This window comes from Vicinamibacterales bacterium, assembly GCA_036012125.1.
In the GTDB taxonomy this organism is placed as follows: Bacteria; Acidobacteriota; Vicinamibacteria; order Vicinamibacterales; family UBA823; genus UBA11600.
The window spans coordinates 57,672-115,342 of the sequence record DASCOS010000034.1 but is presented as its reverse complement, the minus strand read 5'-3'; the positions used below and the strand labels follow the sequence as shown (position 1 = coordinate 115,342).

The 57,671-nt window shown below is 54.8% G+C and carries 48 protein-coding genes and 1 tRNA gene (2 of these 49 cut by a window edge); 21 read left to right on the top strand and 28 right to left on the bottom strand.

Translation table 11 applies throughout. The features are described from left to right. From QGH09_10175 to QGH09_10160, 4 genes are all read left to right on the top strand, one after another. Positions 1–679: the final stretch of an FAD-linked oxidase C-terminal domain-containing protein gene (locus QGH09_10175; GenBank protein HJO18552.1), read on the top strand. 770 nt of this gene lie to the left of the window's left edge; only the last 679 of its 1,449 coding nucleotides appear in the window; its start codon lies off the left edge, out of view; its stop codon occupies positions 677–679. Next, complete coding sequence (locus QGH09_10170) at positions 679–1,953, top strand: FAD-binding oxidoreductase (protein HJO18551.1); 1,275 nt, start codon at positions 679–681, stop codon at positions 1,951–1,953. The genes QGH09_10175 and QGH09_10170 overlap by 1 nt, the downstream gene beginning before the upstream one ends. A 31-nt stretch (positions 1,954–1,984) precedes the next feature. Further along, positions 1,985–3,307, top strand: a complete 1,323-nt coding sequence (locus QGH09_10165; protein ID HJO18550.1) for a heterodisulfide reductase-related iron-sulfur binding cluster — start codon at positions 1,985–1,987, stop codon at positions 3,305–3,307. 123 nt (positions 3,308–3,430) lie between these two features. Then, positions 3,431–5,188 (top strand): bifunctional transaldolase/phosoglucose isomerase, encoded by a 1,758-nt coding sequence (locus QGH09_10160; protein HJO18549.1) that lies wholly within the window; start codon positions 3,431–3,433, stop codon positions 5,186–5,188. Here QGH09_10160 and QGH09_10155 read toward each other — a convergent pair. Both QGH09_10155 and QGH09_10150 read right to left on the bottom strand, forming a co-directional pair. Further along, entirely contained in the window at positions 5,165–5,791 is a 627-nt protein-coding gene (locus QGH09_10155; protein ID HJO18548.1) for a LysE family transporter, read from the bottom strand. The genes QGH09_10160 and QGH09_10155 overlap by 24 nt on opposite strands. A gap of 81 nt (positions 5,792–5,872) precedes the next feature. Next, positions 5,873–5,949 (bottom strand) — tRNA-Met (locus QGH09_10150). 565 nt (positions 5,950–6,514) lie between these two features. On the opposite strand from QGH09_10150, the gene cutA reads away from it, so the two are divergent. Further along, entirely contained in the window at positions 6,515–6,874 is a 360-nt protein-coding gene (gene cutA, locus QGH09_10145) for a divalent-cation tolerance protein CutA (GenBank protein ID HJO18547.1), read from the top strand. Here cutA and QGH09_10140 read toward each other — a convergent pair. Beyond that, positions 6,839–7,456: a YqaA family protein gene (locus tag QGH09_10140; GenBank protein HJO18546.1), complete on the bottom strand. Its 618-nt coding sequence runs from the start codon at positions 7,454–7,456 to the stop codon at positions 6,839–6,841. The genes cutA and QGH09_10140 overlap by 36 nt on opposite strands. A 282-nt stretch (positions 7,457–7,738) precedes the next feature. Between QGH09_10140 and rnc the strand changes: the two genes are divergently transcribed. After that, on the top strand, positions 7,739–8,710 hold the full coding sequence (gene rnc / locus QGH09_10135) for a ribonuclease III (GenBank protein ID HJO18545.1): 972 nt from the start codon (positions 7,739–7,741) through the stop codon (positions 8,708–8,710). 21 nt (positions 8,711–8,731) lie between these two features. On the opposite strand, the gene QGH09_10130 is transcribed toward rnc, so the two are convergent. Further along, positions 8,732–9,898: a hypothetical protein gene (locus tag QGH09_10130; GenBank protein HJO18544.1), complete on the bottom strand. Its 1,167-nt coding sequence runs from the start codon at positions 9,896–9,898 to the stop codon at positions 8,732–8,734. 381 nt (positions 9,899–10,279) lie between these two features. Here QGH09_10130 and QGH09_10125 point away from each other — a divergent pair, with 381 nt between their 5' ends. Further along, positions 10,280–11,569 (top strand): adenylosuccinate synthase, encoded by a 1,290-nt coding sequence (locus QGH09_10125; GenBank protein ID HJO18543.1) that lies wholly within the window; start codon positions 10,280–10,282, stop codon positions 11,567–11,569. A gap of 52 nt (positions 11,570–11,621) precedes the next feature. Here the strand turns inward: QGH09_10125 and QGH09_10120 are convergent, their stop codons facing one another. Both QGH09_10120 and ytxJ read right to left on the bottom strand, forming a co-directional pair. Next, the gene (locus QGH09_10120) at positions 11,622–13,166 is read right to left on the bottom strand and encodes an alkaline phosphatase family protein (protein ID HJO18542.1); all 1,545 of its coding nucleotides are present in this window, start codon (positions 13,164–13,166) and stop codon (positions 11,622–11,624) included. A gap of 265 nt (positions 13,167–13,431) precedes the next feature. Further along, positions 13,432–13,782, bottom strand: a complete 351-nt coding sequence (gene ytxJ / locus QGH09_10115) for a bacillithiol system redox-active protein YtxJ (GenBank protein ID HJO18541.1) — start codon at positions 13,780–13,782, stop codon at positions 13,432–13,434. Positions 13,783–13,813: 31 nt separating this feature from the next. Between ytxJ and QGH09_10110 the strand changes: the two genes are divergently transcribed. The 4 genes from QGH09_10110 to QGH09_10095 all read left to right on the top strand — a co-directional run bounded on the left by QGH09_10110 (position 13,814) and on the right by QGH09_10095 (position 18,522). Then, the gene (locus QGH09_10110; GenBank protein HJO18540.1) at positions 13,814–15,118 is read left to right on the top strand and encodes a hypothetical protein; all 1,305 of its coding nucleotides are present in this window, start codon (positions 13,814–13,816) and stop codon (positions 15,116–15,118) included. Positions 15,119–15,165: 47 nt separating this feature from the next. Further along, on the top strand, positions 15,166–16,695 hold the full coding sequence (locus QGH09_10105; GenBank protein HJO18539.1) for a solute:sodium symporter family transporter: 1,530 nt from the start codon (positions 15,166–15,168) through the stop codon (positions 16,693–16,695). Positions 16,696–16,993: 298 nt separating this feature from the next. Further along, positions 16,994–17,953: a calcium/sodium antiporter gene (locus QGH09_10100; GenBank protein HJO18538.1), complete on the top strand. Its 960-nt coding sequence runs from the start codon at positions 16,994–16,996 to the stop codon at positions 17,951–17,953. Positions 17,954–18,045: 92 nt separating this feature from the next. After that, the gene (locus QGH09_10095) at positions 18,046–18,522 is read left to right on the top strand and encodes a hypothetical protein (protein ID HJO18537.1); all 477 of its coding nucleotides are present in this window, start codon (positions 18,046–18,048) and stop codon (positions 18,520–18,522) included. A 12-nt stretch (positions 18,523–18,534) separates the two neighbouring features. Here the strand turns inward: QGH09_10095 and QGH09_10090 are convergent, their stop codons facing one another. The 7 genes from QGH09_10090 to QGH09_10060 form a co-directional block, all read right to left on the bottom strand. Beyond that, positions 18,535–19,584 carry a [LysW]-lysine hydrolase gene (locus QGH09_10090; GenBank protein HJO18536.1) on the bottom strand — a complete coding sequence of 350 codons (1,050 nt, stop codon included), beginning with the start codon at positions 19,582–19,584 and terminating at the stop codon, positions 18,535–18,537. Then, a complete protein-coding gene (locus tag QGH09_10085; protein HJO18535.1) occupies positions 19,581–20,744 on the bottom strand; it encodes an acetylornithine/succinylornithine family transaminase in 1,164 nt (387 codons plus the stop codon). Before QGH09_10085 ends, QGH09_10090 begins: the two co-directional genes overlap by 4 nt. Continuing rightward, on the bottom strand, positions 20,716–21,540 hold the full coding sequence (locus QGH09_10080) for a [LysW]-aminoadipate kinase (GenBank protein ID HJO18534.1): 825 nt from the start codon (positions 21,538–21,540) through the stop codon (positions 20,716–20,718). Before QGH09_10080 ends, QGH09_10085 begins: the two co-directional genes overlap by 29 nt. A 7-nt stretch (positions 21,541–21,547) precedes the next feature. After that, complete coding sequence (argC, locus tag QGH09_10075; GenBank protein ID HJO18533.1) at positions 21,548–22,585, bottom strand: N-acetyl-gamma-glutamyl-phosphate reductase; 1,038 nt, start codon at positions 22,583–22,585, stop codon at positions 21,548–21,550. Continuing rightward, positions 22,585–23,439 carry a lysine biosynthesis protein LysX gene (gene lysX, locus QGH09_10070; protein HJO18532.1) on the bottom strand — a complete coding sequence of 285 codons (855 nt, stop codon included), beginning with the start codon at positions 23,437–23,439 and terminating at the stop codon, positions 22,585–22,587. Before lysX ends, argC begins: the two co-directional genes overlap by 1 nt. Before the next feature lie 3 nt (positions 23,440–23,442). Continuing rightward, entirely contained in the window at positions 23,443–23,730 is a 288-nt protein-coding gene (gene lysW / locus QGH09_10065) for a lysine biosynthesis protein LysW (protein HJO18531.1), read from the bottom strand. Positions 23,731–23,830: 100 nt separating this feature from the next. Further along, entirely contained in the window at positions 23,831–25,501 is a 1,671-nt protein-coding gene (locus tag QGH09_10060; GenBank protein HJO18530.1) for a carbon starvation protein A, read from the bottom strand. A gap of 181 nt (positions 25,502–25,682) precedes the next feature. Here QGH09_10060 and QGH09_10055 point away from each other — a divergent pair, with 181 nt between their 5' ends. Then, positions 25,683–26,792, top strand: a complete 1,110-nt coding sequence (locus QGH09_10055) for a fumarylacetoacetate hydrolase family protein (GenBank protein HJO18529.1) — start codon at positions 25,683–25,685, stop codon at positions 26,790–26,792. A gap of 55 nt (positions 26,793–26,847) precedes the next feature. Here the strand turns inward: QGH09_10055 and QGH09_10050 are convergent, their stop codons facing one another. From QGH09_10050 to hutI, 3 genes are all read right to left on the bottom strand, one after another. Then, positions 26,848–27,465 (bottom strand): hypothetical protein, encoded by a 618-nt coding sequence (locus QGH09_10050; protein ID HJO18528.1) that lies wholly within the window; start codon positions 27,463–27,465, stop codon positions 26,848–26,850. 18 nt (positions 27,466–27,483) lie between these two features. After that, positions 27,484–28,092 carry a hypothetical protein gene (locus tag QGH09_10045; protein HJO18527.1) on the bottom strand — a complete coding sequence of 203 codons (609 nt, stop codon included), beginning with the start codon at positions 28,090–28,092 and terminating at the stop codon, positions 27,484–27,486. Between the two features lie 136 nt (positions 28,093–28,228). After that, positions 28,229–29,527: an imidazolonepropionase gene (gene hutI, locus QGH09_10040; GenBank protein HJO18526.1), complete on the bottom strand. Its 1,299-nt coding sequence runs from the start codon at positions 29,525–29,527 to the stop codon at positions 28,229–28,231. A 26-nt stretch (positions 29,528–29,553) separates the two neighbouring features. Between hutI and QGH09_10035 the strand changes: the two genes are divergently transcribed. The 4 genes from QGH09_10035 to hutH are packed head-to-tail and all read left to right on the top strand — an operon-like array spanning position 29,554 to position 35,004. Next, positions 29,554–30,927 carry a formimidoylglutamate deiminase gene (locus QGH09_10035; protein ID HJO18525.1) on the top strand — a complete coding sequence of 458 codons (1,374 nt, stop codon included), beginning with the start codon at positions 29,554–29,556 and terminating at the stop codon, positions 30,925–30,927. A 55-nt stretch (positions 30,928–30,982) separates the two neighbouring features. Next, positions 30,983–31,738 carry a histidine utilization repressor gene (gene hutC, locus QGH09_10030; GenBank protein ID HJO18524.1) on the top strand — a complete coding sequence of 252 codons (756 nt, stop codon included), beginning with the start codon at positions 30,983–30,985 and terminating at the stop codon, positions 31,736–31,738. Between the two features lie 3 nt (positions 31,739–31,741). After that, complete coding sequence (gene hutU / locus QGH09_10025; protein HJO18523.1) at positions 31,742–33,442, top strand: urocanate hydratase; 1,701 nt, start codon at positions 31,742–31,744, stop codon at positions 33,440–33,442. Then, positions 33,439–35,004 (top strand): histidine ammonia-lyase, encoded by a 1,566-nt coding sequence (gene hutH, locus QGH09_10020; GenBank protein ID HJO18522.1) that lies wholly within the window; start codon positions 33,439–33,441, stop codon positions 35,002–35,004. The genes hutU and hutH overlap by 4 nt, the downstream gene beginning before the upstream one ends. A gap of 7 nt (positions 35,005–35,011) precedes the next feature. Here the strand turns inward: hutH and msrB are convergent, their stop codons facing one another. The 5 genes from msrB to QGH09_09995 form a co-directional block, all read right to left on the bottom strand. After that, on the bottom strand, positions 35,012–35,473 hold the full coding sequence (msrB, locus tag QGH09_10015) for a peptide-methionine (R)-S-oxide reductase MsrB (protein ID HJO18521.1): 462 nt from the start codon (positions 35,471–35,473) through the stop codon (positions 35,012–35,014). Further along, positions 35,473–36,198: a hypothetical protein gene (locus QGH09_10010; GenBank protein HJO18520.1), complete on the bottom strand. Its 726-nt coding sequence runs from the start codon at positions 36,196–36,198 to the stop codon at positions 35,473–35,475. Before QGH09_10010 ends, msrB begins: the two co-directional genes overlap by 1 nt. 219 nt (positions 36,199–36,417) lie before the next feature. Then, positions 36,418–36,786: a hypothetical protein gene (locus QGH09_10005; protein HJO18519.1), complete on the bottom strand. Its 369-nt coding sequence runs from the start codon at positions 36,784–36,786 to the stop codon at positions 36,418–36,420. 134 nt (positions 36,787–36,920) lie between these two features. Further along, positions 36,921–37,496: a hypothetical protein gene (locus QGH09_10000; protein HJO18518.1), complete on the bottom strand. Its 576-nt coding sequence runs from the start codon at positions 37,494–37,496 to the stop codon at positions 36,921–36,923. A 97-nt stretch (positions 37,497–37,593) separates the two neighbouring features. Continuing rightward, positions 37,594–39,603, bottom strand: coding sequence for a PQQ-binding-like beta-propeller repeat protein (locus tag QGH09_09995; GenBank protein ID HJO18517.1), 2,010 nt, complete (start codon positions 39,601–39,603; stop codon positions 37,594–37,596). 269 nt (positions 39,604–39,872) lie between these two features. On the opposite strand from QGH09_09995, the gene QGH09_09990 reads away from it, so the two are divergent. Then, positions 39,873–41,267 carry a M24 family metallopeptidase gene (locus QGH09_09990; GenBank protein HJO18516.1) on the top strand — a complete coding sequence of 465 codons (1,395 nt, stop codon included), beginning with the start codon at positions 39,873–39,875 and terminating at the stop codon, positions 41,265–41,267. A 20-nt stretch (positions 41,268–41,287) separates the two neighbouring features. Here the strand turns inward: QGH09_09990 and QGH09_09985 are convergent, their stop codons facing one another. The 5 genes from QGH09_09985 to QGH09_09965 form a co-directional block, all read right to left on the bottom strand. Beyond that, positions 41,288–42,532 carry an FAD-dependent oxidoreductase gene (locus QGH09_09985; protein HJO18515.1) on the bottom strand — a complete coding sequence of 415 codons (1,245 nt, stop codon included), beginning with the start codon at positions 42,530–42,532 and terminating at the stop codon, positions 41,288–41,290. Between the two features lie 118 nt (positions 42,533–42,650). After that, positions 42,651–43,907, bottom strand: coding sequence for a M20/M25/M40 family metallo-hydrolase (locus QGH09_09980; protein ID HJO18514.1), 1,257 nt, complete (start codon positions 43,905–43,907; stop codon positions 42,651–42,653). A 203-nt stretch (positions 43,908–44,110) separates the two neighbouring features. After that, positions 44,111–45,559 carry a sulfatase gene (locus QGH09_09975; protein ID HJO18513.1) on the bottom strand — a complete coding sequence of 483 codons (1,449 nt, stop codon included), beginning with the start codon at positions 45,557–45,559 and terminating at the stop codon, positions 44,111–44,113. A 32-nt stretch (positions 45,560–45,591) separates the two neighbouring features. Then, positions 45,592–46,275: a class I SAM-dependent methyltransferase gene (locus QGH09_09970; GenBank protein ID HJO18512.1), complete on the bottom strand. Its 684-nt coding sequence runs from the start codon at positions 46,273–46,275 to the stop codon at positions 45,592–45,594. 56 nt (positions 46,276–46,331) lie between these two features. Then, on the bottom strand, positions 46,332–47,654 hold the full coding sequence (locus tag QGH09_09965) for a HupE/UreJ family protein (protein HJO18511.1): 1,323 nt from the start codon (positions 47,652–47,654) through the stop codon (positions 46,332–46,334). A gap of 260 nt (positions 47,655–47,914) precedes the next feature. Between QGH09_09965 and QGH09_09960 the strand changes: the two genes are divergently transcribed. Then, positions 47,915–49,174 (top strand): hypothetical protein, encoded by a 1,260-nt coding sequence (locus QGH09_09960; GenBank protein ID HJO18510.1) that lies wholly within the window; start codon positions 47,915–47,917, stop codon positions 49,172–49,174. Positions 49,175–49,438: 264 nt separating this feature from the next. Here the strand turns inward: QGH09_09960 and QGH09_09955 are convergent, their stop codons facing one another. Then, positions 49,439–51,703, bottom strand: a complete 2,265-nt coding sequence (locus QGH09_09955; GenBank protein HJO18509.1) for a S9 family peptidase — start codon at positions 51,701–51,703, stop codon at positions 49,439–49,441. 65 nt (positions 51,704–51,768) lie between these two features. Beyond that, complete coding sequence (locus QGH09_09950) at positions 51,769–53,403, bottom strand: arylsulfatase (protein ID HJO18508.1); 1,635 nt, start codon at positions 53,401–53,403, stop codon at positions 51,769–51,771. A 388-nt stretch (positions 53,404–53,791) separates the two neighbouring features. Here QGH09_09950 and QGH09_09945 point away from each other — a divergent pair, with 388 nt between their 5' ends. The 3 genes in view from QGH09_09945 to QGH09_09935 are tightly spaced (at most 42 nt apart) and all read left to right on the top strand, a layout consistent with a single transcriptional unit that may run on beyond the window. After that, the gene (locus QGH09_09945) at positions 53,792–54,496 is read left to right on the top strand and encodes an SDR family oxidoreductase (GenBank protein ID HJO18507.1); all 705 of its coding nucleotides are present in this window, start codon (positions 53,792–53,794) and stop codon (positions 54,494–54,496) included. Positions 54,497–54,525: 29 nt separating this feature from the next. Continuing rightward, positions 54,526–55,791: an aminotransferase class V-fold PLP-dependent enzyme gene (locus tag QGH09_09940; GenBank protein ID HJO18506.1), complete on the top strand. Its 1,266-nt coding sequence runs from the start codon at positions 54,526–54,528 to the stop codon at positions 55,789–55,791. A 42-nt stretch (positions 55,792–55,833) separates the two neighbouring features. Continuing rightward, on the top strand, positions 55,834–57,671 hold the 5' portion of the coding sequence (locus tag QGH09_09935) for a DUF5916 domain-containing protein (GenBank protein ID HJO18505.1). 805 nt of this gene lie beyond the right edge of the window; only the first 1,838 of its 2,643 coding nucleotides appear in the window; the start codon lies at positions 55,834–55,836; the stop codon falls past the right edge of the window.

Below are 57,671 nucleotides of genomic sequence, written 5' to 3'. Positions count from 1 at the left end.
GGCAGCTGAGGCGGCGGTCAATCCAGGATTCCCTCCGGCAGAGGCCGTGCTTATCATTGAGGTCGATGGACCCGAAGTCGAGGTGGATGAAACATCTCAGTGTGTTGAAGCAATTTGCCGTGATTCCGGGTCGAGTGAGGTGCGAGTAGCTGGTGATGCAGAGGAACGCTCACGATTCTGGACAGGGCGGAAGGCTGCGTTCGCCGCGATGGGACGAGTTTCGCCAGATTACTACGTTCAGGACGGTGTTATTCCGCGCACTAAGCTTCCGGAAGTACTGCAACGGATCAGATCGCTAGAGCAGAGTTCGGGGTTGCGTATCGGCAATGTGTTTCATGCTGGTGATGGAAACCTTCACCCACTAATTTGTTATGACGCCTCAGTGGAAGGTCAGTCGGCACTTGCGGCCGAAGTAGGCGGAGAGATACTCCGCTACTGCCTTGAGGCTGGTGGATCGATTACGGGTGAGCATGGTGTTGGGGCTGACAAGGTCGCACATATGGCGAAAATGTTCAGCGAGGTCGATCTGGAAACGATGCAATTTCTCCGTTTCGCGTTCGATCCGACCGGCATTTGCAATCCAAGGAAGATTTTCCCGACTCCTCGTCTTTGTGGCGAAGTGCCTGGGCCGTACCGGGCCCATCCTGTCGAGCAGGCGGGGCTAGCAGAGCGCTTCTGATGGTTAAGGCTGAGGAATTGGCTGCGTTAGTTGCGCACGAGATCGGTGATGAAGCGATCAAAGTTGGCACACCTGAATCGGCGGTAGCTGGTGTGATCCCTTCGGTCGTAGTCTGCCCTGAAGATTCAGCTGGCGTGTCAAGAATCCTTCGTTTGGCATCCGACCATCGTCTCGGTGTCCTGCCTACGGGTGCCGGTACGAAGCTTGAATGGGGCACTTCTCCTCCAAGGATCGATCTCTTGTTGTCACTTTGTCGGCTGGACGCGGTTGTAGCTCATCGGCAGGGTGACTTGACTGCCACGGTACAAGCGGGAGCGTCTCTACGATCCGTCAACAATCTGTTGCAGCGTCAGAATCAGTGGTTGCCATTGGATACATCGCACCCCGACCTTGCGACCGTCGGCGGGATCGTGGCGACCAATGATTCAGGCCCACGGCGACATCGTTATGGGGCGCCGCGTGACCTAATTCTAGGTGTCACGTTCGTCCGGGCCGACGGCGAGGTGGCTTCAGCTGGTGGCATCGTCGTCAAGAATGTGGCTGGATATGACCTGTCAAAACTGCTGACGGGTTCATTCGGATCACTTGGTGTAATCCTAGAAGCGACCTTCAAGTTGGCACCTCTACCTCTTGGGTCGAGGACCGCTGTTGCCAAAGGTCTGGATTCTGTAACGGTCAGGAAAGCGGTCAGCGCTGTCACAGCGAGCCAGTTAGTGCCAAGTTCCCTGGAGGTCCAAGGGCCACCGTTTTCGCTCCTGGCGCGCTTCGAGGGGTCCCAGCATGCCTCTGAGCGACAGGCAGTGGAGGTAGTGGAATTATGGCATCGGTGTGGTGTGAAATCTAGCATCTTGACCGGGTCAGCTGAGGTGGAGTGCTGGAGATACCATCACGACATTGTTTGGGGCAGAGTCGGGGACGTTTGTCGGATCGGGCTCTTGCAGACGGACATTCCAGCTATTTTGGACAAATTCAGCATTCTCTTGAGGCGCCATGGTTCAGATGGTTGTGTTGCGGGGCGTGCAGGCATCGGGGTATTGCACGCCAGACTCGGAACTGACGCGGGAGTGTCGAGGTTAATCGTTGAGGAATTGAGAAGCATGTTAGCGTCAAGCGGCGGTTATGTCGTGTTGCTTCGGGGGACACCAGAGTTGCGTGCGAACATTGATGCATGGGGACCCTTAGGTGATGCAAGGCGTGTAATGGTTGCTGTAAAGCGGCAGTTCGATCAGGATGGCATTCTGAGTCCAGGACAATGGCCAACCGAAGCGATCTGAATCTGAGGAGCGTTTTCAGCCTCATGACGGAGTGCCCCGGGGAACTTGGTTCAGGCTCACCCGTGTGGAGCGGATATCTGTGACCTCTGGCAGTCCTAATCGCGAATCACAACTTTCGGCCTGCGTCCATTGTGGGTTCTGTTTGCCTACCTGCCCCACCTATGTTCTCTGGGACGAAGAAATGGACTCGCCACGGGGACGACTGCATCTGATGAAGGCTGAAGCAGAAGGGCGCGTGCCGGTCGCCGACCCGTTTGTTAAGCGTATGGATGCTTGTTTAGGGTGCCTCGCCTGTGAGACTGCATGCCCATCAGGAGTCCAGTATGGGCCACTTATTGAGGGGACTCGAGCCGTAGTCGAGACATCGTTTCGCCGTCCGTTCCATGATCGGCTGTTTCGCTCGATACTCTTCGCTGTCTTGCCCTATCCACAGCGGCTCCGCCTAGTGGCGCTTCCGTTAATGGGTTTGACGCGCTTCCGAAATCGGCTCGAATCTCGCAGTTGGCTGAACCGTCTCCCAGCACGTGCGCGTGCTTTACTCAGACTCCTTCCTGATAATACCGGGTGCAGTGACCCCCAGCCGGAGCGGACTCCAGCCGAAGGCTCCTGTCGCAGCACTGTGGGATTACTCACAGGATGTGTACAGCGGGTGTTCTTTGGCGAGGTCAATCGCGCAACGGTGCGAGTGCTCTCAGCGGAAGGGTGTGAGGTTATTGCACCGGCTGGGCAAGGTTGTTGCGGAGCACTATCTTTACACGCTGGCCGCGAGTCCGAGGCTAAAGTGTTCGCACGCCGCATGATTGGTTCCTTTGAACGAACCGGCGTTGCCCGGATTGCAGTGAACGCTGGCGGCTGTGGTTCGGCCATGAAGGAGTATGGACGACTTCTCGCCGATGACCCGGAATGGGCGAATCGCGCGGAGTCTTTCAGTGCTTCTGTCCGTGACGTAAGCGAATTACTCACCGAGATTGGACCAGCACGCGCCCCTCGTCACCGCTTGGAGGCTCGTGTTGCGTACCACGATGCCTGTCACCTAGTCCACGGGCAGGGTGTACACGTGCAGCCCCGCTCCCTAATTGAAGCAATCCCGGGTGTGACACTCAAAGAATCACGTGAAGGGGAGTTGTGTTGCGGCAGTGCAGGGATTTACAACTTGGTTGAACCAGAGGCAGGCGAGGTGCTTGGCGCGAGGAAGGTGGCGGCGCTGTCTGCCCTTGATGTTGATTTTGTGGCGACTGGGAATGCTGGTTGCTTACTGCAACTCGTGGCGGCGGCCCGTGGCGCTGGTCGGGATATGCGTTTTGTGCATCCGATTCAACTTGTCGACGCCTCGATTCGTAACCAGATACTCTAGATCCCAAGGGGCTGGTAGTTGTTGTCCGCTCCACACTAACCTATTTGAGACTAACGCTGTAGGCATCAGGAAAATGGTGTTACGAAGTGATCGAAGTGTCCGTGCTAGGGATTGGACCATCGTATGAGTACCCAAGATCCCAATCGACAGCGTATTTCCGGTTCCGGTAGATTTCATGACGCGATGTGCCAAGAGACTACTCGCTGGCAAGGCGAAGCTTTGGTGGCAAGGATGTGGGCCAAAGACGCCAAGTTGTGGACCGGTGGTGATGAGACGAAGTGGTTAGGTTGGTTGGATATTGTTGCCCTGCAACAAGAGCGCCTCGCTCACTTTGACGCACTTGCTCGAATGGCAGCAAAAGAATTCACGGACGTTGTCATTCTTGGAATGGGTGGCTCGAGCCTGTGTTCTAAGGTGCTTGTTGAGAGCTTCACCGGACTAGGCGGTCGTCCCAAACTGCACATTCTTGATTCAACAGTCCCAACTCAAATCACTCGGCTTGAGGCGGCACTCGACCCTCGGCGGTCGCTTTTCATTGTTGCGAGTAAGTCGGGGGTGACGATCGAATCGAATCTTCTTTATCAATATTTCCTTGATCGCGTGAAGGCTCAGGCTGGTGAAAGGGCTGGTGAGCATTTCATTGCCATCACCGACCCTGGGTCGACATTGGAGGCAATCGCAAAACGGGACGGATTCCGGATGCTAATCCATGGACTGCCGAGCATAGGCGGGCGTTTTTCGGCCTTATCGGATTTCGGCTTGGTGCCCGCTGCAATCCTTGGGCTCGATGTCAGCCGGCTACTGAATCGAGCGGCTGAGATGGTTCAAGAGTGCGGTCCGACATCGTCTGCTGAGAACAATCCTGGTGTTCAGCTTGGTCTTGCGCTTGCTCTGGCCGGCGCTGATGGACGGGACAAGGTTACGTTCATCGCATCTTCTGGAGTCAAGGCGTTCGGGTCCTGGCTGGAGCAACTAATTGGGGAGTCGACCGGGAAGGAGGGACGGGGCCTCATCCTGGTAGATGGGGAGTCGGTGGGTTCGCCCGAGGACTATGGTGACGACCGACTATTTGTGTCGCTAGAACTTGACTCGGAAAATGGTCAAGGGTCAGTGAGTCCTGTTGGCGGTCTTGAGTCTGCGGGACACCCAATCGTACGGATCAAATTACGTGACGTCTACGATTTGGGTCAAGAGTTCTTTCGCTGGGAACTCGCGACTGCCGTTGCCGGTGTTGTACTTGGGGTCAATCCGTTCAATCAGCCCGATGTGGAGATGGGCAAGGTCGCAACAAAGACACTCACAGACCAGCTAGAATCTCGCGGGTCTCTATCGCTGGAAAAGCCATGCGCTGAGGGTCACGGACTCCGAATGTTCGCCGATGACCAGTATCTGGTGACACTCCGGAGTGTAACAGACTCAGTGGATCGGCTGATGCGGGCTCACTTAGACAATCTCCGCTTGGGTGACTACTTCGCCCTTCTAGCCTACCTTGATATGAATCTCATCAACACTGAAGTGCTTAGCCGAATTCGGCACGCCGTTCGAGAGGTTCGGAAAGTCGCTACCTGCCTCAATTTTGGGCCACAATATCTCCATTCCACTGGTCAGTTCTATAAGGGTGGGCCAAATACCGGCGTGTTTCTGGAGGTCACTGCTGACGATACAGTGGATTTACCGATTCCTGGGTTGGCTTACTCATTCGGTGCGTTAAACATGGCACAGGCGCGAGGTGACTTCGTCGTTTTGAGTGAACTGAAACGCCGTGTAATACGTATTCACTTAGGTGCCGACGTAGCGACTGGCCTATCGAAGTTGGAGCGCATCGTTCACCGGGCACTTGCTCATGGGGCGAGTGATTCAAAGAACTCCAAGGTAACCTAGGCCATCGCGGGCGAATTTTAGAGCGAGGATGAAGAGTATCAAACTCAATACTACGAGCGCGTATTGGTAGACTGTCCCAGTTAGCAGAGATCGGCCTCTAGCCGCCACAACCGCAAAGGTTGCTTTTGACCCGATTAACGCAGCGTAGAGACCTGCAAGAAACAAGCCAACGAAGACTCCATTTGGGTAAGCCTCAACTACGGTTGGAGCCCCGATCGTAAACCAGAAGAGATATGGATTTGGGTTGACCAAGTTTGTGACGATCCCCTTCCGCAGTGATCTCGGAAGATCGACCACTGCAGTTGTTTGGGGCGGTTGTGCGAAGGCGTTCTCATAAGCTAGGTAGATGAGAAATGCGGAGCCCATGAGTGTGATGGTGCCCAGCGCTGGACCAGTATCCTCAAGCTGACCGATGACGAATAGTGCGGCCACAGCGATTGGTGCGTCAGTAAGCAACGGTGCGATTGCAATTCTCAGACCTTCCCGAAGTCCGTACCTGAGGCTTTGCGCAATAACCAGGGTTGTGACGGGCCCAGGCGCAAACCCGCCCGCCAATCCGAGCACGATACCGGTTATCAGGTAGGACCAACCTTCAGCGATCACTTACAGAAACACCCGTCGACAGACGGTTCGAAAAAAAATAAGAACGGGCCACGGCTACTTTTCGTAACCCGACAAACAGGTTGGTTGCGGGGGGGGGATTTGAACCCCCGACCTTTGGGTTATGAGCCCAACGAGCTACCGGACTGCTCCACCCCGCGACAGGTTTCAGATAAGAGGCCGATTGGTTAGGCACGGCACTCTGCACAAAATGTTAACATGCGCTGTTTCAAAGGGTCAAAGAATAGCTTTTTGAGAAGAGTGTAACAAGCCTTACTGTGGTTCTTGTAACGATGGTTTTACGTCTCTGATAATGAAGAGAATTTCGTTTTCGTGAATTAAACCAAGTTGATCACGTGCGATCGCCTCGATTGAGCGTGGTTCGCTGTTCGTGAGCCGTTCTGCCTCCTTTTGCAATCTGGAGTTCTCCTGACGTTGTCTTACTATTTCTTCTTTCTGAGTGGCTTGGTGATGTCGTTTACGGTTGGCCTCAAATAATCCACGCTCGCCGATAAGACTGTCAGCAAGTAGGATGCAGGCTAGGAACAATAGTAGAAAAAGTACCGCTCGCCGACTGCGAGGAGGCGAAGACTTCAATCGGGCGTTTTGCTGCGGCGCGAGGGGCAATTCAATTTTTGGCATCGCACGTTATGAAAGACCGTACAGGCTATTTATCGGATCGATGATCCGAGAGGAATAGTCCTAACGGTTTATGGAGGGTAAACAGTGACTGAGCAAGCGTATGCGGTTGTGCTGACAACAATGCCGACGGAGGATCAGGCGGTTCAGCTTGCGGAGATGCTGGTTCGAGACCAGCTTGCGGCCTGTGTCAATGTTCTGCCCAAGATGAGGTCGCTCTATCGATGGGAGGAGCAGTTGAAGCAGGGAACGGAACACCAGGTCATTATCAAGACGACCACGGGTCGATTGGCTGCCCTCCGTACCAGGCTAGAGAGCTCACATCCTTATGAGATTCCTGAGTTACTTGAAATTCCTATTGTCGGTGGAAGTCAGGCGTATCTGAATTGGGTGAGCGCCTCTGTTATCCGATCACAAAACCTGGATCACGAGGAACCCGGCAATTAGCAGGATGAGAAAGAGTGCCGCAGCCAGATCGAAGTGTCGTTCAATAGTGTGACGGACTGTTGCTCCGAATATTCTGAGGATCGTTGCGACAAGGAAGAATCGAGCTGATCGTCCGACGAGACTGACTCCCAAGAATCTCCAGAATTGCATTCGGGTTGCCCCTGCTGCGATCGTAGCGACTTTGAAAGGGATTGGAGTGAAAGCGGCGCCTGCCAGAAACCACATCCCCCAATACCCGTTGTAGATTTCCACGACCTGTTCCCACTGCGAATGCGCATCGTAGAAATTAATGATCGGCTGACCCATCGTGGCCATGAAAGCGGACCCAATAACGTAGCCGATCGCGGCTCCAACCACGGAGCCGACGGCGCAAAGCCCCGCAGCAAATAGCCAGCGCCGAGGGTTTGCGGCGATGATAGCAATCAGTAGAACGTCTGGCGGAATTGGGAAGATCGATGATTCGGCTACTGCAAGGACGAATAAGGCGATTAGACTCACTGGGGTGTCGGCCCAGTTCATCGTCCAGTCATAAAGTGCCCGCAGCCACTGACGGGGTAGCCGCAAAATGCCAATTATCAACATGTGGATTAACTAACTATCTAGTTGCCCTTAGTCGACTGATCTAGGACGCGCTAATATTCTTGATAGATACTGAAATCTCGATAAGTTCATCGGTCATTCTTATGGAGCCGGAGCCGTTAATGGTACATGGCTACCACTTGCTGTGGTGGTTACGATACATCTGATATATTCCAGTTTCAAATCGTCGTGGCTTACCATTTGTTTTTGATGTGTCATTTGAAAATTTTTCATGTTAGACACTTTGGTATAGATGGGCTCTAACGACGCTTTCCTAACACGATCGTGAGAAGTAATCCAAAGGTTTCAGGCGACGACCTTGTTTCTGTACTGTCGACGTCATCAGACGCGGAAGCGACTATTGTGCGGGCGCTGCTTGAAAGCCATGGTATTCAGGCGATCATAACTTCTGACAAGCTGGGTGCGTTGGCAGGTTTGAAAGGTGGCAACAAGCCGACCACCCTCGTTAGGGTCAATTCTGGGGATGTCACTGAAGCTCGTAAGATCATGGAGGCATCTGTTGAGACTAGTGCCGAACGAACTGGGGTGGAGGATTTTGCAAAACTCGAAACGGTAATCGGCTACCAGTTCAGCGATCGCGGGCTTCTTGAGAATGCATTGACGCATCGCTCGCATGCACACGACGACCCTAGCAGTAGCGCACTCGACAACGAGTCACTCGAGTTCTTGGGCGATGCGGTATTGGGCGCCGTTGTTGCTGAATTACTCTTTCGCAAGTTTCCCGATCGGGACGAGGGCGACAAGTCGAAGATGAAGGCGTTACTTGTGTCATCTGTAACTCTTGCTAGGTTAGGTACGACCTTGCAATTAGGTGATTTCTTATTGCTCGGTAAAGGTGAGGAAAGGTCAGGCGGTCGGACGAAGCAAAGACTAATCGCTAATGCTTACGAAGCGGTGGTTGCTGCGATTTTTCTTGATGGCGGCATTGAGCCGGTTCGTGCGTTCATTGAGTGTCAATTTGCAACCATGATTAGTGAACGTCGCCGAGATGATCGGCCGACGATACTCACTAATGATCATAAATCAGCGCTTCAGGAATGGCTTCAAGCCCATGGCGAGTCGTTACCAATCTACACTGTGGTAACCGAGGCAGGCCCAGATCATCGCAAGGTCTTTACTGTGGCTGTCCAGGTTGGAAACAGGGTTGCCGCCCGAGGGGAGGGTTGCAGCAAAAAGGAAGCCGAGCAACGCTCAGCCGCATGCGCTCTGGAACAGCTCAAATCTGACAGTGCCTAACCTTCACTTTCCAACGACAGATCACTCTGCACTATCCATAGTTCGGTCTGTTTCGACGAGGCCCCAATTGCGACTGGTGTCGTGTCCGGCAACCACAGTTTGAGAGGGTTCCGCACTAGGCATTACGGCGTGGGCAAATTGCTGCACCTCCTGTCCTAACTGTTCCTTGTTCGGCGGTTCCATGCGACAGTGAAGTCTCACCCACAGGCGAAGAAGGGGATCTGTAAAGGCATACCGCTTCTGTCGCATCGAAATCAGATCGACGTCTTCTAGCCAAGATAGGTAATCCCTTGTTGAGCCGGGTGTTCGAAGGAGACGCTGTGCAATCTCGGTAAGCGTCAGGGGTTCTTCTTGTGCGAGCACCTGTAGGATGGCCTTTAGAGAACCGTAGCCGCGGGCACGGTTTACGCGAAGCTCATAATAAAAGTGGCAGCGTTCCCACAGTTGCGCCCCTCGTTGCATCTGGCTAGTTAGAGCTGCAACCGGGTCGTTACCGATTCGTGCCCCGAGCTCACGCATGGCACCGTCAAGAAGTTCGACGTAACTGGGTCGCCCTCCCGTCAGAGCGTGCACCGATCGTGCAAGTTCTGCTCGGTCCAGTGAGTTTTGGGGCGCGTATTTGTCTGAGAGGCTGTCAGCAATTTCCGCCACCGACAGTGGCGGCATATGAATTACCTCGTATTCGGCCGACGCATCTCGTAAGAGGTGATGCGCCCGACTTACAAACCTCGTACTGAGTACAAAGCGGTTCCTGCTGGTTGGAAGGGCTTGGATTAGGTCCCGGAGTACCGAGCGAAGGCCAGGAAAGCTATCAAAAGTCCTAAATTCGAGTGCCTCATCCAACAGAAACACTACCGGGTCACCACTATCGGACCGAGCTGACTCCAGAAAGGCCAAGGTCGCTCGGAACGCCTCTCCCGCGGACCCATTCTTACCAGAAGAGACTGTTTGCTGCGGGTAAGAAAATCGTGAATGAAGGGTGAGAGCGTGCAGACATCCTTCAGGTGTCGTGGCGATTTGTTCGACGTCCACATACTGACAGCGGCTTGCCCCAAGCGTTTGCCGGAGGTGCAGTAAGAAACTGGTGCGACCGCTGCCGCACGGTCCGAGTACGACTGGTACGCGTGCCGGAGTCGCTTCAAGCGCCGAAAGAACGCGCCGTTCGACGGACGTCCGTCCGCTAATCATCTACACTCTCGCATAGCGCTCGCAGAGGCCTGCCTTTGTTGTTTCTAATGTTGGCAACTCCCGAACGTCTTGGTTAAGATTCATGGCTATTGTCGATCTTGGGGCTCTTAAGCTTGGTCTCAGAAGGTTAGAACTTACGGAAAGGAACCGAATGTTGTCAACGGCAAATCGGAATTCTGGCCAATGTATTTCTTGCTTGACTTCTAGCGGAACCGTTCGATCGAACTTTCAATGTATTTAATCAACGCATTCTCTGTCCTAGACTGGCTCATTGCTAATGTGCTAGAGGTGTTACGACTGGAAGCATTCCGTTTAGTACTCTCTTTTGCTACCATCGAGAGACTGGATTATGTTGGGTAGAATCAGGGGTGGGTGTTTACGATGAATCTTGCGGTACTCGGTGCACAATGGGGTGATGAGGGCAAGGGAAAGGTTGTCGATCTACTGGCTCCTCGCTTCAGCGTCGTGGCTCGGTATCAAGGTGGCCACAATGCTGGTCATACAGTCTACGTATCTGGGCAGAAGTTTGTTTTGCATCTCATTCCCTCAGGAATTTTGCACCCTGAAATCACGTGTGTCATCGGTAATGGCACTGTTATCGACTTGGACGCTTTACTAAGCGAAGTTGAAATGCTGGCGTCACTCGGCATCGAAGTTGGCGATCGCCTTCGAATCAGTAATAACGCCCATGTGATCATGCCGTATCACCGAGATATAGAGTTATTGGCTGAGGCGCGCCGGGGGGAACGGAAAATTGGAACAACATCGCGCGGGATTGGGCCTGCCTACGAGGACAAGGTCGGCCGCCGAGGCATTAGGATTGGTGATTTAGAGGATTGTTCCGAGACTGGCGCTTTGGCGGGAATTGTCAGAGAGAACGTTGCGGCCAGAAATCGCCTGATTTCTGGGACTGCAATGGACTGGAAGGTGGTCCTGGGTCAGCTTGCTGTGTCCTGGGAGCGTCTTAGTGGTTGGGTAACTGATTCGTCGCTTTGGTTGTCGCGGGCCCGTCAGGCTGGACAAGCGATTCTGTTTGAAGGAGCGCAAGGCGCTCTTCTCGACATTGACCATGGCACGTTTCCATACGTTACCTCTTCCAACGCCACCGTCGGTGGTGTGTGCACTGGGCTCGGGGTGCCCCCAAGTGCTATTGATAGGGTGCTCGGTGTTGTTAAGGCTTACACCACGCGGGTTGGCGAGGGTCCGTTGCCGACTGAACTTTTCGGGTCGTCGGGTGATCGTCTGCGTGAATCGGGTCAGGAGTACGGAGCATCTACAGGTCGACCACGAAGATGTGGTTGGTTTGATGCAGTGGCGATGCGTTATGCGGTGCGTTTGAATGGAATTGACGCCCTAGCCGTGACGAAGCTCGATGTGCTTGATGGCCTAAAAGAAATTCAGGTTTGTACAGCTTACCGGATGGGAAGTGAACTGTTGCATGACTTTCCAGCCGATTCGGCAGTACTTGCGTCATGTGAACCGGTCTATGAGACCTTACCCGGATGGTCGTCGTTGACGGAAGGCGTGCAGCGCGAAGAGGCCCTACCGGCAGAGGCGCTGACCTACGTCGCGAGGCTTGAGGAGCTAGCAGGAGTGCCGGCTGTCATTCTGTCGACTGGCTCAGATCGCGTTGACACTATCTTTCGTGACAATGAAATTATTGGCCGCTAGATGTGGTTTCCCCAAGACTTAAGCCCCACGGCTTCAGTGCGCACTGTTTCGATCAGCGGCCATTTACCGCAGCTACCTCGTCTTCGGTGTATGCTGAAAAGATATACGGTAAACCCTCGAGATAGGTTGCGACACTATCGAGGTCGAAGCCTAGGTTCTCCAGACGCAACCGGTCAACAAAGAATTGATTGTCTGCTGGATCTCCGTAAAACAGAACGACCCGGCGCTCAGCAGGATCAAAGCGGTCATGTACCGCTTCGATGATATCGGTTATGTAGTAACGGGCTTGGTCCGGTTCCTCGGGCTCGCCGGGTGTGCCGTGGTCAGAGGCGATGATAATGACGGAACCATTGTCACCCACAACTGACTCCAATGCTTCAATAACACGTCCAAACTCTCGGTCAAAATCGCGGAGTGCCTCAGCGAGTTCATCAGAGTCTGGGCCCCAGCGATGACCGATGTAATCGAGCGTTTTAAAATTTGCCAAAATCAGGTCGGGGATCTCATCCTGGCCTACCTGTTCCCGCTCAATCATTGATACCAAGGCGTCGACTTGATATGTGATGAATCGACCAGTGCGGAGCAGGGAGCTGTTATCGCGGATTTCGTGGCCTAACCAGCTTTCGCCCGATTCCCAAACACGAGCTGCCTTATCGTCGGCGACGTAAGAGGGGAGATGGTAGCAATCATTGTTTGTGACCCAGCCACCGGTCGCGCCGTCAAACATCGCCATGATTGTTGAGTGAGCGCTGACGAGACATCCACCATGGCCGGCCATCGGGATCGTGGCGCGTGCCGTAGTACCTTGCCCGATAATCACGGCCCTTCCCTGGGTGTCCAAATTCCACAGGTCGGCAATCGTGAGAGCGTAAAGGCTTACTGGTGACAAGTCTGGAAAGGGTCCGCTCGGCTGATTAAACCGCCGGTCGAACATGGTATTAGCGACCACACCGTGCACCCGAGGCTCAGCTCCTGTTGCTATTGACGCATGTCCAACACTCGTGAGGGAGGGTAAGTAATCAATACGTGCTTCGGAGTACCAGGCCCCCTCGTTTCTGAGCCGGTTTAACGTTGGCAGGTCATCAATGTGCTGGTCAAAAAAATCTCTACGGGCACCATCGAGAACTGCGACAAGCACTACCCGTGGTTGATTTGTGGCATTCGTCAGGGAGGCAATCAGGGGAGTCCCGCTCATTGTTGCTGGTGTAGGCACATCCAGCAGAGATGCCACGGTAGGAGCGATATCTCGATGAGTGACCGGGTCCTCAAAGATCCCTTGCCGGATATAGCCCTGGCCATGAAGGATTAAGGGAACTTCGACGTCGTAGTCCCAGGGAGAGCCGTGCATGAATCGGTAGAAGGAATCATCAGGTTCAAGTAGGACGTTGCCGCGCTCCGGTACCAGCATAATTTGGCCACTTCGACCGGGATAGTACGCACGCGCGAACATTTCTAAGAACTGTTGATTAAGGGTGCTGCGGTCGTCAGTAGGCCCAACTTGGCTGTCAGGGGGTGGCGTGTCCGAGGGGATTTCTACGCAGTTGCCTGCAATCAGAAGACACAACAGGACGGCGGAGAGGAGTGAACGCGATCGCATCGAAAGTGACGTTGTGGTTGGGGCCCTTGAGTCTATCACCGCAATCGATTCTCGTGGCACCTCGTCGAAATTCGGCTCACCAGGGTGGGGCCCGAACTTGTCTCCCGGGGTTTAAGTAACTCTGGTGCTTTGGTGGAATCTGTTTACGGGCAAACTCAGCCTTTCCGCAAGATAGGAAATCAGCTAGAATCCCGTGTTCGGTCCTGTCCGAAAACCTGTTGCAGGGGCTCACGGTTTCCTGACTCAAGATGCGCTAGGTTGTCGATCAGATGTGACCGAGTTCGGCTGCCCGAAGTGCCTTAGCTGTAATCTGGAGATGCGACGCGTTCCAGACTGCTTCGCCGGCACGGACAAGAATCACCTGTGGACTTCTGTGTGGCACCCCTAGTCGGGTGACCGTTGTGTCTGAGACTTCACGTTCGGTCTGGACCGTAATGAGGCGGTAAAGCACAGTGTCCGAAGCATTTTCGAGGTGGCGCTTAAGTTCGTCGAGAGCCATTAAGCTGGTGCCGCATTCTACTGAATGCTTGAAAAGAAGAAGTGGGTTCTTAGCAGAGTGAGCCAACGCCTCGTCGAGATCAGCGACTGAGCGTAATGGAGTCAGTGTGGCAGGCACATTTCGATCATAGCAGACCCAGTCCATCATCATGGTCAAGGAAAGCCTAACTAGTCGAGCGATTCTTCGTTTCTGGGCACCGCTCGCTGGTACCTGGTTAATGATGGCACTGGAGGGCCCGTTTATTGCTGCAATCATCGCTAGACTCCCTGACGCTCGTGAGAACTTAGCTGCTTACGGTGTGGCTTTTGCTTTCGGCCTCATTCTAGAATCACCGGCTGTCATGCTGCTGAGTGCGGCTACGGTGCTGGCTGAGAATCGCGAGAGCTACCTTACACTTCGTCGCTTTGGGTACGGACTGTGCGGGCTCCTGACTGTTGTAGTGGTGGTTGTCGTATTTCCACCGGTATTCAACTGGTTAGCGGGAAGTCTACTCAACCTTCCCACTGCAATCCGTCCCCTAGTACACCAAGCGCTCGTTCTCTTGTTACCGTGGCCCGCGGCGATTGGGTATAGGCGTTTCAAACAAGGACTACTGATTAGGCATGGACTTACACGGCATGTGGCCTTTGGTGCGCTGGTCCGCCTTACGGCAATGGCGGCTACTGCTGGTGTTTTGGTGCTGTTTACCTCCATGCGGGGTGCCTCAGTCGGTACATTTGCGTTGTCAACTGGTGTCATTGCTGAAGCAATCATGTCTGGGCGAATGGCCCGTCGCGCCGTGCGCGCCCTTGAGAGCGGTGATGCAGGGTCGAAACGTCAGCTGACAATGCGGCAGACGGTGGTGTTTTACATTCCGTTAGCTCTTACAGCCATGCTCGCGATGGGGACCCAACCAATGGTTACGTTCATGATGGGGCAAAGCCGTATGGTGGTCGAATCGCTAGCCGTATTTCCTGTAATCAGTGGCCTCACTTTCATGTTCCGCAGTCTTGGTTTGTCATTTCAGGAGGTGGGTGTTGCGCTACTGGGTCCGCGGATGAAACACCTTCGTCCGTTGTGTAAGTTTGGTGTATTACTTGCACTAGTCTCATCGTCCTGCCTAGCGGTGGTCGCCCATACTCCATTGGCTATTATCTGGTTTCGTGATGTTTCTGGATTGTCATTAGCATTGACTGAGTTTGCCATTTCGCCATTACGGCTTATGGTGCTATTACCTGCACTTTCGGTGGTTCTGTCGCTGCAGCGCTCGATTCTCTTAACAACCCGCCGTACGACACTGATCACCTTGGCCTCGAGTGTAGAGATAATCACAATTGCAGGCTTTCTCTGGATCGGTATTCATGTATTTGACGCGGTGGGCATAATGAGCGCAGCGGTAGCGCTTGTAATCGGCCGGTTGCTAACGAATCTCTGGTTGGCGCGGCCGTGCTGGCGGGCGAAAGTGTTAGCGTAGGTTACGGCTCCGGTAAGAACGTTCGAAGTGTGAGTAGTGAGGCATCTGTGACGTGGACCCTTTGGGACGACCTATCGTTTGCGCTCTTCCTTGTGGCCGTTGTGGGTGTGTCACTGTATGTGTCCCGCCGAGAGCATTCGGTTCAGGATTATTTCTTAGCCGGCCGTTCGCTCACCTGGTCTCTAATTGGCTTCTCGTTAATTGCATCTAATATCTCGACTGAACAGTTTGTAGGAATGGCGGGGTCTAGCTTCGGGCAGGCTGGCCTTGCTATCGCAAGCTACGAATGGGTAGGAGCCGCGACGCTGGTATTTGTTGCACTCGTGCTATTACCACGATTCCTCCGACTGGGGATTTACACGATGCCCGAATTCCTTGAACACCGTTATGGGCCGGTCCCGAGAACGATTATGGCTGTCTACATGCTCGTGGCCTATGTCGGTGTCGCGATTGCGGCGGTCCTCTATTCAGGCGCGATTGGGCTCGAGGCAATTTTCGGACTCGACCTGATAGTTGGTATCTGGCTTATAGGTGGCATCGCTGGAATCTATACGATCTATGGTGGTTTAAAGGCTGTCGTTTGGTCCGACCTACTTCAAGGCCTAGCCCTACTTGTGGGAGGTGGAATTGTTACCATCATTGGGCTTCGGCACGTCGGCGGCTTGTCGGCTTTTCTCGACGTTAACGCCGCTAAGTTGCACATGGTGTTACCTGCGGATCATCCTGAGCTGCCCTGGACCGCACTTCTCCTTGGTATTTGGATTCCGAATCTTTTCTATTGGGGTTTTAATCAATTCATCACGCAGCGTACGCTAGCTGCTAAGACTCTTGCGCAGGGGCAACGCGGAATCATTTTGGCGGCGGGCCTAAAACTGTTGATCCCGTTTATCGTTGTGTTTCCTGGGATCATGGCGTTCCAACTTTTTGGTTCGGAAATTGAGAATGGCGATCAGGCGTATCCGATTCTCATTGCCCGCTTGCTACCATCCGGGTTACGCGGCCTGCTATTTGCTGCACTGTTTGGAGCTGTGATGAGCAGTCTGGATTCGATGCTGAATTCGGCATCAACCATTTATACGATGGATATCGTAAAGAGATGGTTCCGTTCAGGTGCAACTCCGGGTGAATTGGTGCGAACTGGGCGTGTAACGACAGCAATACTGGTGGTTGTGGGGTGTCTACTTGCGCCGTTGCCGGGGCGCTTCGAAGGGGTGTTTCAATACATCCAACTGGTGTGGGGCTTCATTTCGCCAGGAGTGGTAACCGTGTTTCTTGTAGGACTTCTAGTGCCTCGGGCGACGGCGACCTCAGCGACGGCAGCTTTACTGCTCGGTGTACCGATTTATGCTTTCCTGCTCTGGTGGTTTCCTGAGGCGGCGTTTCTCAATCACATGGCGATTACCGCTGGAATCCTGACTATCGTCATGCTCTCGCTGACCGCGGCTTCTCCTCGGGCAGTACCCTGGCGCTTGGTTTCGGTCACGCCACACCTTGACCTGACGCCAGATCCGGTTGCCCGAGGATTAGGGGCGATAGTTCTTGTAGCTACAGCTGGTCTCTACGTGGCGTTCTGGTAGCCTCGCAAGCCTCGGTCTAAGCACTTCCTAACGTAAGCGTAGTCCAACTGCCATATTCATCCTCGACACATTCTTAAACTGACCTGCGACTGGAGACTAGCTACCGAAAGAGGTCGCATCGAGACTAAGCCGGTTAAATAAATGTGGTGAGTCGGGTACACTACTAAAGTAATGCGTGTTCGCCTGTGCTTTCGACAGTTGACTACGAAACGGTCATGCTACGACGCCTCATGTTGGAACCCACGGTCTTTTCAGGATTACTGCATTGAAAGTCGTGCTTTACACGAACGAAGCCTGAATGATTTATGACGTTGGTGGTCTAATAATCGCGTTTGCCCTTGTCGCTAAGGGTGGCAACATGTTTGTCGATTCAAGTGTGCAGATCGCCAGCACCTTGCGAGTGCCACGCCTTATTATCGGAGGCACACTTGTTAGCCTCGCCACGACTATTCCGGAGTTGGTTGTTTCAGTTACCGCAAGCTATTTTGGGGATTCCGGTATTGCATTAGGCAATGCAGTCGGGTCCGCCATCGTAGACATGGCACTTGTTACCGGCATAGTTGCACTAATTGTGCCAGTGACAGTGGACCGGGCGGTCTTTCGGAGACGTGCGTGGTGGGTACGAATCGCAGCTCTTCTTCTTGTGATCGTTTCGTGGAATCAAGTCATCGGCCAGTTGCCTGGCTTTGGGCTGTTTATTTTTTCCTGCCTGTACCTTTTTGCTGACTATCGGTACTTTAGACGGAAACAGAACCAGGAATCAGATTCCATAGACGGGGCCTCTTCTGCAAAGGGAAGCTCCAACGTAAACATCGCAGTACAATTCATTGTTGGTGCAGTCTTAGTCGTTGTCGGTAGTCGACTCCTCTTAAATTTTGGCGTCTCATTTGCGGCTGGCCTGGGCGTGCCCTCGGCCTTCATCGGATTCTCGGTCGTGGCAGTAGGAACATCGTTGCCAGAGTTAGTGACTGGCATTTCGGCAGCACGTAAGGGTGTGCCTGATCTTTCCGTGGGTAATGTCCTTGGCGCGAACTTGTTAAATATCGCAATGATCGTCGGATTGGCAGGAACAATTCGACCACTCACCGTGCCGAGTTACGTGCAGTGGTATGCATATCCTTGGCTATTTGTGTTTATTGCGGTGCTTGGTCTCACACTTGGCCGGTCAGGAACCTTGGATAGAAAAGGCGGACTCATACTTATAGCGCTTTACGTTTTTTACCTAATGGGTTTGGTTCCAGTTAACTATTTTCGTTAGGCTTATTGATCGTCAGTCATTGCTACGAAACGCCGAACCTCTATAATGACCCTTCCTCGAGTTTTGATCATCGTCTGTTCAGTGGACGCCAGATGAGTACTCTCGGACGGAACTGCTTTACTACCTTATTGAGCGTGCTGCTGACCTTTGGCAGCACAGCAACGGTGTTTACCCAGAGTGTTTCCTTCTCGAAAGGCGCTACAGGCCCGTTTGAGGCACTTGACCTCGGTAGAGTCCGTCGGCTGGCCTCTGAAGATGATTTTCGTGACCGTGTACCTCGAATCGACCTGACTATGGTCAGGGCTGCCAGATGGCGACCAGCTCAGGACTCGCAAGAAGACACTGTGCCTGCACAGTCGTCTAGCACTCGGCGCGTGGTTGGGGCAGCCACCTCCTTACTTCTGGGCATGGGTTTATTCGGGCTATTGCTCTCTCGGGGGCCAACGACCAATACCGATGGGACGTCGACGTCCCGGACCGAACGTAATGAAGTTACCGACTTCGCGATCTTCGGCGGTGCGGTTACCCTCCTCGGTGCTGGCACTGTGATGCTGCTTGCGGGCTCGTAATTCCAACGGTGGTCAGGATAGCCTGGAACCCAGGACGCGCCTCAGAATCCTCACCGCCTTCAGGTATTCGTCGAGCGCGACATGCTCGTCCGGTGCATGGTCCAATTGTGAATCACCTGGACCATAGGCCACGATCGGGCATCGCCATACCGGACCGACAACATTCATATCGGAGGTGCCTGTCTTTAGCTTAAAGCGTGGTTCACTCGATTCTTCCCGAATCGATCGAATTAGCGCTCCGACTAGGCGGTTCTTCCGATCACTCCGAAAGGGTGGAGTGTAATCGCCTAGCGAGACCGTTCCCCATCCGTGGGACAGGGTGGTGAGCCGGTGTTGTAGTTCGTCGATGGGCGCCCCTGCAGGCAGGCGTAGACTACCGTGTAGGTCGACACGGTCCGTGAAACCATCGGTCGAGGTGTGGAATTCGGACAAATGTGAGTCCAGGCAATCGAACGGTGGACGATTGGCGTTCCGGTGGTTGCAATATTCCTCGAGCCGTGTCCACCATTCCGCGGCTCGCGCTGCGACACTTCGACTCTTGGCGGCGGTATGTGCGTGCGACTGCTGTCCGACCAGCGACAAGCTCATTCTGCCCTTATAGCCGATCGTGATGCCAGAGACACCGCTTGGCTCACCAATGATCGTCGCAGCGGGTTGATATCGAGTGCAAACGTAGTGTGCCCCTTTTGAGCTCGGCGTTTCTTCTTCGACTGCACCGATGACGATCACCCGCACTCCCTCAGGAATGGTCGCTTGTGCTGTGGCGCTTACAAACGTTGCGAGAGGACCTTTGGCGTCGACGGCTCCACGTGCATACAGCCGTCCGTTCGTTATTGTTGGTGGAATAAAGCCCTCTACCGTATCGATATGTCCCAAGAGTACTATCGCTGTAGGGCCCTCACCGCGCTCGGCCACGAAATTCCCAGCACCGTCGGTCGTTGCCTGCAATCCAGCTTCGGTAGCACGAGAAACAAGAAAGCTGACGGCCTCGGACTCATTACCCGATGGGGAGTAGATTGCACAGAGGTCACGAAGTAGTGCGGTGGCCCACTGGTCGTTCATGTCAGCACCTTATCGAACGCGTTTGCAATCTGGTCGATGTCGGAAACTTCGATGACGAGCGGAGGGAGGAGCCGGATGACCTTCGGGCCAGCCAATAAGGCGAGAATTCCTTCATCCATTAAGTTACGAACTATTTTTCCGGCCGGTTGTTTTAGTTCGATCCCTATCATGAGACCAAGGCCGCGTACCTCGCGAACCTGTGGCTTCGACAAGCCACGAATCGCATTCATTAAGAGTCGTCCGTGTGCTGCCGCATGGGTTGCTAGGTCTGCCGCCACGATATGTGCGATAACGCGCTCAGCGACAGCGCAGGCAAGTGGATTACCACCAAAGGTGCTGGTGTGGCTCTGTTTGGCTAGCTGGCCAACTGTGTCACCGAAGGCCGTTACTCCCATTGGGAGACCGCCTGCCACGCTCTTGGCCAGTGTAAGGATGTCGGGTGTGACACTGTGGTGCTCGAACGCAAAAAGACGCCCGGTCCGGCCGAAGCCTGTTTGCACTTCATCGATGACTAAGAGCGCGCCGTGCTCGGTGCAGGTCAAACGGAGAGCCTGCATAAATTCTTCGGTTGCCGGCCGAACGCCACCTTCACCCTGCACAATTTCAACAAGCACCGCCGCCGTCGCGTCAGAAATTGTGTCGGCTATTGCTTCCGGACGATTGAACGGGATTGTACGGAAGCCTGGGACAAGCGGCTCGAATGGCTTACGGAAATCGTTACCCCACGTCGCACTCAGAGCGCCAAGCGTTTTACCGTGGTAGCCTCGCATCGTTGCAACAATCTCTGTCCGACCCGTCGCTGCCCGGGCAAACTTGATAGCTGCCTCATTGGCTTCTGCGCCAGAGTTGCTTAGGAAGAAACGATTGATCGACGAGGGAGTAACAGCATCCAAACGTTTAAACAGGGCCGCCCGCTGATCGTTATAAAAAAGTTCTTGGCAGGTGATGAGGCGACTCGCTTGCTCTCGGAGGGCCTCGATTACAACGGGGTGTGCATGTCCGAGCGCAGCGACACCTATTCCTGCAGTGCAGTCGAGATACTCGCGCCCGTCAATGTCCCAGACACGCGTGCCTGCACCCCGCACTAGCACAACCGGGCGTTTGTGGTACGTCCCGGATGAGTGTTGGTCTTCAGCCTCGATGATTTGTTTCGGTTCCAATGACCGTTCCTCTACCGGCGAGAGCCTCTTGGACCGGATGTGCTAGCCGTGCATCACCTAGGACGACGCGCCCGACACCGCCGGCCAGCGCTTCTTTAACGGCCATCAGTTTCTTTTTCATTCGACCTTTAGCGTACTTGAAATAGTGATCAAGGTTCGATGGGTCAATGTGAGAGATGACTGATGACTCGTCCTCAAGATCGGTCAAGAGGCCAGGTACGTTAGAAAGAATAATGAGGTCACCAGCTCCCAACGCCTCCGCAATTCGTGCTGCTGCTCGGTCTCCGTCGACATTGACAGCGACGTGGTCGTCGCTAATCGCTGGTGGACATACGGCGAGGACGTAGCCGGCATCGTAGAGGACATTAATCAGTTCCGTATTGACCGATGTAATCTTCCCCGTGTGGTCATCACGCAGCACCTTCTTCTTGCCTTGCTCGACGATTGTTAGGGTGGCCTTTCGTGGACCAGCGAGCAACCGGCCATCGAGGCCTGCAAGTCCTATGGCTGGAATCCCGAGACCCTGTAATCGCTCGACGATACCCTTATTGACTTTACCGCAGTAGGCCATCTCAAAAATTTCAAGTGTGGCGCGGTCGGTATAGCGGCTTTCATACCCAGATGCCGAGGTCACAAATCGTGGTGGATGACCAAGTGCGGTTGCTAAGGTATTAGTTTCGTTGGACCCACCATGCACCAACAGCCACGGATGCTTCTTCGCATGTAGCTCGGCGAGGTCGGAGCAGACCTCCTCATAGCTAATCCCCCGCCCTCCTCCAACTTTAATTACTAGCATCGCGTGATTAGATCGGATGAAGTCCGGAAAATGAAAGTCCGGCTCGTTCGTCCCACCCGGCCATAATATTCATCGCCTGCACTCCGTTACCGGCGGCGCCCTTCATGAGATTGTCGAGCGCGGCGAGAACGACAAGCCGGTCGCTGTGAGCATCACGCTCAAATCCGACATCGCAATAGTTAGAGCCGACCAGAATCTTAGGTTCCGGATACCGGAAAATACCGTGACGGTCCTTTACGATTCTGACAAAGGGTTCATCGCGGTATGTGGTGCGGTATAGATTCCAGACTGCCTTTGTATCGAGGTCTTGCGTCAGGCGGAGGTGGGCGGTGATCAGGATGCCACGGACCATCTCGATTGCAGTGGCTGAGAGATGTACGGTCGGACTGCCGTTCAATGAGAGTTCTTGAACAATTTCACCGGTGTGCCGATGTCCAGTCGGTTGGAATGACCGGACGGCACCGCTTCGCTCAGGATGATGCGACGACGCGCTCTCCTTATTGCCGGCTGCGGAAGACCCGACTTTCGCTTCGATAAAGACCTCGCGCTCTGATACAACGCCCTCTCGAAAGAGTGGCAGGAGACCAAGAATTGCCGTAGTTGCTAGGCAGCCTGTGCCGGTAACGTAGCTTGCGTTCCTAATCGCGGTCCGATGTAACTCTGGGAGTCCGTAGACAAACTTGTCAAGCACGGGCGGGTTGGTGTGCTCATGGCCGTACCAGGTTTCGTAGGCGTTGGCTGAGCGCAAGCGAAAGTCTGCACTCATGTCGATAATACGTGGGGCTACCGACTGTACTTCACTGAATGTTCCGGCGAAGCTTCCATGCGGAAGCGCAGCGAAAAGTAGATCACATGGTGTGAGGTCAGCTAGACGGCTGAAGCAAAGTGTCGTGCGCCCACGAAGATTCGGATGCGCGGTCGTCACCCTTTTCCCGGCGAGGCGCTCCGATGTGACCTGTTCCACGGAAACATGTGGATGGTCTAGCAGAAGGCGCAACAGTTCGCCGCCAACGTAGCCCGACGCGCCAAGGATGCTAATCTTCATTATACGGTCGGGGCGGAGGCCTCACCGACGGCAAGAGTGTAATCAACGATCCGTTCGTGAATTGGTACACCCGTGACGTCAATACTATTGCGGAACTCCATCGTATAATTCACTTCATTAACTTGCAGACCGCGCTCGCTCTCGAAGACGTCGACTGCCAGTATGCCGCCGCCGACGGCATTGGCTGCCGCGACGCAGATCTCATTTAGCTCATCAGTCACTGGACAGTTAGCTGTTGTTGCGCCGCGTGCAGTATTTGTGATCCAGTGGTCACTCATCCGGTAGATGGCACAGATGGTTTCATTACCCACGACAAATGCCCGGATGTCTCGGCCAGATTTTTCCACGTACTCTTGGATATAGAAGATTGAGTGATGATACGACCCGAGGATCTGCTTGTGTTCAAGAAGAGCTTCAGCGGCGTGCCGGTCGTTCGCACGGGCGACGAGTCGTCCCCAGGAGCCGACCGCCGGCTTGAGAACGACGGGGTAGCCGAGTGTTTCAATGGCCGACAAGGCGGACTCCGGGGTGTAGGCAACGATCGTTTTAGGGGTGGGCACCTGGGCTCGGACTAAGGCGTTTGTCGTGAGCACTTTATCTCCGCAGATATTAGCGACGTCCCAGGTGTTAACGGTTGGCAACCCGCGGTCGTTGAAGAGTTTTAGTGTATGAAGTGCCCGCGCGTGGTTAACGGCGCGCTCAAGAACAATGTTCCAAGGGAAGCTTCGGTTATGCAGGTCGAGGGACAGTTCGCGGTCGTCGATTTTCTCGAAGTCAACGCCACGTTCTCGGAGCGCCTCGAAAATGAGTTTCTCTTCTTTTCGAACGATTGAGCAGAGTACACCGAGTCGCATACTCTACTCGCCCCAATCTTCCTCTTCTTGCGGAGCATGTTCGAGGTTAACAGGGGCAAGGGACCGGACTTCGAACTCGATACCGCAGTCAGGGCAGTCCACGATCTCGCCAGCCTCGACGTCAGGTTTTAGGATGATTTCCGCGTCGCAATCAAGACACTTTGGCATGAAATCTCCAAGCACCGCCAAAAAAAACCCGCCGACATCTAACTGGAGTCGGCGGGCTTTTAAAAGCAGCGCGTAACGGGTCGTTAGCGCGTGGGCCTGCATGGCCCGCCGATGTGCGAACACTTCCGCTTTCGGAGGTTCTCACGTCCGCTGGAATACGACCCGCAAAAGTTTTGCATAACGCTAGGCCGAGGCGAAGTATAAGCCCCTCGAACTTGGTCGGTCAAGCCACAGACGCAGGCTTTGAACGCTGGGTGAAGGCCGAGAACGCTTCGAGCATCACGAAGACGGCAGAAATGACAATGGCGGCGTCAATCAACATCAGTAGATATTGCGATGTTCGGTAAAGATCTAAGAGTTGATACAGAGCTGACAGAAGCGCAACAGTGGAAACGAACACCATGGGAATCAGTGTGTAGCGAACAGGCCGTCCGAGCCGAACAAGGACGACGCTGATGACGAGTAGCGTAATACTGGCCAGTAATTGGTTGGTTGTTCCAAAAAGAGGCCAAAGTACCATGCCTCCGGTGAGGTCGCTTCCACCCGCACCGAAGGCAAGGGCCAGGCAAGCACCGACGGCCACGAATGTGGCGAAATAGGAGTTTCGGAGTACCGGAATACGGTAGATCGTGCCCCATTCTTGAACGACGTAACGCTGCAGACGGACGGCAGTGTCCATCGTCGTTCCAGCGAAGAGAACCGCCATGACTGTTAGGAGGGTGGCTGCTGTGTTGTGTGTGAGCCCAGAGCCATCTGACACGATAGTTGCACCACCTTGGATAAAGGCTGTCAGGCCGCCACTCTCGAAGTTCGTGTAGATCGCCCGCCATTCCTCGAAGGATGCAAATCCGGCAGTCGTTGCAATAATTGCGGCGAGTGCGAGAGCCCCTTCTCCAGTTGAGCCGAGATAACCAACGAAGCGTGCATCAGTTTCACGGTCGAGTTGTTTAGACGTCGTGCCGGAACCCACGAGGCCGTGAAACCCAGAAATGGCACCACATGCGATGGTAACGAACAATAGTGGAAGTAGTGGAGGTGCGTCGATAGGGACGTTCAGATTAATGGCTGGCGCAACGATCGTTGGGCCGGCGATGAATATTGTTCCATAAACAAGGCCGAGTCCAACGAAGAGCTGTACGGCATTGATGTAGGCGCGCGGTTGCAAAAGAACCCAGATCGGTAAAAGTGACGCGATCGACGCATAGATAAACAGAATGACGATCCACTGTGCGCCAGGTGCAAATCCTAGGAGACGCTCTGGGAGTTCGATCGGCGCGACTACACCAAGTGGAATTACCGCATAGAGGATGGCGGTCCCAATAATAGTAGGCCATAGTAGTGGGACTTTCATCCTGAAGAGGAGCTGACCGAGTCCGAGTGCCAAAATCGTTGCTGCCCACACGGGAATGACACTGCTCGGAGTTGCTTGGAGCGCTTCAGCGATCGCAACTGCGAATACAGCATTAACCATTAGAAGCAACAAGAAGATAACGATCATGAAAAGGGTCCGGGCTCGTGGTCCGACGATGTCGCCAGTCAGCGCACCGATCGACTGGCCCTTGTTTCGTACGCTCACCCAGACCGATCCAAAGTCGTGCACACCCGCAAAGAAGATTGTTCCAACCGTGACCCAGATGAATGCCGGGAGCCAACCCCAAATGACTGCGATGGCGGGGCCAACGATCGGGGCCAGACCCGCAACGGCTGTGAAGTGATGTCCCCACAGTATGATGCGGTGGGTCGGTACATAATCCACGTCGTCCCGCAACTCGTGGGCCGGCGTTTTGAACTTGGGGTCTAAACGATAGATCCGCTCAGCGAGGAAGCGAGAGTAAAATCGGTAGCCGAGAAAAAGTAGGGTTAGGCCTAGTGCGGCAAGAAGTGTGGCGCTCATAGATGCCCGTCAGGTGGTCGATTTATATTATGTGTGCTGATGTGGCCTAGTAGAGGCATGGCGATTGATTAAGAGTGCTTATAAGATGTAAAGCCGGCTTGTTCTATAAATGGGCCTATAGTGCGTGACCAATATCGGCGATCACGACGATCTTCAGTAAAGTATACCGGAGGATTTATTAATGTGTGTGCGACTTTTTTTCTTTATCGTTCTATTAGTCATCAGTTGTTCCTCGACTGTACAGGGAGTAGAGCCATTTAAGCTCGGCACGTTTGAGCACGAAGGTGAAGAAATTATCGGCGTTGTGTTACGTGACCGGTATGTCATCGGGCTCCAGGCAGCAAATAGTTCTCTTGAGCGACACCAACGCCTGTGGGTGACATTACCAATGCCCAAGGATATGAATGAACTCATAGGCCGCTATGAGTTGGGGATGCGGGAACGGATATACGCGATCGTCAACCTCATTGCTCCGATCATCGATGACGGCCAACCGCCAGCCTACGTTTATGACCTCGGTGACGTCGACGTGTTTCCGCCGGTGCAGCCGAACGTCGTGCTGTCAGCCGCGCTCAACTACCGTGAGCACATGAACGAGATGACGACTGGGATTGCCGCTGAGATGTCTGATGCGAGCGCAGTCGATGATGACCCGGTGTCGATGGAACACTTTTGGACACGTCCACCTGGCGATACCCGACAGAATCCCTATCTATTTAACAAACCAACCTCGATCGTGATTGGCGATGGTGACCCGATCCTCCTAAAGCCGGAGAGAGAGCAAATCGACTGGGAGTGTGAGTTCGCCATCGTGATCGGGCAGCCAGCCAGTCACGTGCCGCTCGACGAAGCTCGGTCGCACATTTTCGGTTACACCATGATGAATGATGTTGGTGACCGGGAGGGCCGCGGCGACGACCGATACGGGTCGGACTGGTTGGTCTGGAAGGGTAGCGACACGTTTGCGCCGCTTGGGCCATTCATTGTACCGGCCGAGTTCGTGGGCGACCCACACACGCTGGATATCCAATTTACGCTGTCGGGAGAGGTTATGCAGGACGCGAATACTGAACTCATGCAGCATAGCGTGGATGAATTAGTCCATTTCGTGTCAAATAACATCATTCTTCGACCAGGTGATGTAATTGCGACTGGCACCCCTGGTGGGGTGGGCTATGCCCGCACGCCACCGGTTTTTTTGAAACCGGGCGATGTGGCTAGGTGTTCGGTGCAGGGGATTGGGACGTTGACGAATCCCGTGAAAGCGTGGCTTGACGTGATGCCACGGTGACGGTTTGCGCAGTTGCTTTCGGTCGTCAGAAAGTTGTGCTCAACGTTAGGTTGGTTTAGGGTCGTCGCGGGTTCGCTGTGCGCAGTTCGTCGGCGTTTGATTTGATGAACCGCTCGACCTGCTCAGCCACCTCGACCGCTGGGGTTCGTAGGGCGTCGACCTTCGTACCGAGAAAATCGGTCGTGTACACATGGTTTGGAATTGTCAGCCGTGCGATCAGTACGTCGTGGAATGCCATGGTTGTAACGGCCGAACCCGACGATTGTCCGCCTACCCCGACGCTGCGCCCTTGGATTTCCCCTTGAACCCTCGTCGCGACGATTTCAAGAAAGACCATCGCCTCGACCGGAGTGCCGACCATCTTAATTAACTCTCGGCGAGTCCTCGTACGTTGAAGCTGACGGATCAGCTGGGTTCCTAGGTATTCGGCTTGTTGGAGGTCGAAGTAATAGGAATTGCCTTGCGGTCCAAAGGCCAACGGTTCGAGTTGCCAAAGATCGCTCGGTAGTTCTGGATCAACAATTGCGTCCTCCGGCCTCTCTTCGGTCAGAAAAACATAGACCGTAATACGGTCGGTCTCTCTGTTTTGCGCAGCGCTAGAGCCTGCGTTTAACAGAACGAGGCCAATAAGAGTGACGAAGAATACAAGCGGCGATTTGAGGCGGCCAGTCATCTTAAGTGACTCAGGGTTTTAGGGATTTAATGTGCGAAGTGCGTCGGCATTAACCTCAATGAAACGTTCGATTTGTTCTGATACTTGCCTCTCAGGCGTCCTGAGGGCGTCGATCTTTGTACCGAGAAAGTCGTAATGATTAGGTTGAAACCGCATTGTGAGCCGAACGATCAATGCGTCGGATACCACACTGGTTGTGTTGGTGGCCGGCGCTGCGTTCGCCCCGTCCCCTTGAAAAACACCACCTCCCTGGATAGACCCTTCAACCTTGGTCGCGACGACCTCCAGATAGACAGCTGCTTGGTCCCGCGTTTCGACCAACTCCATGAGATCTCTGCGATCATCTGTGCGCTGAAGCTGACGGCTCAGTTGTTCTCCTAGGTATTTGGCCTGATCGAGATCGAAGAAATAGGAGTTACCTTCTGTGCCGAAGCTCATTGGTTCGAGTTGCCATTGGCCAGGCGGTAAATCCGGATCAACGATCGCGTCTTCTGGCCGCTCCGCGGATACCAACACAAAAACACGCACGCGGTCGGATTGATTACTCTCGGCGACACCTGAGGCTGTGCCGAAAAGGCCAAGAATAATAGCAGCGACAGTCAATCTTAATAGATTCCTGAAGTACATGGTCGCCCTCCGTGGGTGGCTCTGAGTGCCGTAGGCTAGCGCTGAGTATAGCATGCGTAACTAGCCGAGCCTGCTTACCAGGTTCGTTCTATTGTGGAAGTCCGACATGCTAAAAGTCATCTTATGGATGTCGTATTTAGCTTGACCCAGTGAGAGTCGGCGGCTGTCTCGTAAGTGCGGTACGGCCCCCACATACCACTCCGAGACATGGATTGGCCCCCATCCAATAACTAAGCTCCGACGGTTCGTTAATGGCCCAGAAGGCGAAATCGGCGCGCTGGCCAACTTCGAGAGTACCGCGGTCGCTAAGGCCCAAAGCGCCAGCAGCATGGCGCGTTACACCGCTAAGCGCTTCTTCGGGTGTCAATCGGAAAAGTGTGCAGGCCAGGTTCAGAATGCAGAGCAGTGAGGTCGCTGGTGATGACCCCGGATTACAGTCAGTAGCTAAAGCAATCGGCACTCCGAGAGACCGGCATTGAGCGATTGGCGGGGGAGTTGTCGCATGAGTGAAGTAGGCAGCTCCTGGTAGTAATACGGCAGTCGTGCCAGCTTGAGCCATTGCCTGAATGCCGGCTTGGTTAGCGTGTTCCAAATGGTCGGCAGAGAGTGCACTGAATCGCGCAGCAAGCGCCGCACCTCCGGAATCGGAGAGTTGGTCAGCGTGCAACTTTACCGGCAAGTTTGCTGCGCGTGCTGCCTGAAAAATCTTAGCGGTCTGAGCTGGAGTGAAGGCGATTCGCTCGCAAAAGACGTCGACAGCATCAGCCAAGCCAGCCTTGACGACCTGTGGCAGCATTTGGTGACAGACCACGTCGACGTAGTCGTCAGGGCGGTGCTCGTACTCACGTGGCACCGTGTGGGCACCAAGAAAAGTTGCTTTTACCGTGCCAGGAAATATGTCAGCAACTCGATGGATGGTACGGAGCATTTTTAGTTCGGTGTCTAGGTCAAGGCCGTATCCGGATTTAATCTCGACAGTCGTCACGCCCTCGACATACAGCGAGGTGAGGCGCGAGGTTGCAGCGACGGTGAGTTCTGTGTCGGTGGCAGCACGCGTGGCCTCGACTGTGCTCAGGATGCCACCTCCGCGGCGGGCAATTGCCTCATAGCTCTCACCCTTCAGTCGTTGTTCGAATTCACCCGCACGATGGCCACCAAAGACTAAGTGGGTATGGCAGTCGATTAAGCCCGGTGTGACCCAGGCGGAGTTGAGCGAGGTGACGCTTCGGGCAAGTTGTTCGGGTGGGCCAGGCAATTCGGTTCGGCGACCGACCCAGGCGATACGGTCACCTACTGTGGCTATGGCACCGTCAGAGATTGCACCGTAAGGCTCATTGGTCGCCTCCGAAGAAGCGCCCGTCATCGTCGCGAGATGGGCGTCGAGCCAGAGTTCGTCCCATTTCTGCATGGTGGTATTGCTGGCTTCGTCGGACATGGTAGCATGTATATACAGGTCTGTATATGTTAGGTGCGAAGCGTTTGATCCTCGAATCAGCGCTACTTCCTGATGGCTGGCGAGAGTCGGTGCTCGTTGAAATTGATGCGAGTGGCGACATCGTCTCTGTTACACCGGATGCGAAGCTCAGCGATGGGGAATCGCCTGGTGGCCATGCGGTGCCAGGCATGCCGAATCTTCATTCGCACGCCTTCCAACGTGTAATGGCTGGTTTGGCTGAATCGGGTTCGTCTGGTTCAGACTTCTGGTCTTGGCGGGAGGTAATGTATCGGTTCGCGAACCAAATGTCTCTAGAGGACCTTGAGTCGGTCACGGCTCAGGTCTATGTTGAGATGCTACGCTCTGGGTATACAGCCGTTGGCGAATTTCACTACCTTCATCATCAACCGGACGGATCACCATACGACGACTCAGTCCAATCGTCCCTAATCGTTCTCCGGACCGCTGCTCGAGTCGGTATCGGCATTACGCACCTTCCTGTGTTGTATGTGAGAGCCGGCTTCGAGCATCCAAGCCCTCGGTCGGAGCAGCGCCGTTTCGTCAACACGCTTGAGAGTTGGCAGGAAATTGTAAATCTGAGTGGTCAACTGAGTGAGCAGTCGCCTAATACTGAGGTGGGCGCGGCTTTCCATAGCCTACGCGCGGTCCCCCAGGAATTGCTTCGGGAGGCCGTCAAGACGCTTGATACTTCGGCGCCCCGACACATTCACGCTGCTGAACAGGTTGGTGAAGTCGAGGATTGCGTGAAAGCGATGGGCATGCGGCCAGTGGCTTGGCTCCTCAATGAGATTGGTATCGATCGGAGCTGGTGCCTCATTCACGCGACGCATGCGGACGCCCAGGAGATCAAGGAACTGGCTGGCTCAGGAGCGGTCGTCGGATTATGTCCGACAACTGAAGCTAACCTCGCAGACGGCGTGTTTTCGTTCGATGCGTTTTCGATGGCCGGTGGACGTTTTGGTATTGGCTCGGACAGCAATATCTCGGTCGGACCAGTTCCTGAACTGCAGTATCTTGAGTACGGGCAACGCGCGATTACCGGTCAGCGGATTCGCGGCCGACCTGATACTACTGTTCCTCGACATGTGGGAGCCGCATTGTGGCGGGGAGCGTTGGCTGGTGGAGCCCAAGCTCTCGGCCGGTCGATCGGTTCGATTTCTGCTGGTTGTCGGGCGGATATTGTCTTACTGGATGGCGACCACCCAAGCCTAGCGGCGCGAACTGGTGACGCACTGATTGATGGCTGGATTTTTGCGGCTAGCGAAAATCCTGTCAGACATGTGATGGTCGGTGGCGATTGGGTCATCCGCGATGGTCGTCACCGTCTCGAAACGGAAATCGAAGAACGATATCGGGAAGTGGTTGCACGGCTGGCATGACGAAGTTTCGGGGAGAAGTGGTGAATTATTAGTGCGAAGAAGGTCTCGATCGCCAGTGCCCTTGTACGAAGTAATTAAGCGGCATGTGCTTGACCAGATCGAATCCCGCCGACTGAAGTCCGGTGAGAGGATACCGTCAGAGCACGAGTTGACAAAACTCTTCAAGGTCTCGCGCATGACGGTTAATCGTGCGATCCGAGAACTGTCCGTTGAAGGTAGGGTTGTTCGGGTTGCAGGCGTTGGGTCGTTTGTGGCGAAGCCTGCACAGGCCCACCCGCTAGAGTTACGCAATATCGCCGATGACATCAGAGCTCGTGGTGGCCGTCACGATTCACGGGTTGTGGAAGTCTCTGAGGGTCCGTTGGGTGGCGAGGCGGCACGAACATTCGATCTGCCGCCGGGGCGGTCCATGTTTCATTCCGTAATTGTGCACGCCGAGAACAGCCTACCGGTGCAACTTGAGGAGCGATTCGTCAATCCCCACGCTGCGCCTGATTACCTTTCGCTTGATTTTACTAAGACTACTGCCAGCGAGTACTTAGCCCGCGTGGCGCCAATTCAAGAAGTGGAGCACGTCGTTCATGCGGTCATACCGCCTCCCCGAGTGAGGCGGTTACTAAAAATGCCTGCCGGAGAGCCCTGTTTGGTTTTGCTTCGTTGGGTGTGGGCGAGGAACTCACTTGCATCGACAGCACGCTTATATCATCCGGGATCACGCTATCGATTGGGCGGTCGATTTGCCCCGATGGTGCCTAGCCGAGGTCAGTTGCGGCTTGTCGGTGGAACGCAAGTCCGAGCAAAGACGAGGTGAGGTATGACATTTAAACAGTCGCCTAGTGAACGAGAGGCAATTCGCGCACCAAGGGGAACTAGATTGAGCGCGCGGTCGTGGCAGACCGAGGCGCCCTTACGAATGCTCATGAATAACCTCGACCCCGATGTTGCCGAGCGACCGAACGACTTGGTGGTTTACGGTGGGATTGGCCGGGCGGCTCGAAACTGGCTGTGCTACGCCCAGCTAGTCGAAACCCTGAAGGCACTGGCTACAGATGAAACATTACTCGTACAGTCGGGAAAGCCGGTAGGGGTGTTCAAGACCCACGTTGATGCTCCACGTGTGCTGATCGCGAATTCCAATTTGGTGCCCCACTGGGCGACGTGGGAACAATTTCACGAGCTCGATCAACAGGGTCTGATGATGTTCGGACAGATGACAGCAGGCTCTTGGATTTACATAGGCAGTCAGGGAATTGTTCAAGGGACCTATGAGACGTTCATTGAAATGGGACGCCAGCACTTTGGTGGCGATCTTAGCGGCCGATGGATTCTCACGGCCGGTCTCGGCGGGATGGGTGGTGCGCAACCGCTCGCGGCGACCATGGCAGGCGCGTCTATGTTGGCTGTCGAGTGCCGCCGTGACCGGATAGAACGTCGCTTAGCAACGGGCTATCTCGATCATTGTGCCAATGACCTCGATGAGGCGCTGTCTATTGTGGAAGAAGCGGTTGTTCACCGCAAAGCGGTTTCGGTCGGTCTAGTGGGTAATGCTTCTGAGATATTGCCAGAGCTTGTTAAGCGTGGTGTAAGGCCGGATGCAGTAACTGATCAAACATCTGCCCACGATCCAGTCAACGGGTATTTGCCGGAGGCATGGACTCTTGAGCGATGGGCCGAATGTCAGAAAACTGAGCCGTCTGTTGTAAAGCGGGCGGCGATTGCCTCGATGGTTAATCACGTCAATGCGATGGTCGCGTTTCACGACATGGGAGTTCCAACTTTTGATTACGGTAATAACATCAGACAAATGGCTCTTGAAGGGGGCTGTAAACGCGCCTTTGCATTTCCTGGTTTTGTGCCTGCCTACATTCGGCCACTCTTTTGTCGAGGTGTCGGCCCGTTTCGATGGGCCGCACTTTCTGGCGATCCCGAGGACATATACAAGACTGACCAGCGAGTGAAGGAGTTGATTCCTGACGACGCGCATTTACATAACTGGCTAGACATGGCACGTAGCCGGATCGAGTTTCAGGGTTTACCAGCGAGAATCTGCTGGGTCGGTCTTGGGCAGCGACACCGCTTAGGCTTGGCGTTCAATGAGATGGTGGCGTCAGGTGAACTGCGTGCCCCGGTTGTAATTGGTAGGGACCACTTGGATGGTGGCTCGGTTGCCAGCCCGAACCGTGAAACGGAGGCGATGCGGGATGGGTCGGATGCCGTGTCAGACTGGCCGCTACTTAATGCGCTACTGAATACGGCAAGCGGCGCAACTTGGGTTTCGTTCCATCACGGCGGTGGTGTAGGCATTGGCTATTCACAGCACGCCGGTTTGGTGATCGTTTGTGACGGTACGGCAGATGCAGCGCGCCGGATCGAGCGTGTGCTGTGGAACGACCCGGCAAGTGGAGTTATGCGACATGCTGACGCTGGGTATCCCGAAGCAATTGCCTGTGCGCGCGAGTATGGCCTAGTGCTGCCGATGCTTGAGCCTGCTACCAACCAGGGGCCTGACGCATGAGTAATCCTACGAGAAAGTTGCACACGATTGAGTTATTGGAGCCAAGTGTCCGGCTTGGTCTCGTGGAGTTACGCAGGGTCTATACGGAACCTGTGCGGCTTAAGTTAGGCACCAAGGTGCGCGTGGGTATCGATGCTGCTGAAGCCACGGTGGCGAAAATGGTGCGTGAGCAGCGAGTGACCTACGGAATCAACACTGGCTTTGGACAGTTGGCGCAGACTGTGATTGAGCCTGACCGTTTGAGGGAGCTCCAGACAAACCTCGTTCGATCACATTCCGTTGGGGTTGGGGTTCCACTTGATGACGGAGTGGTACGGCTCATACTCATGTTGAAGGTGCTCGCGTTGGCGCGTGGCCGGTCCGGTGTTAGGAGTCTACTAGTCGACACGTTGATACAAATGCTCGACCACGAAGTCTATCCGCTAGTTCCTTCGAAGGGTTCGGTGGGAGCCTCTGGTGATCTCGCACCGCTAGCTCACTTGGCTGGAGTGTTGATCGGTGAGGGGAGTGTCAGGTTCCAAGGCGAGGTTCTCCCCGCAAGTGAGGGGCTAGCCGCCGTCGGAATCAAGCCCATTGAGCTTGCTCCGAAGGAAGGGCTCGCTCTAGTTAATGGGACACAAGTATCGACGGCGTTAGCACTAGCTGGACTCTTCGCCATTGAAGATCTTTTTGCTGGCGCGGTGCTTTCTGGTGCTTTAAGCGTTGACGCAGTGCGAGGGAGTCTGGTTCCGTTCGATGAGCGGATCCAACTTGCGCGTGGGCAATACGGACAGACCGTCGTGGCGGCTGTTTACCGAACACTTTTGCGGGATAGCTGGATCAACGAATCCCATCGCGATTGTGATCGAGTTCAGGACCCCTATTCACTGAGATGTCAACCACAGGTAATGGGTGCCTGCTTGGACGTTATGGCATCGGCAGCGGGAATCCTTGAAACCGAGGCGAATGCGGTGACAGACAACCCACTTGTGTTTGCGGAAACCGGTGATGTGCTGTCGGGGGGAAACTTTCACGCGGAGCCGGTCGCGCTAGCCGCCGATATGTTGGCGCTTGCTGTGGCGGAGATTGGCGCGCTTTCTGAACGACGGATTGCAGTTCTTGTTGACGAGCACCTTAGTGGGTTACCACCGTTCCTAACGGAGGATAGTGGTGTTAGCTCGGGTTTTATGGTTGCGCAGGTTACTGCGGCGGCACTGGCATCAGAGAACAAGACTCTGGCTCACCCGGCCAGTGTTGATTCACTGCCAACCTCAGCGAATCAGGAGGACCATGTGAGTATGGCGACCTTCGCAGGACGCCGGCTATCTGAGATGGCTGATAACACTGCGGGAATTATTGCGATTGAATTATTAGCCGCTGCGCAAGGCATCGAGTATCACCATCCGATTCAGACGACCCAACCGCTCCAGCGAGTGATCACAGCTATACGGGACCTTGTACCAAGCGACGTTCGGGACCGTGCCATGTCCCTCGATATCGAGACGATGAAGATGTGGGCGCGCAGTGGCCAGTGCCAGACGTTTGTTCCTGACCTCCCCCTCCCCAGCAGCGTAGCCTCTTAACTAGTTATCACCCTTCACCGAGACCATCGCGAAGTCCTGGCAACGACTCTCCATCTGGGATAAACCGGAGGGCCACCCCATTGTTGCAGTAGCGTTGTCCGGTCGGCTGGGGACCATCGGGAAAGACGTGCCCCTGATGCCCCCCACACCTTACACAATGGTATTCAATCCTCGGTAGGCCCAACTTGAAATCACGTTTCGTTTCTACGTGGTCTTTAATCGCCGAATAGAAGCTTGGCCAACCTGTGCCGCTATCGAACTTCGATGTTGACTCGAAGAGCGGGAGGAAGCACGCAGCACAGACAAACGTACCGACACGCGTCTCTGTGTTAAGCGGACTTGAAAACGCTGGCTCGGTCCCTTCGTCAACTATTACCCGACAACCCTCTGTTGAAAGCAACAGGCGCCAGGTATCCTTAGGGGTATCGAGCTTCACGACGGTGCTCGACTCTGTATCCGAGTCCGGCATCAGTTGACCGCGAAGCAGTAATACAATCCGTCCCCCCCGGTGCCGATTAAATCGTCTTGGCTGCAACCCCGACTGCTATGTGCCGCGTTCCAGGAGGTCGGATTGTCGCCGCCACCTTGACGGTCGTGATGACCTACTTGAGCGCTACCCGCTCCGTTGCTCGTCCAATCACCACAGGTGTGATCCTCGCCATCCGAGAAAGCCGTCCCATCAAGTTGCGACCCGGTCAACACGTCGTGCTTATTGGGGTCATCGCCACGCCCGTTAATAGGTTCACCCGACTCGCTGGCACTGTTCTCTTTACTCAGTTCGTTGTTGGCGCTGTGTAGATCGCTGACACTTGAGGCGACCTCTACTCCGTTGGAGTTGTACCACGGACCACTACCGATCCGATCACGGGCGTTAATTGCCGGTTGTTCGTCGGAAGCGCTCTGACTAAGGTATGCGCGCCAAGTCAGACCGGTGCTACCAACTGCTTCAGCGAGCGCCTGGCAGTGTGCGTCAGCGCCGTCAAGTCCGCCGAGGTTTGCCCCATCACCTAGGCCAACACTGGTGATGAAAAATGACATTGTGGTGTCAGGAGTCGCTTCGGCTTCCTGTGCGGCACTGGTTTCCTCCGCGGTGTTAGTGACCTCAGTTGTGCGGTTATCAATGCAGCCAGCCGATGCGAAAAGGCCGACGCCCATGATTGTGATCGCGATGATCAGTGGTCGGAAATTAGTCATAATCGAAATCCTCGTAAAGCAATAATTGGATCCGCGTGGCGTAGTGCCCGCGGGCGATGAATCAGTCTACCTCAAGATCGGAATCGATGCGGCTTGGGAGGCCGCACCGAGGCTAAGACAACGCTAGCAAGATACGCAGTTGTGATTGTTAACGGCGCCGAGGCTTTCTAGCAGCGCCATTGTTTCGGGAATCGGCTCTCGACCCGTTGGATGAGCCCGTTAGCCATGTCCACCGGCGTCGAGGCCTTGGCCGGTTCGAAGGTGCGCAGCCTGACGGTCGGCGCGGATTGGCGGAATGCGTAAAAGGATGGGATGGGCTTTGCCGGCGTTCGCCATTCCTTCCACGTATGCTTGCATGCGCTCCAGATCGAACGGGCCGCGTTCAAGCGAGTAAAACACGAAATCGAGCTTGGAATAACCGGCCATGCGTGCACCCTGCTCAGGGGTCTTTTCACCGGAAAAGAGTCCAAAGATGACTTGGCCGCTGGTTAGCTTGCGAGCGAGCGTGTCATCGGGGACTGATGATTGGCCACGGATTGTGACGATTGAGGTGCTCAACAGCAGGATGATGATAGGCAGTGTTCTCATTGAAACGATTGGTCCTGCTTTCTAGGTTTAGGTGCCTAGGCTAACTCTTTGATCTAGGCAGGGCGTTCAAGAAAAAACCGGGGCTGGACACAGTATCCAGCTCCGGCAACCAAATCTATAGTTACACTCAGAACCTACTGGCTCGCCGGTGGCACAATGTCGTTAAGTCGGAGGTATACCGTCATGACGCCGTACTCTTGCCGTGTGTGGATCATCGCCTGATAGGCAATCCGCGCGCGCGACGACTCGCCAAGGTATCCGCCGTCGACCATTTCCCGCAGTGACGCGTCGGTCTGACCGCTCAAAATCTCGGTTCCGAAGTCAAACGAATCACTTAACGCTTGGAGGACGTCAACTTTCTCGACGGGTTCTCCGAGGTCCGGCCGAGCGGCGTCGGTGTCGAGATTGCCCATGTAGAAAAGGTGGGCGCTCGCGACATGCATGAGTTGCTCGCCGAAGTTCCGTAGTTCTTCTTTCGGCTTGTAGTCGAAGTTCTCGGCCGGCATTGCATCGCCGAATTCCATCATCGCGGTCTTCAAGCTTTCCCAGTCCTTGAGTACTACAGCCGCGAGGGCGCCTTCGTCCATTGAAGAGTCCTTAACGATTGTAATATTGGCTACCCCTTGCGGTTCCTGAATGCAGGCCGCAAGGCCGAATGAAACGGCAGTGAGTAACGACATAACGAACTGGGTGCGAAATACGAGATACATTGAGCCTCCTTGATACCCGCGGTTAATACATTACGAAGCCGAGACTAGGAGCGTATCCATCTCGGTAAAACGGTCATATTAAAGTTCATGTTCAAGCCTATGGAAGAGCCATGGAGACTAACGACCCGGAGTAGCCCCGACCTCCGACTGAGAGAGCTATGTACTGCTTCCCGTCGTGCATGTAAGTCATGAGGGCGGTATTGGTGGGCGCTGGAATTTCGACTGTGCCGAGTCGTTCACCGGTCGCCTTGTCGTTGGCGTAGAGTAGCGGTCGGCCACCTCGTCCTTCCGCATAGATCAGTAAGGTCTTGGTGAGCAAGGCGGTGGCGTGCGTCGTATTCCCAGTATTGGGGACATCGAGTCCCTGAAGAGCCTGGTGATTCGCGACGTTGTCCGGCGTGTCGCCGTTCGGGATGAACCACAGGTGATCGCCGGTATTCATGTCGATCGCTGTAATCCTGCCGTAGGGCGGTTTCAAGTACGGGAGGCCCTGCACGCGGCGTGGGCCAGCACCAGCGCCACTTGCCCAGTCCATGAGAGTGGTGCCGATTGGACTTTCATACTGAAGGTCGGCTTCTGCCCCGGGCACCAGGAATGGTGACCCGCACGACTTGATAGACGCGGTGTAGAGAATGCCGGTTTCCGGGTCGACAACCGTGCCACCGGGGATGTTCGTGCCACCGTTCCCCCCAGGGCAGATTAGAGCGGACCGCTTGCCGAGGTCGTTGTCGCGGTGAAGCGGCGGGTTAAACAGCGGCCCCATCTGATAGTCGGCCATCATCTCGACTGCTTGTTGACGCAATTCCGGCGTGAAGTCAATGAGGTCGTCCTCGGTGACACCCTGCATCTCGTAGGCCGCCGGCCTGGTCGGGAATGGCTGAGTAGGCGAAGTCTGCTCGCCTGGAATCATTGATTCTGGTACAGGCCGCTCGTCGATCGGCCAGATCGGTTCGCCCGTCTCACGATTTAGGACATAGGCGAATGATTGCTTTGTGGTCTGCACCAGGATCGGCACCCGTTCTCCGTCAATCATCACGTCCAGCAAGCTTGGAGCGGTGGGGTTGTCGTAGTTCCAGATGTCGTGGTGAACCGTTTGAAAGTGCCACCGCCGCTCGCCTGTTTCGACGTCGATCGCCAAGATCGTCGTTGAAAACAAGTTGTCCCCGGGGTGCTCACCGCCCCAGAAGTCGTTTGTGGGGGGGTCGGTGACGATGTACACGAGGCCGAGTTGGGGGTCAGCCGACAGTGGTGCCCAGGCGGACACGTTACCCGTGTAGGACCAGGCGTCGGATTCCCAGGTCTCGTGGCCAAATTCGCCTGGCTGCGGAATGACATTGAATTTCCATTTGTGTGCGCCCGTCTTGACGTCGTAGGCCAGGATGTGTCCGGGAACGTTCTCCCGCCGGGATTGATGGTAACCCTGCTCGTGCGCGTTGCCAACGACGATCGTGTCATTCACGACGATAGGCGGGGATGAATTCGTAATGTAGCCAATGTCCGTCGAGATACCGTCATAGGGGTCATACGGGTAGCCGAAGTCAGCCAGAAGGTCGACCGTTCCGTTGTCACCGAAGGCTTCGATTAGGTGGCCGGTATCCGGATCGAGCGCGTGAAGAAAAAATGCTGGTGTCACAACATAGATTCGACCTTGGCCGTCGACCTCACTGTAGGCGACGCCTTTACCGTAGTTCTTCCGCATGGACAGTTCCCACCGCTTGGTAGGTGGTTCGCGGAAGGTCCACAGCGTTTCACCGGTGGCCGGATCGATGGAGACAACGGTGCGACGCTGTCCAGCGACGGTGTAAAGTCGTCCGTTGACATAGAGCGGGGTAGATCGAAGGATGTTATCGACAGTGGGTCCGAAATTGTCGCCTTTCCACACCCACTGCACTTCAAGGTCCTCAAAATTCTCAGCGTCGACCTGTGCGAGTGGCGAATACCGGGAACTGGCGGCGTCACCACCCCAGTAGCTCCATTCACCGTTCTCGGTTCCGGTGTGTGTCCGCTCTTGGGCGAGGACTGTGGGTGTCATCCACAGCACTGCAGCCACGGTCACCATCCCTGCCGCCGCTCTTAGCCATCGTTGCGTCGCTTGAGTTATACCCACGTATTACCTCCCTAATCTCGCACACACCGGATAGTGAAGCCGGGGCCTAGGCAAACTACGTCTTAGCCGGCTCCAAGTATCCGCTATCATATACTTTCCGTCGTTGGTTTTGCGTCACCGGTGTGAGTTGCCCAATCGGCTCGCCTTGGGTGGTGGTCAGGCGTAGCCTGGGGCTCGGGAGGCAGCTCGATAATTTGAGTTGCCTAGCGTTGTTTTCTCCCTATTGGTAACGGCGTTATCCAGTCGCGCCTATTTTCGGAGATCTGTTTATGCTACGCACACTCTTGCTTGTCATTCTAGCCGTCGGATTCTTGTGGTTACCTGCGACCTCGCACGGAGAAAACCCATCTGTCCGAGACCAGCAGACGCCGCCCTATGCTTCCTCCCGTCCCCTTGGCACTCTTCGGGAGCAAGCTGCCATCCAGCAGGCTTGGCTGAGGGAACGGCTTGAAACGAACCTTCCGGTGGTTATGCGCGAACACCGTGTGGATATGTGGGTCGTATCGATGCGCGAGTACAACGAGGACCCAGTATTCCGCGCGCTCGTTTCACCGACGAGTTTCGCTGCTCGCCGTCGGACCATCTATGTCTTCTTTGATCGAGGTAGTGACGAAGGCTTGGAGCGGATCGCCTTAGGTGGCAACTCAATGGGCGGGTTGTATGAGGCTTACCGGACTGAGCTTCCGACTGCAACAGGCGACACAGCAGAGCTGTGGGGTGCCGACCAATGGAGGCTGCTTGCTCAACTGGTTCGTGAACGAAATCCTCGAAGCATTGCGGTCAACATATCCGATGAACACAACTTTGCCGACGGCCTTACTGCGGGTGAGTGGGAGCAGATGCGAGCGGCGCTCGGACCCGACCTCGAGGCGCGAGTGATACGGAATCCACGGCTGGCAATCGACTATCTTGCGATGAGGGTCCCGAGTATGACGCAGGTCTATCGCCGGTTGCAGGGCTTCGTCCACGAAATCATCTCTGCGGCATTCTCGAACCTGGTTATTACGCCTGGCGTGACGACAACTGAGGATGTGGTGTGGTGGATGCGTCAGCGGGTGAACGACCTTGGTTTGCACACCTGGTTTCAGCCATCGGTCAGTGTTCAGCGTCGTAACTCGACAGCAGAGGACTTGGGTGACGGTCCGGTTATCCAGCGTGGTGATGTGTTGCATTGTGATTTTGGAATCACAGCGATGGGGCTTAACACCGACACTCAGCATATGGCTTATGTTTTACCTGATGGTGAGACCGAAGCCCCTGAAGGATTGAAGCGAGCGCTCGCACGGGCGAATCGTTTACAGGACATCCTTTTGGATCAAACTAAGGTTGGTATGACTGGTAATGAGGTGCTCCAAGCAGTGCTACGCCAAATGCGGTCTGAGGGTTTGAACGGCACGATGTACTCCCATCCAATCGGGGATCATGGGCACGGTGCGGGTCCACTGATCGGCTTATGGGATTACCAGGAGGCCGTTCCTGGACGTGGAGACGTTCCTGTCATAGCAAATATGTGGTACTCGACTGAACTCCAGGTAACGACACCAGTGGCTGAGTGGAACGGCCAACCGGTACGAATGGCGCTGGAAGAGGAGGCCGAAATTACGCCGGATGGCGAAATGCGCTGGATGCTACGTCGCCAGACCGAATTACATCTTGTGCGATAGGTAGGTAGTTTTTCACTTCGTCAACCCAAGGGTTCAATCGTCTCATTTTTTAGTTTAAACGTTGCGTCGAGCAACGGGTCGGTTGCTTGAGCGGTCACGCGGTGAGCGACGTAGTCACCAAGCATGATGCCGTGCTTGTAACCGTGGCCGGAACCGGCGCCCAGCAACCAGACATTATCTAGAGCAGGATGCCGGTCGACGATAAAGTGTGCATCGAAGCTGTTGGTGCGTGGGCTTACGCGGGTTTCTAGTAGCGGTTGTCCAGCTAGGGAGGGAAATGCGTCGTCGGTCCAGTCATGAATCCGTCGGATTTCGTCGCGTGTAACTGTCCGGTCACCTGTGTCCGGGTCCAATGGACCAGAATACCAGTAGGGACCTAGCTTTAATCCCTTCCCATCAATGTTGGGAAAGCCGTAGACACCGCGGGTCACGAAGGTTGGGCAGTTGGGGAAGGATAGGCGGTGATCGCTGTCGGGTGTGCCTACGAAGAAGATTGCCCGTCGGTTCAGTCGAAGCCTGTTTCCCAAAATCTCTGGAAACATCTTGACGTGCCACGGGCCGCATGCGAACACAAAGGTCTGTGCCGCAAGCGTTTCACCAGTTGAGAGGGTGACGGTCTGTAGTCGCCTGCCGACGCGGCTCTCGGGTGTCGCCCGTGCCAGTGTGAACTGTCCACCCTTCTCTCTGAACGCATCAGCCACGGCTAGGCATCCCTCGCGGCACTTCAGCACACCGGTGCTCGGAACCGAATGGCCGACGGTGACACCGTCAAGATTGAACTGCGGATACCGGTAGTCAAGTTCGGTTCGTTCGACCCGCTCGTTTTCGACTCCGAGCCGATCGAGCACTGTCTTTGTATCCTGCAGTGTCTTGGTCCACTCCTGACTCAAGGTGATCTGTCCGGTTGGATAGAGTAGGCGCCGCCGCCATTCGGCCTCACGTGCCTGCCAGCGGTTGAGTGCTTCGATTGCCCATCGCGAATAGATTTCACGGTCACCGTAACTGGCTCTGATCTGTCGGGTTTCACCGCCTGAACTTGAGCGCGCGTTACCTGGACCATAGGCGTCGACCAACCTCACAGAGTGCCCCATCTCACGAAGGTAGAGGGCGGTCCACCCTCCAAAGGCCCCGGCACCGACGACAACAATCTCGGGACTGGGTGAGGTTTGAATGGACGGAGCGCTACCGAACCGCTCTATGCCACCACCGAAGAGCGGAGCGCTGACACTTGCCCCTGTTAGTTGTAAGAAAGTTCTCCGCTTCATACGCGCGACTGTTTCAGCATGTTGTTACTAGAGACCGGATTAGGACCTGGCCCAGTATGGGACTCGGGGTAGCGTAACTAGTTTAAATCTATAAATCTATAGTCGACAAAGAATTAGCTCACCGTTCGACAATCGTGGCGCTCGTCAGTTGTGCGATGGCTGCTAGGGTAGTTTGCCCTGCGTTCAATCCGAGGCGAAAATCGTCATCATTAAAGGTTGAAAAGACGTCTGTTGGCTGGTGCCAGTGGGGGTCCCAACCGGCTCCAATCTGGGCGCCGCGCTCGTTTTCACGCAGGCTTATCGCTGGAACGAGATTCATGAACGGAGTGGAATCTGTATTGGTCATATGCGGACCGACTGACGCGGGATAGTCGGTCGCGTAGGCGTCGTTGGCTGCCTTGAAGAAGAAGGCTAACTCACGTGCTTCATCGGCTAGATCGGCTATCGACTGGAATTCAATATTCACGTCAGCTTCACGGCGTTGATCACGGCTGACAGTGCCGTCTGCCCGCGGTGGCCCATGGTCGAACATCATCATGTCGTGCTGAATCATGCCGAGCCAACGAGGTTCGGGAAAACGACCGGAACCCGGCGGGTTTTCTTGGCCTTGCAGGTCTTGCCTTTGCTCGACATAGGCACGAGCACCGTTGAGGCCGGTCTCTTCGTTATTCCACAGTGCGAAGCGAATTGACCGTTCCACTTCTACGTCCGGGGCGTTGAAGATGCGGGCTAACTCCATAACGAGCGCGGTGCCCGAGCCATCGTCATTCGCCGCTTCTCCCCACCCATGGCCATCCATGTGCGCGCCGATGATGTACATCTCGTCAGGGTGAGTCGTTCCAATCTTTGTGCAGTACACCTCCTGCCGTGGACCGTTTGCTGCCGGTTCACTATTCAACTCACGAAGCCGTTCGTCGGGTTGAGCCATTGGGTCATTCGTCACACCGGTGCGACCTCGGTAGCCAAAAATGGAACTTCCACCAGGTCCCGAGCCATTTCGGCCAATCCGTCCGCCTGTCGGGGTGCCGTCGGTCTGGTTAAGCTCAGCAACGCTGGGGCGCCGTCGACGGCCTCCTCCTCCCTCTCTGGGTGGCGGGTCGTAGACGTAGTCGATTCGTTCCGTGGTCGTGCAGCCGACAGACTGGAGTTGCTGTTCAATCCAGTCAACGGCATCTCGATTCCTCTTGGTGCCCTGACGGCGGTCACCGAACGCCGTGAGACCTTTGAGCGTGGTCTTGAACTGCTCGAGTTCCAATCGGCTGACAAGCGTGCGGACGTCGTCGTTAGCTGCCGGGTCTTCTTGGGCGTGAATCACGGTGATGCCGAAGCCTGTCATCAATGTCACGCTGAAAACGAGATTGAGTGTTTTACGCATGGCTCACTTTCTTAGTCTGTGCACACTCCCCACGGGAGGTACCTCGTCGGTCTTCAGACAACTCCTGATAGACCGCAGTTAAAAAACGCGCTGGATCACCCCACTGGTCATTGTATTCAGCGGTGGGATTGGCGGCAGCAGTCTCCTCGCATGTTTCGTGAATGGGAATTATAGTCGGACCAGGGACCGGAGAATCGTCATCCTCACCGAATGTAGCCAAGGCTACGAAGACGTTCAATTTCCCTTTGGTTTAGAGGCCTTTTGGCTACTGCCATTTCCTTGGCGAACTCCTCATTTCTGGCGAGTAACTCTTGCAGTACTGTTTTAGCCTCCCCGAGAATGTCCGGTGCGACCCCATCCGCTAGGTCCACCAAGTCCAATGGGTCAGTCGTGTAGTCAAAGACTTCCGCTTCGCCACTTCTCTGGAAGATGAATTTACGCCCGCCGTAGTAGAGCGCCTTCCGTCCATCAAGGTCGCTGAGTTCTGATAGCACCGTGTGCGGAGTGGCAGTGCCCTCAATTAGGCCTATGAGACTTGTGCCGCCAACTTCTTGGGACGTTGCGAGTCCAAAGTGCTCTTGGAGAGTCGGAAGTATGTCGATGAGCTGGGCAGGAGCTGAGATTCGCTGGCCTGCGTGTTGGCGGCTGGGAAACTTAATAATGAGTGGCACTCGAATCAGTTCGCTGTAGAGGAGGTTTTCACCATGTTCAAAATAGTTGTGCTCTAGGAAGGCCTCGCCGTGGTCGGCGGTCACGATGATTAATGTGGAATCGTAGAGCCCCGACTCCTTTAGGTAACGCACCACGCTACCGAGGCGGTCGTCGACACCGAGTAATTCACCGTCATAGAGGCCAACTAGCTCCTGGACATTTTCCTGGGTGAGTCCACCACTGCCTGCACGCCGTCGAATCTCCTCGCCTCCGGCTGCAGATTGCATCAGGCGCGTCATCGGCCGCTCAGAGAGGTCATCGTTGAAGATATCGAGATGGTCCTGTGTTGTGTACGGAAAGTGCAGGTCCAGTAGATGCAAATAGGCGAAGAATCGACGATCACCTAACTGATTGACCCAAGCTTTAAAAAACTGCTCTACCTCTGGGTCATGGAGTCCTGATTCATACACGTCAAATCCTTGAGCAAATCCGAGGTGAGCAGGCAAGTGTCCTTGGTTGACGAAGCCTCCAGTGGCGAATCCTCCACGTGACATGTACTCGGCTAAGGTCATGAACTCTTCCACCATTACGTGGCCGGTGGGCACGCTGCCATCGTCTTCAATCTTTTCACCGAGACGACCATCAGTAATGAGATGTTGGGACAAATAGGTGCCGGTAAAGAGTGAGACGATTGATGGCTTGGTCCAATTTGACTGCGAGATAGCCTGTTCAAAAAGTACTGCGTCGATTGCCAAGGCATCGAGATTTGGCGTTGTTGAGCGCGGGTAGCCGTAGGCGCCAATGTGATCTGCTCGAACACAGTCGAGTAATAGAATGATGACGTTCTGGGTGTTTCGGCGGAGGCCGTGTACAGCGGAGCCGGCGTCTTGTGATTGATCGGACACCGGTGAATTGGGTGCTGGTCGACACGCTGCAATGACTGAAATGACGCACGCTAAGACGACGACCGTTCGTCGTCGCGTTGGAGGACTCTTCCACATCTCTTCAACTATAGTTTCACCTTCGTCACGGCTCAAGGGTGCCGTGGTTTCGTAGCCCGTATGACGGCGAATGATTCACGACGCCACACGATTTCAACCTTGAACCCTACGCTGCACAACATCTCTACCTCTTGGTCCAAGGGAAAGTACCGGTCTTCCTTCGCCCAAGCCGAGAGGTGGCCGGTCGCATCCCGGGAGGAATAATTGCGTTCCAAGTGGCATATCCATGCCTGCATGGCTGATGTGTGCAGGTCTGGTTGGGACGGTGGCATGCAGTCGACCGAGACCATTGCCCCGCCAGCGTACAAAGCTTCTATGCACCGTTGATACTGTCGAACTTTCAATCCACGGGTCTTGATATGGTGAAGTGAGAAGGCTGCCGTGATGTAGTTGGCGCGTGGCAGGGCTCCGCGTGCAAAACTCTTTTTCTTGAGTTCGACGCCTGGTCGCTGCGTTGCACGCAACCGTTGAGCCGCAACCGCGAGCATCTCAGAATCCGTATCGAGTCCAATCAGTCGACCCGCGGGAACAGCTTCCAGGCAAAGTTTGGCAAGGCCGCCTGTGCCGGTTCCGAGGTCGACGATTAATGGCGAAGTGAGCCGCGGCTGAAGTGCGCCAGCAGCTACTGAGAGCATCTCTCGGTAGTAGGGAATGAAGGTGTAAATTTTCCGATCGTATTCGGCAACCCGGATTCGTAAATGACTAGCAACGGACATCAGGATATCCACATAGTAAGGCTACAGATTTGACCGGAACAACGATCACTGCTGTGTCATACAGACGATGGAGGCTCTGGTGGTTTACCGTTACCCGCAGGTGCCTGCGGGAAGATTATGGACATCAGCCAGAGCAGCCCAGCGATAACCAGAACTAGCGCTCCCCACTGCAGGACGTTTGCCACCAGTGAAAGATTCCACTGAGGTGGCTGGAGCGACAGGTCAAACAGGGCTAGCGCGCGCGCTCGCTCGCTCATCCAATGCCACCCTGTATGAGCCACTAGTGCTGACAGGAGGACGGCGCCGATACGCTCCGGCACTACGCGGAATAATAGTCCGAGCGCTGGGATCAGAACCACGAGGACCATTAACTGACCTAACTCGACCCCGACGTTGAAGGAAAGAAGGGACATCAATAGGTGGGGGCCAGCAAACTGGAGCGTTTCACGTAGGGCGAATGAGAATCCGAATCCATGAACAAGGCCAAATCCAAAGGTGATTAACCAGCGACGGCGGAGCTTCACCCCGACGATGTTTTCCACTGCCATGTATACGATTGAGAGGGCTATCGCCGTTTCGACAAGCGGTGGAAACCATGCTGCGGCTGGTGCGAGGTCGAACGCGGATGCAATCAACGTCACCGAATGGGCCACGGTGAACGAAGTCACAATAGCAACCAACGGGCGAAGACGTCTAAATGGAATTACGAGACAGGCTAGGAAGAGTAAATGGTCAATTCCGTCGAGGATGTGTTCAAACCCGAGGGCCACGAATCGGAAAGCCGCTTGGTGCCACCTCGGGTCGAGTCTGACTAAACCGGGATTTCCTAAATACTCGAACGGGCGTACGGTGCCGTCGGGTAATACAAGGCGTAAGACCGTGACGGTTCGTAGGCCTAATCGCGCGAGGGTTAAGTCTGTTGAAAAATTGGACTGGTCGGAGCTAATCGGATATTCGAACATCGCGTCGAGCAACCCATTTTCAAAGTAAACGTTTGTTTCATTTGACAATGGCTGCTGTGTGATACGTGCTAGGGCTTCGTCGTAGGTTGCGAACGAACGGTCGGTTGGGTGCGATACCTGCACAGCAACGAGGTCCTGGCCAGTCAGTAGAGTGTCCTCCTCGTAGACGTTCAACTCGTCGCCGACCCACACCATAATCGCGTCCCGCAACATCGACTCCGCTGCCTCAACGTCGATGTATCCTTCCTCGCGCTGGGGGAAGTTAAAGTCCTGCATCGCAACGAGCGGCACACGGATTAGCATGCGCAAGCGCTGGCCCTGAGCCTTGACGATCGCCTGAACGGTGACGTCAGCGGGAATGTCGTGGGTCGATATGGTGGCCGGTTGTAAGAACAGGAGGCCTCCGACCAGAAGCACCAGGACTCTGAACCTCCGTTCAGGCCGAGAGGGCACTGATCGTAAGTGACTGTAAGAAATTGATGATAAGTAAGATAAGCAGTCTCCCAAGTGCTTGGGACACGAGAATGGAGGACAGAAACGGCGAACTAAGGAAATTGGGTGCATTCGAGCGGATCGCCAGTATACTTTATGCCCGCTGTCGCTAGCGGGCCTTGGGGTGTTCCTCGGTCCGGTGGGTCGGCAGTGTAGAGATCGGATCTTCGTAAGGGGAGGACGGGATGAAGCGGAATCAGAAGCTTTTGGTCGGGGCGTCATTAGCCACGCTCCTCATTGTGCTTGGGTGTGGTCAAGCTATGGTTGACGAGGAGGCCCCGGAAGAGGCCCAGGGCCAGCAGGTGCCGATGTTTGAGGTCGACCCGCTGTGGCCGAAGAACTTACCGAACCATTGGCTGATGGGGCCGACGATTGGCGTAGACGTTGATTCGCAGAATCATATTTGGGTGGTGCATCGGAACACCCCGGACCAGTTCGTTGCGCGAACCGAAATCGGCCTGGCGCAGGACCCGCCGCTGGCCGAGTGCTGCCAGCCTGGTGACCCCGTTCTTGAGTTCGACCAGGAGGGGAACCTCGTCGGATCCTGGGGTGGGCCTGGCACGGAGACTTCTGATGAGTACGTGTGGCCGCTGTCGAACCACGGGATCACCATTGACCACATGGACAACGTGTGGATCGGTGGGAATGGTGGTGCTGACTCACATGTCCTCAAGTTTACGCGTGACGGCACCTTCATCAAATCTTTCGGCGTGTTTGGTGCCCGTCAAGTTGGTGAAAGCGATGGTCGGCCAGTCTTTGAGCGTGACAGCCACGATCCGGTAAGTTTCGGGCGTGTCGCGAAGATCGGGATCGATGCTGAAGCGAACGAAGCATATTTTGCCGACGGTTACTTTAATAAGCGGGTCGCTGTAGTCGATATGGATTCTGGCGAGATGAAGCGATATTGGGGTGCATACGGCAATCCGCCTGACGATTCAGTTGACCTCGGTCGATACTCTCCCGATGAGGCGGAGCCGGCAAAACAGTTCCGCGGGCCAGTGCACTGTTCGGAGATTTCCAATGATGGCCTCGTATATGTTTGCGACCGCGCGGCAGATCGAATTCAGGTCTTCCAGAAGGATGGGACGTATGTGACTGAGTACATCATTGCTCCGGCCACCATGTCTCAGGGGTCGACTTGGGACATTGACTTCTCACCGGATCCTGAGCAGACCTTCCTCTATCTTGCGGATGGCCAGAACATGAAGGTTTACATCATCCTGCGCGAGACCATGGAAGTTCTAACGGCGTTCGGTGATGGTGGGCGGCAGCCAGGCATGTTCTTTGCCGTGCACAGTATTGCTGTTGATTCGGATGGCAATATCTACACGACAGAGACCTACGAAGGGTCTCGCGTCCAAAAGTTCGTTTATAAGGGAATGGGAAATATTCCCGAGGATGCCCAAGGCACAAATAGCCAAGGCGTTCTGTGGCCGAGCCAGTAGTAGCGGTTCGCCAGTGACAGCTTGACGGCCCGGGTATTCGCTGAAGCCGAATGCCCGGGTCGTTTTTTTGGTCACCAAGTCAGCGTTCAATGTTGACGACCACGGTTCTGGCGCCTCCTGACAACCCGTAATAACTCATACGATAGAGCCGACAAGTCGAGAAGAGTCGGTCATTTGATTCGAGAGGCATTCCTTCAGCCCTGAGTCGGCATGTAGCGGTTGGCTCCGCCTAGACTACCGCAGCGTCGGGAATTTACTTGTCGTCTAGGGTAATTCCGATTTCCCGTTCTTTTCAGGCAAGGTTTGTAAAACGTCGCGCCACTGGAATTTCTCGCCCATATCACGGACGTAATAGTCCATCCAGGCCATTTCACTGACCGCCTTAAGGAGGCGGTTGCGTGGATCGGGGATGCCGTGGCTCTGTCCCGGGTACATGAACAGCTCAGTAGGAATACCCAGCTTCTTGAGTGCCATGTGGAGTTCAACCGACTGTGGGCTGGGCACCCGTGGATCGCCTTCAACCACATGAATCATTGTGGGCGTTTTCGCATCCTTAATATATTTGAGTGGTGACTGGTCCCAGTACATGTCGAAATTGTCGTATAACAAATCGTCGCCTACATAGAACCGGCGGTTCCGTTGGACATCGCTTTGGGCATACATCGAAATCCAATTCATTGTGCCAGCCCCAGAGCTAATCGCCTTGAAGCGGTCGGTGTGGGTTAAGAGCCAATTCGACCAGTGTCCACCGGCACTCCACCCGAGAGCTCCCATGCTGTTACCGTCAACGACACCTTCGCTTATCAGGTAATCGACACCGGTCATGATGTCGTCGTAGCCCAGCGTGAAGTAGTCACCAACGATGTCAGTGCGGTGGGCATTGCCGTAATTTCGCGAGCCTCTGTAGTTCGGCTTCAGAATAGCGTAACCACTACCAGCATAGACTTGGGCGTTATAGCCGCCGTTAAACCGAAGGACATCAGCCGAGGCCGGTCCGCCATGAATTGCCACGATAAGTGGATAACGCTGGCCTTCTCGGTATCCAACCGGCTTCACTAAGATTCCGCCAACGAGCTTGCCGTCGGTTGACCGCCAGTTAATCTCACTCTCCTCGCCAAGTGCGAACTCAGCAACTTGGGGGTTGGCATCGACCAGTTGCACCCATGCGGACCGGTCAGCGACTTGAGTTACTTCCGGGACAGAAAAAACTGTTGGTGGAGTTTTTGGGTCAGAGTAGGCGATCAGAATCGTGTCCGTCTCCTCGTTTCGACTAACTCTGAGGGCGGCCCGCTCGCTCGTAAGTTGCTTTACCTCGCCAGTGGCGATGTCTAGGGCATGGAGTTGTGTGGTTACCTTAACGCCGTGGTTGAAGTAGATGGTGTCTCCGTTGTTGGACCAGAAATCTATACCTACGCTACCGTCAAAGGCGGCACCAAGTTTTCGAAATGGGCCGCCGCGGTCGGTCACCTCACGAATATAGACACGACTATCCGTCATCGTGTAGCGACTCATATCGTCTGGGCCCGAAAACGCAACCCACCGACCGTCGGGTGAGATGCCAAGGTCACTTTCAGCGATCTCAAAGTTTTCGGTGAGCCGTTCGATGTGTTCAGTGGAGAGTTCAAGTAGATACTGATCCGCATAGAGGCGCGACGCCGTGATGTTGCGCTCGTAGCGTTCCGTCGATCCACCCACAAAGGTTGCCCATCGGCCATCAACGGAGAGTTCAAAATCGGTCACGCTGGCGTCAGGAAGATTGGTCAACTGTCGCACGCTCTGCGAGGCCAAGTCGGTTACCCACAGGTTGGAAAACGGCGTGACTGCATTCTTGATGTCGACTGTGAAGTTCTCTTCACGACGGCGCACGTCATCTTCGTCCCGAAAATTCTGGCGAATAAAATAAATGCTCTGGCTGTCCCGGGCCCATGTCCAGTCTTCAATGCCTGCTTCTCCGTCTGTCACTTGGTCGGCGTCAGCCAGGAAGAGGTCATCTACCGGAAGTCGATAAAGTTGCTCGAGTCCGACTTCGCCGCTCCGATAGGCCAACCATGTGCCGTCGAAGCTGAAGGCGAAGTCGGCTACACCTTTTTCGACATTCGTGATCTGGCGGGCCTCTCCTCCGTCAGGCCGCATGAAATACAGTTGGTTAACAGACTCGGTTACGGGTGCGTCTCGGTCTGACGCGAACACGAAGAAACTGCTGTCACGAGACCATTGAGGAGAACTTTCATTATCATCCGTTGTGAATGTCATCTGCCGGCTTGACGGCAGGCCACCAGACATTGAGACGAGATGAATATCAACCTGGGACGTATCCTCTTGCCAGTCCGGCGTTGAAATTGTGTAGAGCATCCATTGGCCGTCTGGGCTGGGTGTCCAGGAACCTGGCCGTGCAAGCTCTTGCACATCGAGAAAGGTCATTGGCTGTTGGGTCTGAGCTGATAGGGGAGCGGTGGTGACCGCCATCAAGAGTAAGACAAAGATGAGCATGAGAGTACGTTGAGCCGGCGATACGACTGAAAACTGCATGTTGGCCTCGTTTCGCAAATGGTATTGGACGGGAAGATTATATCGGGTGGGACCTGTTATTGAACCTAGAGTCCGGCGCGGTAGTTATGCCACAGTTCGATCAGTTCAGCTGACTCTTGAGGATGGGCGCCTGTGAGGTCAGTTGATTCCCAGGGGTCTTCGACCAAGTCATAGAGCTGCCAGGCTGATTGACTGTCGGGGTTTTCATTCGCTGACTCTCGCACGAGCTTCCAGTCTCCGCGTACTAAAGCAGCACGTTCGTCCGATGTCATCCAGGGGATGACGTCGGATTCATCGTGAACTGGAGCCGTGTTGCCCCTAGCCCGGTCCCAGAACGACCGCCCTCGGATGGGGAGGACGGGCTTGCCCTGAAATTCGATTCCGGGGTGTACCGCCCCGGCGATTTCCAGGAGGGTCGGGAGCACGTCCATCACTGTTAGGTAGCCACGGTCAATGTTTCCACTTTGTGGAATCGACCTGTGGTGTAGGAAGGCTGCCGCCCGTGTGCCCCCTTCGTAGAGTGAACCTTTGACGTTTCGAAACGGAGCCGTGGTGGCCTCGGCCCATCCCCGGCCGATAGCGACGAACGATCCTTCATGGCCCATATTGGACAAGCTGTTATCCCAGTCTGTGCGGGGTATCGTTCTTGGGCGGAAACTCGAGTCGCTGCCGGACGCGCCGTTGTCTGAGAAGAAAAGAATGACGGTGTCTTCGAACTGGTTACTGGTCTTTAGGTAATCCACCATGCGACCGACATGGAAATCCATGTTTTCGACCATAGCGGCATAGAGTTCCATGGCTCGCGCCTGCTGACGTTTCGACTCGGAGTCTAGACTCTCCCACGCGGGCGCGACGCCAATGTAGTCGTTAACACTGGTGGTCTCTGGGATGATTCCGAGTTCCCGAGTGCGCTTGATGCGGTCTGCGCGGAGCACGTCGTATCCCTCGTCATAACGCCCTACAGCCCGGTCACGCCAGTCCGTCGGTGCTTGCAGTGGCCAGTGTGGTGCTGTGAACGCCAGGTAACCGAACCAGGGTTGTTCAGCGTCTTCTCCGTCACGCAATAATTCAATGAGCTTGTTCGTATAGAGTGCAGTTGAGAACCAATCATCTGGAAGTTCGACGACTTGACCGTTTTCACGATAAGCAACGATGTCAGAGGGAAAGTTGCTCGTGCCCAAGTGATTATCGCCGGCGCGGACCAGCGCATACGAGGCGTGAAAACCTCGGGCAGTAGGACTTTGTTCGTGTTCATGTCCCAGATGCCACTTCCCAGCCATGTAGGTGCGGTAGCCCGCATCTTGGAGGAGAGCAGGCAAGGGGCCCGCAATGTTGTTCGATAATACCGCTTCGACTGAATCCGTAACACCCGCCTCGCGATTCGTTACTCCCGACATGAGCATGGCTCGTGTGGGCGCGCAGCTAGGTGCAGCGTGGAAATTAGCAAAGCGAACCCCGTTCATCGCCAGCGCATCCAAACTAGGCGTGGGGATCTCGCTACCGAACGACCCGATATCGGTATAGCCCATGTCATCCGCAACGATGAGTAAGATGTTTGGTCGCGTCTTCGAGGTGTCAGGAATTCCCTTCGACCCGTATTCAGGAATGGAATTTGTAATTTGACAGCTCGAAAGAAAAACCATGGATACAAGCGCGGCAGCAAGGGATGGGTAACGGATAAGTGTCGGGTTTCTTGGCATGGGCGGTACCCAAGTGGGGATCACACGAATTATATAGAAGGACCGTGGGAATGAACGTGACTCGACGAAGAGGTAGGCAACCGCATAAGCTCAGTGCTGATTGGCCTATGTATTTCTGCTATCTGCTTCACTGTGCCGATGGGTCTCTCTACACTGGTGTGACGACGGATCTGGAACGCCGTCTCCGAGAGCATAATGGCACTGGGGGCGCCCGATATACTTCGGGTCGACGCCCTGTTCGGCTTGCATGGAAGGAAGCTCACGCCGATCGGTCGTCAGCGCAACATCGAGAGGCTGAGATTAAAGGGTGGAGTCGCAAACGGAAACTGGCGTTGGTCCGCAACGCGACAGAATAAAGTAAGCTGATGCCGAGATAGGTCTGAGCTTTATGTCCGACAATCGTGTGGCGATTGTAACTGCGGCCGGCAAAGGTATGGGTGAGGCTATCGCTCGTGAACTTGCTAGGGCTGACTACCGCTTGTCTTTGATGTCGGTCTCGGGAGCCGCCGAGACGCTCGCAGACGAGTTGGGCGCGGTCGGTGTCACTGGGTCAGTCACGGAGCCAGATGACCTGGAACGTCTCGTGAAGGTCACACTCGAACAGTATGGGCAGCTTGATGCCGTCGTCAACAATACCGGCCATCCACCGAAGGGGCCACTGCTAGATTTAACGGATAGCGATTGGCGAACTGGACTTGACCTACTTTTACTGAGTGTAATCCGGATGGCGCGGTTGGTCACACCTGTGCTAAAGGCTCAGGGCGGTGGCGCCATAGTTAACATTTCTACGTTTGCTGCCTTCGAGCCGTCAGCAGCATTTCCGATTTCAGCGACACTGCGAGCAGCGTTAGGGAGTTTCACCAAGCTTTATGCTGATACCCATGCTAGTGACGGGATTAGGATGAACAGTGTGCTGCCTGGGTTTGTGGATTCATTTCCGGTGGTCGATGAGCATCTACAGCAGATTCCGATGGGACGGTACGGTTCGGTCAATGAAATTGGTAAGACGGTTCGATTCTTGCTGTCGGCGGATGCTGGATATATTACTGGTCAAAACCTTCGGGTTGACGGAGGAATTACGCACGGGGTGTAGGGTGACTGCGTGACAGAGAGGACTTTGATATGAATTTCAGTAGACGTGAATTGATGAAGACTGTCGGGGCAGGTGCGCTAGCGCTTGGGGCTGGACAAAACATGACTGCTGACTCCAGTGGTGGTGCAATGGGAGTGCCCCCAGATTTCTCAGTCGTCAGATCGGAGTTCCCCCGTGCTGCCAAGCACCTATGGCTAGCAGCGGCCGAAACCCATCCGTTTAGTGTTCATACCCTACGAGCTCTTGAAGAGTACTCGCAGTATCGAGCGCTGGGAGCGTTAGGCCGAGATGGCTTTACCCCGGCCGAGCAGGCTGAGACAAAGCAAATGTTTGGGGCGCTTATTAATGCGAGTGCTGAGGAGATTGCTTTTGTTTTGAGTACGACTGATGGGGAGAATTTGGTTGTATCAGGACTCGGCCTGGCAGGGTTGGGTGGCAACGTAGTAATTGACGACCTTCACTTCGCAGCTTCCCGCTATCTGTATACAGCTTTAGCCGAGGCGGGCCACATCGACCTCCGTGTTGTCCGGCATCGCGATTGGCAAATCGATGTTGCCGACATGGAGCGAGCGATCGATGCGAATACTCGCTTGGTGTCAATGGCTTTGGTGTCCAACATTAATGGCTACATGCACAACGTACGTGCGATCAGTGATATCGCTCACGCTCATGGTGCTTATGTTTATGCTGACATTATTCAGGCAGCGGGTAATACCCCTGTTGACGTGCAGGCAATGGGAATCGACTGCTGTGCGTGCAGTACCTACAAGTGGCTTATGGGGGACTTTGGCTTAGGATTTTTATATGTCAAGCGCGATCTGCAGGGTGATGTGATCAAGCAAACACGATATGGCTTACGGCAAGTAACACAAAAAGACGGTCACTTTGTTCCTCGGCCTGGTGCTGCAATATACGAGGGAACAACAACGATGCCCTACTTACCGGCCGTGTGTGCACATCAGGGACTCAAGTATCTCGCGCGGCTGGGAGTTCGAAACATTCGTACACACACGAAGCGACTTGTGGATCGCCTACAAACGGAGATGCCGGGACTTGGCTATCCGTCCATTACGCCTCTAGACACACCGACGCCGATTGTCAGTTTCCTTACAGCCGAACCTGATGTTACTCGTGCCAAACTCGATCGTGCTTTCGGTCAGCGTGTGGTGTCTCCAGGTCAATGGCAGATGACTGATTCTAGTGGTACAACACAATCGGTTCGGGGAATCAGGATCGGAGTATCTGTGTATAACAACGACACGGATATCGACGCCTTTTTGAACGCGCTTGACTAGTTTTTATCTCGTCGCGGTTAATCATCCCTTCCGAGCTATCTTGTGCGCTACGTCGGCCTCTCACTGGGAATAATTACGGTTTTGCAACTGCTCATCACGTCCGACGTCTGTGCGCAGGCACTCTCGGGTGAACGGAAGCAGGCACTTGCGGTGCGCGTGAACACTGCAATTCAAGTTGATGGGCGTCTCGATGAAATCGCCTGGCAGACAGCGGCGCCCGTGGTTGACTTTATTCAGAAAGAACCGGTCGAGGGAGCGGAGCCAACCGACCGCATGGAGGTGCGTTTCATTTACGATAACACGGCGCTGTACGTCGGAGCTCGCATGTTTGCTTCGGGGCCGATTCAGTCGATGCTCAGCCGACGTGATGATGGCGCACAGGTCGAGTCGATCGAGATCGAATTAGACACGTTTCTTGATCGCCGCACGGCATACAGTTTCGGCGTAACTGCTGCTGGGGTCCGGCTCGATCATTTTCATCCAACCGACACCGAGACAAATGAGGACACTGAATATGACCCGGTCTGGCGGGCCAGGACGGAGTTTACGGTTGATGGTTGGACGGCCGAGCTGTGGTTACCATTTTCACAGCTACGATTTAATGCCCGAGATGAGCATGTGTGGGGCCTGAACATCAAGCGGGACGTGCCGTCATTGGACGAGGAGAATTACTGGACACTTATACGGCGCACAGAGACCGGCTGGGCATCTCGGTTTGGCGAGCTACACGGGCTCCAAGGAGTTACTTCCGGTCGTCGGCTTGAGGTTGTGCCCTACGTAGCGGGTTCGTCGTCGGTTAACGCAGACCGGGATTTGGCGAATCCGTTTGATGATGGCAAGAATCTTAGTGGACGGGCTGGTGCAGACTTGAAATTTGGTCTCGGTTCCAACCTCACCCTCGACGTCACAGTAAATCCGGATTTTGGCCAGATTGATGCTGACCCAGCCGAAGTAAATCTGACAGCCTTTGAAACTATTTTTCCTGAACTTCGGCCATTTTTTCTTGAGGGGAACAACGTTTTGACTGCTGGTACCGGGAACTATTACTACTCCCGACGGATTGGTGCTCGTTCGAGTGGTTCGGCTTCCGGTGATTACGTGGACTATCCCGATACGACCACGATTCTTGGAGCCGGGAAACTGACAGGCCGATTATCCTCTGGCACCTCGATCGGCCTGTTGGGTGCAGTCACTGATGAAGAGTTTGCAAAGACCTCGACCGGTGGAGAGGAAGCGCGTGTGCGGGTAACTCCGCGTTCAGCTTGGGGGGTCGCTCGGGTAATGCAAGAAATCGGAGATCAAGGTTCCGTTCTAGGGGCGCATTTAACGACATTGCACCGTGAGATGTCACCAACGGACGCACTGGCCGCACGTCTGAGTCGAAATGCTGTCACAGGTGGAGCGGATGCGAAATTACGATTTGGCGACCGGACCTACGAGGCTGACTTTGCCGCGGGATTCACACACATTGATGGGGAGCCCGAAGCGATTGCTGGCTACCAGCGGAGAAACTCCCATTTATTGCAACGAATAGACCAACCCGTGATCCGGTTCGACGGGACTCGCCGTTCGATCAACGGTGGACAGCTCAGTGCGAGGCTCAATAAAGTCGCTGGCCGGCATTGGTTATGGCGAGCAAATATACAGATCGAATCACCTGAATTCGAGCCAAGTGATTTTGGTCGCCTCAACTTCGCTGGAGACTACATGAATAGTGCGCGGGTGACGTATCGGGAGACTGCACCCGGGTCATTGTTTCGCCGCTATTCATTCACGCTGAACCTGAACCAATACTTATACTTTGACCGGGAGTTGGGGGCGCGATACAAGATCGACAGCAACAATAGTTTCACTTTCTTGAACTTTATGCGGACTGATTT

Coding starts and splice junctions, on each gene's coding strand:
- QGH09_10170 (HJO18551.1), top strand. CDS start 679: ATGGTTAAGGCTGAGGAATTGGCTGCGTTAGTTGCGCACGAGATCGGT.
- QGH09_10160 (HJO18549.1), top strand. CDS start 3,431: ATGAGTACCCAAGATCCCAATCGACAGCGTATTTCCGGTTCCGGTAGA.
- QGH09_10140 (HJO18546.1), bottom strand. CDS start 7,456: ATGTTGATAATTGGCATTTTGCGGCTACCCCGTCAGTGGCTGCGGGCA.
- QGH09_10130 (HJO18544.1), bottom strand. CDS start 9,898: ATGATTAGCGGACGGACGTCCGTCGAACGGCGCGTTCTTTCGGCGCTT.
- QGH09_10125 (HJO18543.1), top strand. CDS start 10,280: ATGAATCTTGCGGTACTCGGTGCACAATGGGGTGATGAGGGCAAGGGA.
- QGH09_10120 (HJO18542.1), bottom strand. CDS start 13,166: ATGCGATCGCGTTCACTCCTCTCCGCCGTCCTGTTGTGTCTTCTGATT.
- QGH09_10110 (HJO18540.1), top strand. CDS start 13,814: ATGGTCAAGGAAAGCCTAACTAGTCGAGCGATTCTTCGTTTCTGGGCA.
- QGH09_10100 (HJO18538.1), top strand. CDS start 16,994: ATGATTTATGACGTTGGTGGTCTAATAATCGCGTTTGCCCTTGTCGCT.
- QGH09_10095 (HJO18537.1), top strand. CDS start 18,046: ATGAGTACTCTCGGACGGAACTGCTTTACTACCTTATTGAGCGTGCTG.
- QGH09_10090 (HJO18536.1), bottom strand. CDS start 19,584: ATGAACGACCAGTGGGCCACCGCACTACTTCGTGACCTCTGTGCAATC.
- QGH09_10080 (HJO18534.1), bottom strand. CDS start 21,540: ATGCTAGTAATTAAAGTTGGAGGAGGGCGGGGGATTAGCTATGAGGAG.
- argC (HJO18533.1), bottom strand. CDS start 22,585: ATGAAGATTAGCATCCTTGGCGCGTCGGGCTACGTTGGCGGCGAACTG.
- lysX (HJO18532.1), bottom strand. CDS start 23,439: ATGCGACTCGGTGTACTCTGCTCAATCGTTCGAAAAGAAGAGAAACTC.
- QGH09_10060 (HJO18530.1), bottom strand. CDS start 25,501: ATGAGCGCCACACTTCTTGCCGCACTAGGCCTAACCCTACTTTTTCTC.
- QGH09_10055 (HJO18529.1), top strand. CDS start 25,683: ATGTGTGTGCGACTTTTTTTCTTTATCGTTCTATTAGTCATCAGTTGT.
- QGH09_10050 (HJO18528.1), bottom strand. CDS start 27,465: ATGACTGGCCGCCTCAAATCGCCGCTTGTATTCTTCGTCACTCTTATT.
- QGH09_10045 (HJO18527.1), bottom strand. CDS start 28,092: ATGTACTTCAGGAATCTATTAAGATTGACTGTCGCTGCTATTATTCTT.
- hutI (HJO18526.1), bottom strand. CDS start 29,527: ATGTCCGACGAAGCCAGCAATACCACCATGCAGAAATGGGACGAACTC.
- QGH09_10035 (HJO18525.1), top strand. CDS start 29,554: ATGTTAGGTGCGAAGCGTTTGATCCTCGAATCAGCGCTACTTCCTGAT.
- hutU (HJO18523.1), top strand. CDS start 31,742: ATGACATTTAAACAGTCGCCTAGTGAACGAGAGGCAATTCGCGCACCA.
- hutH (HJO18522.1), top strand. CDS start 33,439: ATGAGTAATCCTACGAGAAAGTTGCACACGATTGAGTTATTGGAGCCA.
- msrB (HJO18521.1), bottom strand. CDS start 35,473: ATGCCGGACTCGGATACAGAGTCGAGCACCGTCGTGAAGCTCGATACC.
- QGH09_10010 (HJO18520.1), bottom strand. CDS start 36,198: ATGACTAATTTCCGACCACTGATCATCGCGATCACAATCATGGGCGTC.
- QGH09_10005 (HJO18519.1), bottom strand. CDS start 36,786: ATGAGAACACTGCCTATCATCATCCTGCTGTTGAGCACCTCAATCGTC.
- QGH09_10000 (HJO18518.1), bottom strand. CDS start 37,496: ATGTATCTCGTATTTCGCACCCAGTTCGTTATGTCGTTACTCACTGCC.
- QGH09_09990 (HJO18516.1), top strand. CDS start 39,873: ATGCTACGCACACTCTTGCTTGTCATTCTAGCCGTCGGATTCTTGTGG.
- QGH09_09985 (HJO18515.1), bottom strand. CDS start 42,532: ATGAAGCGGAGAACTTTCTTACAACTAACAGGGGCAAGTGTCAGCGCT.
- QGH09_09980 (HJO18514.1), bottom strand. CDS start 43,907: ATGCGTAAAACACTCAATCTCGTTTTCAGCGTGACATTGATGACAGGC.
- QGH09_09975 (HJO18513.1), bottom strand. CDS start 45,559: ATGTGGAAGAGTCCTCCAACGCGACGACGAACGGTCGTCGTCTTAGCG.
- QGH09_09970 (HJO18512.1), bottom strand. CDS start 46,275: ATGTCCGTTGCTAGTCATTTACGAATCCGGGTTGCCGAATACGATCGG.
- QGH09_09960 (HJO18510.1), top strand. CDS start 47,915: ATGAAGCGGAATCAGAAGCTTTTGGTCGGGGCGTCATTAGCCACGCTC.
- QGH09_09955 (HJO18509.1), bottom strand. CDS start 51,703: ATGCAGTTTTCAGTCGTATCGCCGGCTCAACGTACTCTCATGCTCATC.
- QGH09_09950 (HJO18508.1), bottom strand. CDS start 53,403: ATGCCAAGAAACCCGACACTTATCCGTTACCCATCCCTTGCTGCCGCG.
- QGH09_09945 (HJO18507.1), top strand. CDS start 53,792: ATGTCCGACAATCGTGTGGCGATTGTAACTGCGGCCGGCAAAGGTATG.
- QGH09_09940 (HJO18506.1), top strand. CDS start 54,526: ATGAATTTCAGTAGACGTGAATTGATGAAGACTGTCGGGGCAGGTGCG.